This window comes from Colwellia sp. 1_MG-2023 (assembly GCF_030546755.1).
Lineage (GTDB): Bacteria > Pseudomonadota > Gammaproteobacteria > Enterobacterales > Alteromonadaceae > Thalassotalea_H.
Window position 1 is genome coordinate 230,686 of record NZ_JAUOPE010000005.1, and the last position, 57,530, is coordinate 288,215.

General features: G+C 35.5%; 61 protein-coding genes and 1 pseudogene (2 of these 62 only partly in view). 39 read left to right on the forward strand and 23 right to left on the reverse strand.

Annotated features, from left to right (window positions below):
- Positions 1-951 carry the 3' portion of a tetratricopeptide repeat-containing sulfotransferase family protein gene (locus Q4493_RS08040; protein ID WP_303451328.1) on the forward strand. It extends 747 nt beyond the left edge of the window, so only the last 951 of its 1,698 coding nucleotides appear in the window; its start codon lies off the left edge, out of view; it ends in the stop codon at positions 949-951.
- 13 nt (positions 952-964) lie between these two features.
- Here the strand turns inward: Q4493_RS08040 and Q4493_RS08045 are convergent, their stop codons facing one another.
- Complete coding sequence (locus Q4493_RS08045; protein ID WP_303451330.1) at positions 965-1,741, reverse strand: esterase family protein; 777 nt, start codon at positions 1,739-1,741, stop codon at positions 965-967.
- A gap of 422 nt (positions 1,742-2,163) precedes the next feature.
- Here Q4493_RS08045 and Q4493_RS08050 point away from each other — a divergent pair, with 422 nt between their 5' ends.
- The 11 genes from Q4493_RS08050 to Q4493_RS08100 all read left to right on the forward strand — a co-directional run bounded on the left by Q4493_RS08050 (position 2,164) and on the right by Q4493_RS08100 (position 11,010).
- On the forward strand, positions 2,164-2,943 hold the full coding sequence (locus tag Q4493_RS08050; protein ID WP_303451333.1) for a DUF3450 domain-containing protein: 780 nt from the start codon (positions 2,164-2,166) through the stop codon (positions 2,941-2,943).
- Positions 2,943-4,292, forward strand: a complete 1,350-nt coding sequence (locus Q4493_RS08055) for a MotA/TolQ/ExbB proton channel family protein (protein WP_303451336.1) — start codon at positions 2,943-2,945, stop codon at positions 4,290-4,292. Before Q4493_RS08050 ends, Q4493_RS08055 begins: the two co-directional genes overlap by 1 nt.
- Complete coding sequence (locus Q4493_RS08060; protein WP_303451339.1) at positions 4,292-4,816, forward strand: MotA/TolQ/ExbB proton channel family protein; 525 nt, start codon at positions 4,292-4,294, stop codon at positions 4,814-4,816. The genes Q4493_RS08055 and Q4493_RS08060 overlap by 1 nt, the downstream gene beginning before the upstream one ends.
- A 12-nt stretch (positions 4,817-4,828) precedes the next feature.
- Positions 4,829-5,230 (forward strand): biopolymer transporter ExbD, encoded by a 402-nt coding sequence (locus tag Q4493_RS08065; protein WP_303451342.1) that lies wholly within the window; start codon positions 4,829-4,831, stop codon positions 5,228-5,230.
- A 4-nt stretch (positions 5,231-5,234) separates the two neighbouring features.
- Positions 5,235-5,852, forward strand: coding sequence for an energy transducer TonB (locus Q4493_RS08070; protein WP_303451345.1), 618 nt, complete (start codon positions 5,235-5,237; stop codon positions 5,850-5,852).
- Positions 5,853-5,854: 2 nt separating this feature from the next.
- Entirely contained in the window at positions 5,855-7,114 is a 1,260-nt protein-coding gene (locus Q4493_RS08075) for a lipopolysaccharide assembly protein LapB (RefSeq protein WP_303451347.1), read from the forward strand.
- A gap of 167 nt (positions 7,115-7,281) precedes the next feature.
- A complete protein-coding gene (locus Q4493_RS08080) occupies positions 7,282-7,404 on the forward strand; it encodes a hypothetical protein (protein WP_303451349.1) in 123 nt (40 codons plus the stop codon).
- Between the two features lie 25 nt (positions 7,405-7,429).
- Positions 7,430-7,813, forward strand: a complete 384-nt coding sequence (locus tag Q4493_RS08085; protein ID WP_303451351.1) for a response regulator — start codon at positions 7,430-7,432, stop codon at positions 7,811-7,813.
- Positions 7,814-7,869: 56 nt separating this feature from the next.
- The gene (gene apt, locus Q4493_RS08090; RefSeq protein ID WP_303451354.1) at positions 7,870-8,415 is read left to right on the forward strand and encodes an adenine phosphoribosyltransferase; all 546 of its coding nucleotides are present in this window, start codon (positions 7,870-7,872) and stop codon (positions 8,413-8,415) included.
- Between the two features lie 7 nt (positions 8,416-8,422).
- On the forward strand, positions 8,423-10,618 hold the full coding sequence (gene dnaX / locus Q4493_RS08095) for a DNA polymerase III subunit gamma/tau (RefSeq protein WP_303451356.1): 2,196 nt from the start codon (positions 8,423-8,425) through the stop codon (positions 10,616-10,618).
- 62 nt (positions 10,619-10,680) lie between these two features.
- Positions 10,681-11,010 carry a YbaB/EbfC family nucleoid-associated protein gene (locus Q4493_RS08100; RefSeq protein WP_303451548.1) on the forward strand — a complete coding sequence of 110 codons (330 nt, stop codon included), beginning with the start codon at positions 10,681-10,683 and terminating at the stop codon, positions 11,008-11,010.
- Between the two features lie 79 nt (positions 11,011-11,089).
- On the opposite strand, the gene Q4493_RS08105 is transcribed toward Q4493_RS08100, so the two are convergent.
- Positions 11,090-11,857, reverse strand: a complete 768-nt coding sequence (locus Q4493_RS08105; protein WP_303451359.1) for a hypothetical protein — start codon at positions 11,855-11,857, stop codon at positions 11,090-11,092.
- Between the two features lie 299 nt (positions 11,858-12,156).
- On the opposite strand from Q4493_RS08105, the gene cysB reads away from it, so the two are divergent.
- On the forward strand, positions 12,157-13,131 hold the full coding sequence (gene cysB, locus Q4493_RS08110; protein WP_303451361.1) for an HTH-type transcriptional regulator CysB: 975 nt from the start codon (positions 12,157-12,159) through the stop codon (positions 13,129-13,131).
- Between the two features lie 131 nt (positions 13,132-13,262).
- Here the strand turns inward: cysB and Q4493_RS08115 are convergent, their stop codons facing one another.
- The 3 genes from Q4493_RS08115 to pabB all read right to left on the reverse strand — a co-directional run bounded on the left by Q4493_RS08115 (position 13,263) and on the right by pabB (position 16,835).
- Positions 13,263-14,639, reverse strand: coding sequence for an L-serine ammonia-lyase (locus Q4493_RS08115; RefSeq protein ID WP_303451364.1), 1,377 nt, complete (start codon positions 14,637-14,639; stop codon positions 13,263-13,265).
- Between the two features lie 122 nt (positions 14,640-14,761).
- A complete protein-coding gene (locus Q4493_RS08120) occupies positions 14,762-15,352 on the reverse strand; it encodes a CoA pyrophosphatase (RefSeq protein WP_303451367.1) in 591 nt (196 codons plus the stop codon).
- A gap of 70 nt (positions 15,353-15,422) precedes the next feature.
- Positions 15,423-16,835 carry an aminodeoxychorismate synthase component I gene (gene pabB, locus Q4493_RS08125; RefSeq protein ID WP_303451370.1) on the reverse strand — a complete coding sequence of 471 codons (1,413 nt, stop codon included), beginning with the start codon at positions 16,833-16,835 and terminating at the stop codon, positions 15,423-15,425.
- Positions 16,836-17,002: 167 nt separating this feature from the next.
- On the opposite strand from pabB, the gene Q4493_RS08130 reads away from it, so the two are divergent.
- From Q4493_RS08130 to Q4493_RS08140, 3 genes are all read left to right on the forward strand, one after another.
- Positions 17,003-18,526, forward strand: coding sequence for a fumarate hydratase (locus Q4493_RS08130; protein ID WP_303451373.1), 1,524 nt, complete (start codon positions 17,003-17,005; stop codon positions 18,524-18,526).
- Between the two features lie 164 nt (positions 18,527-18,690).
- The gene (locus Q4493_RS08135) at positions 18,691-18,915 is read left to right on the forward strand and encodes a TIGR02922 family protein (protein ID WP_303451376.1); all 225 of its coding nucleotides are present in this window, start codon (positions 18,691-18,693) and stop codon (positions 18,913-18,915) included.
- 189 nt (positions 18,916-19,104) lie between these two features.
- On the forward strand, positions 19,105-20,424 hold the full coding sequence (locus Q4493_RS08140; RefSeq protein WP_303451379.1) for a DNA recombination protein RmuC: 1,320 nt from the start codon (positions 19,105-19,107) through the stop codon (positions 20,422-20,424).
- Positions 20,425-20,451: 27 nt separating this feature from the next.
- Here Q4493_RS08140 and Q4493_RS08145 read toward each other — a convergent pair whose 3' ends face one another.
- Complete coding sequence (locus tag Q4493_RS08145; RefSeq protein ID WP_303451382.1) at positions 20,452-21,534, reverse strand: GGDEF domain-containing protein; 1,083 nt, start codon at positions 21,532-21,534, stop codon at positions 20,452-20,454.
- A gap of 123 nt (positions 21,535-21,657) precedes the next feature.
- Here Q4493_RS08145 and Q4493_RS08150 point away from each other — a divergent pair, with 123 nt between their 5' ends.
- Entirely contained in the window at positions 21,658-22,848 is a 1,191-nt protein-coding gene (locus tag Q4493_RS08150) for a GGDEF domain-containing protein (protein ID WP_303451385.1), read from the forward strand.
- Between the two features lie 104 nt (positions 22,849-22,952).
- Here the strand turns inward: Q4493_RS08150 and Q4493_RS08155 are convergent, their stop codons facing one another.
- Positions 22,953-24,290, reverse strand: a complete 1,338-nt coding sequence (locus Q4493_RS08155; protein WP_303451388.1) for a sodium-dependent transporter — start codon at positions 24,288-24,290, stop codon at positions 22,953-22,955.
- A 224-nt stretch (positions 24,291-24,514) separates the two neighbouring features.
- Between Q4493_RS08155 and Q4493_RS08160 the strand changes: the two genes are divergently transcribed.
- From Q4493_RS08160 to Q4493_RS08170, 3 genes are all read left to right on the forward strand, one after another.
- Positions 24,515-25,156, forward strand: a complete 642-nt coding sequence (locus Q4493_RS08160) for an MBL fold metallo-hydrolase (protein ID WP_303451550.1) — start codon at positions 24,515-24,517, stop codon at positions 25,154-25,156.
- 14 nt (positions 25,157-25,170) lie between these two features.
- Complete coding sequence (locus tag Q4493_RS08165; protein ID WP_303451391.1) at positions 25,171-26,013, forward strand: ion transporter; 843 nt, start codon at positions 25,171-25,173, stop codon at positions 26,011-26,013.
- An 87-nt stretch (positions 26,014-26,100) separates the two neighbouring features.
- Positions 26,101-28,959, forward strand: coding sequence for a tetratricopeptide repeat protein (locus Q4493_RS08170; protein WP_303451394.1), 2,859 nt, complete (start codon positions 26,101-26,103; stop codon positions 28,957-28,959).
- Positions 28,960-29,200: 241 nt separating this feature from the next.
- On the opposite strand, the pseudogene Q4493_RS08175 reads toward Q4493_RS08170, so the two are convergent.
- Positions 29,201-29,420: pseudogene (locus Q4493_RS08175) on the reverse strand (hypothetical protein).
- Positions 29,421-29,518: 98 nt separating this feature from the next.
- On the opposite strand from Q4493_RS08175, the gene Q4493_RS08180 reads away from it, so the two are divergent.
- The gene (locus tag Q4493_RS08180; protein WP_303451397.1) at positions 29,519-31,138 is read left to right on the forward strand and encodes a methyl-accepting chemotaxis protein; all 1,620 of its coding nucleotides are present in this window, start codon (positions 29,519-29,521) and stop codon (positions 31,136-31,138) included.
- A 103-nt stretch (positions 31,139-31,241) separates the two neighbouring features.
- Here Q4493_RS08180 and Q4493_RS08185 read toward each other — a convergent pair whose 3' ends face one another.
- From Q4493_RS08185 to Q4493_RS08205, 5 genes are all read right to left on the reverse strand, one after another.
- Complete coding sequence (locus tag Q4493_RS08185) at positions 31,242-31,454, reverse strand: helix-turn-helix transcriptional regulator (protein ID WP_303451400.1); 213 nt, start codon at positions 31,452-31,454, stop codon at positions 31,242-31,244.
- Between the two features lies 1 nt (position 31,455).
- Entirely contained in the window at positions 31,456-31,932 is a 477-nt protein-coding gene (locus Q4493_RS08190; RefSeq protein ID WP_303451403.1) for a hypothetical protein, read from the reverse strand.
- A 308-nt stretch (positions 31,933-32,240) separates the two neighbouring features.
- On the reverse strand, positions 32,241-32,783 hold the full coding sequence (locus Q4493_RS08195; protein WP_303451406.1) for a DUF1697 domain-containing protein: 543 nt from the start codon (positions 32,781-32,783) through the stop codon (positions 32,241-32,243).
- Positions 32,784-32,808: 25 nt separating this feature from the next.
- Positions 32,809-33,114, reverse strand: coding sequence for a DUF962 domain-containing protein (locus tag Q4493_RS08200; protein WP_303451409.1), 306 nt, complete (start codon positions 33,112-33,114; stop codon positions 32,809-32,811).
- Positions 33,115-33,174: 60 nt separating this feature from the next.
- A complete protein-coding gene (locus tag Q4493_RS08205; protein ID WP_303451412.1) occupies positions 33,175-33,804 on the reverse strand; it encodes a LysE family translocator in 630 nt (209 codons plus the stop codon).
- Positions 33,805-33,930: 126 nt separating this feature from the next.
- On the opposite strand from Q4493_RS08205, the gene Q4493_RS08210 reads away from it, so the two are divergent.
- On the forward strand, positions 33,931-34,620 hold the full coding sequence (locus tag Q4493_RS08210; RefSeq protein WP_303451415.1) for a pseudouridine synthase: 690 nt from the start codon (positions 33,931-33,933) through the stop codon (positions 34,618-34,620).
- 178 nt (positions 34,621-34,798) lie between these two features.
- Positions 34,799-35,095, forward strand: a complete 297-nt coding sequence (locus Q4493_RS08215) for a hypothetical protein (RefSeq protein ID WP_303451418.1) — start codon at positions 34,799-34,801, stop codon at positions 35,093-35,095.
- Positions 35,096-35,121: 26 nt separating this feature from the next.
- On the opposite strand, the gene Q4493_RS08220 is transcribed toward Q4493_RS08215, so the two are convergent.
- The 3 genes from Q4493_RS08220 to mfd all read right to left on the reverse strand — a co-directional run bounded on the left by Q4493_RS08220 (position 35,122) and on the right by mfd (position 40,807).
- Positions 35,122-35,409, reverse strand: coding sequence for a DUF1244 domain-containing protein (locus Q4493_RS08220; protein WP_303451421.1), 288 nt, complete (start codon positions 35,407-35,409; stop codon positions 35,122-35,124).
- Positions 35,410-35,450: 41 nt separating this feature from the next.
- The gene (locus Q4493_RS08225; protein WP_303451423.1) at positions 35,451-37,145 is read right to left on the reverse strand and encodes a CsiV family protein; all 1,695 of its coding nucleotides are present in this window, start codon (positions 37,143-37,145) and stop codon (positions 35,451-35,453) included.
- An 83-nt stretch (positions 37,146-37,228) separates the two neighbouring features.
- Positions 37,229-40,807 (reverse strand): transcription-repair coupling factor, encoded by a 3,579-nt coding sequence (gene mfd / locus Q4493_RS08230; RefSeq protein WP_303451426.1) that lies wholly within the window; start codon positions 40,805-40,807, stop codon positions 37,229-37,231.
- Between the two features lie 279 nt (positions 40,808-41,086).
- Here mfd and Q4493_RS08235 point away from each other — a divergent pair, with 279 nt between their 5' ends.
- From Q4493_RS08235 to Q4493_RS08270, 8 genes are all read left to right on the forward strand, one after another.
- On the forward strand, positions 41,087-41,749 hold the full coding sequence (locus Q4493_RS08235) for a DUF1456 family protein (protein WP_303451429.1): 663 nt from the start codon (positions 41,087-41,089) through the stop codon (positions 41,747-41,749).
- Positions 41,749-42,732: a glyoxylate/hydroxypyruvate reductase A gene (locus Q4493_RS08240; protein ID WP_303451432.1), complete on the forward strand. Its 984-nt coding sequence runs from the start codon at positions 41,749-41,751 to the stop codon at positions 42,730-42,732. The genes Q4493_RS08235 and Q4493_RS08240 overlap by 1 nt, the downstream gene beginning before the upstream one ends.
- Positions 42,733-42,835: 103 nt before the next feature.
- Entirely contained in the window at positions 42,836-43,210 is a 375-nt protein-coding gene (locus tag Q4493_RS08245) for a putative zinc-binding protein (protein WP_303451435.1), read from the forward strand.
- Between the two features lie 85 nt (positions 43,211-43,295).
- Complete coding sequence (locus Q4493_RS08250; RefSeq protein ID WP_303451440.1) at positions 43,296-43,667, forward strand: hypothetical protein; 372 nt, start codon at positions 43,296-43,298, stop codon at positions 43,665-43,667.
- Between the two features lie 101 nt (positions 43,668-43,768).
- Complete coding sequence (locus Q4493_RS08255; RefSeq protein ID WP_303451443.1) at positions 43,769-44,179, forward strand: acyl-CoA thioesterase; 411 nt, start codon at positions 43,769-43,771, stop codon at positions 44,177-44,179.
- 208 nt (positions 44,180-44,387) lie between these two features.
- Positions 44,388-44,750 (forward strand): GntR family transcriptional regulator, encoded by a 363-nt coding sequence (locus Q4493_RS08260; protein WP_303451446.1) that lies wholly within the window; start codon positions 44,388-44,390, stop codon positions 44,748-44,750.
- Positions 44,750-45,607 carry an ABC transporter ATP-binding protein gene (locus Q4493_RS08265; protein WP_303451449.1) on the forward strand — a complete coding sequence of 286 codons (858 nt, stop codon included), beginning with the start codon at positions 44,750-44,752 and terminating at the stop codon, positions 45,605-45,607. Before Q4493_RS08260 ends, Q4493_RS08265 begins: the two co-directional genes overlap by 1 nt.
- The gene (locus Q4493_RS08270; RefSeq protein WP_303451452.1) at positions 45,607-46,509 is read left to right on the forward strand and encodes a hypothetical protein; all 903 of its coding nucleotides are present in this window, start codon (positions 45,607-45,609) and stop codon (positions 46,507-46,509) included. The genes Q4493_RS08265 and Q4493_RS08270 overlap by 1 nt, the downstream gene beginning before the upstream one ends.
- A gap of 189 nt (positions 46,510-46,698) precedes the next feature.
- Here Q4493_RS08270 and Q4493_RS08275 read toward each other — a convergent pair whose 3' ends face one another.
- From Q4493_RS08275 to Q4493_RS08285, 3 genes are all read right to left on the reverse strand, one after another.
- Positions 46,699-46,989: a hypothetical protein gene (locus Q4493_RS08275; protein ID WP_303451455.1), complete on the reverse strand. Its 291-nt coding sequence runs from the start codon at positions 46,987-46,989 to the stop codon at positions 46,699-46,701.
- A gap of 144 nt (positions 46,990-47,133) precedes the next feature.
- A complete protein-coding gene (locus Q4493_RS08280; protein WP_368506783.1) occupies positions 47,134-47,325 on the reverse strand; it encodes a hypothetical protein in 192 nt (63 codons plus the stop codon).
- Positions 47,326-47,341: 16 nt separating this feature from the next.
- Positions 47,342-48,316: a methylenetetrahydrofolate reductase gene (locus Q4493_RS08285; protein WP_303451461.1), complete on the reverse strand. Its 975-nt coding sequence runs from the start codon at positions 48,314-48,316 to the stop codon at positions 47,342-47,344.
- Positions 48,317-48,780: 464 nt separating this feature from the next.
- Between Q4493_RS08285 and Q4493_RS08290 the strand changes: the two genes are divergently transcribed.
- Positions 48,781-48,936 (forward strand): hypothetical protein, encoded by a 156-nt coding sequence (locus Q4493_RS08290; protein WP_303451463.1) that lies wholly within the window; start codon positions 48,781-48,783, stop codon positions 48,934-48,936.
- Positions 48,937-48,949: 13 nt separating this feature from the next.
- Here Q4493_RS08290 and Q4493_RS08295 read toward each other — a convergent pair whose 3' ends face one another.
- Complete coding sequence (locus Q4493_RS08295; protein ID WP_303451466.1) at positions 48,950-49,894, reverse strand: tRNA-dihydrouridine synthase; 945 nt, start codon at positions 49,892-49,894, stop codon at positions 48,950-48,952.
- Between the two features lie 194 nt (positions 49,895-50,088).
- On the opposite strand from Q4493_RS08295, the gene Q4493_RS08300 reads away from it, so the two are divergent.
- From Q4493_RS08300 to Q4493_RS08310, 3 genes are all read left to right on the forward strand, one after another.
- A complete protein-coding gene (locus Q4493_RS08300; RefSeq protein WP_303451469.1) occupies positions 50,089-50,490 on the forward strand; it encodes a hypothetical protein in 402 nt (133 codons plus the stop codon).
- 177 nt (positions 50,491-50,667) lie between these two features.
- Positions 50,668-51,348, forward strand: coding sequence for an SDR family oxidoreductase (locus Q4493_RS08305; protein WP_303451470.1), 681 nt, complete (start codon positions 50,668-50,670; stop codon positions 51,346-51,348).
- Entirely contained in the window at positions 51,342-51,713 is a 372-nt protein-coding gene (locus Q4493_RS08310) for an MGMT family protein (protein ID WP_303451472.1), read from the forward strand. The genes Q4493_RS08305 and Q4493_RS08310 overlap by 7 nt, the downstream gene beginning before the upstream one ends.
- A 29-nt stretch (positions 51,714-51,742) precedes the next feature.
- Here Q4493_RS08310 and Q4493_RS08315 read toward each other — a convergent pair whose 3' ends face one another.
- Entirely contained in the window at positions 51,743-52,531 is a 789-nt protein-coding gene (locus tag Q4493_RS08315) for an SDR family oxidoreductase (RefSeq protein ID WP_303451474.1), read from the reverse strand.
- A 149-nt stretch (positions 52,532-52,680) separates the two neighbouring features.
- On the opposite strand from Q4493_RS08315, the gene Q4493_RS08320 reads away from it, so the two are divergent.
- Positions 52,681-53,469, forward strand: a complete 789-nt coding sequence (locus tag Q4493_RS08320) for an alpha/beta fold hydrolase (RefSeq protein ID WP_303451476.1) — start codon at positions 52,681-52,683, stop codon at positions 53,467-53,469.
- 49 nt (positions 53,470-53,518) lie between these two features.
- A complete protein-coding gene (locus tag Q4493_RS08325) occupies positions 53,519-54,457 on the forward strand; it encodes a hypothetical protein (RefSeq protein ID WP_303451478.1) in 939 nt (312 codons plus the stop codon).
- A 64-nt stretch (positions 54,458-54,521) separates the two neighbouring features.
- Here the strand turns inward: Q4493_RS08325 and Q4493_RS08330 are convergent, their stop codons facing one another.
- Together Q4493_RS08330 and tpx are read right to left on the reverse strand one after the other, a co-directional pair.
- A complete protein-coding gene (locus tag Q4493_RS08330; protein ID WP_303451480.1) occupies positions 54,522-54,977 on the reverse strand; it encodes an Hsp20 family protein in 456 nt (151 codons plus the stop codon).
- A 309-nt stretch (positions 54,978-55,286) separates the two neighbouring features.
- Positions 55,287-55,934 (reverse strand): thiol peroxidase, encoded by a 648-nt coding sequence (gene tpx / locus Q4493_RS08335; RefSeq protein WP_303451482.1) that lies wholly within the window; start codon positions 55,932-55,934, stop codon positions 55,287-55,289.
- Positions 55,935-56,088: 154 nt separating this feature from the next.
- Between tpx and Q4493_RS08340 the strand changes: the two genes are divergently transcribed.
- Both Q4493_RS08340 and Q4493_RS08345 read left to right on the forward strand, forming a co-directional pair.
- Positions 56,089-57,174, forward strand: a complete 1,086-nt coding sequence (locus tag Q4493_RS08340) for a response regulator (RefSeq protein WP_303451484.1) — start codon at positions 56,089-56,091, stop codon at positions 57,172-57,174.
- A 3-nt stretch (positions 57,175-57,177) separates the two neighbouring features.
- Positions 57,178-57,530, forward strand: partial view of a diguanylate cyclase gene (locus tag Q4493_RS08345; RefSeq protein WP_303451485.1) — the 5' end (the start) only. The gene runs 613 nt beyond the window's last position; 353 of the gene's 966 nt are visible here — the first part of the coding sequence; it begins with the start codon at positions 57,178-57,180; its stop codon lies off the right edge, out of view.

Here is a 57,530-nt window from a genome sequence, read left to right on the forward strand (position 1 = left end):
CCTACTGAAAATAAAATTCAGTTATCTTTTGCTTTATCTAAAGCTTATGAAGATTTACAGGATTATTCCCAAGCATTTAATTACTTAAAAACAGGTAATGATCTTCGACATGCGAGAAACAATTATACTATCGAATCGGATAAAGTGTTTTTTCAAAATATTATTGATACCTTTACAAAAGATAGCATAGATAAAATAACATTAAGCTCGCAACATTCATCTAAGCCTATTTTTATTATTGGCATGCCTCGTTCGGGTACTACGTTAGTCGAAAAGGTTTTAGCTAGTCATTCAAAAGTGCATGGTGCGGGCGAATTAGAACACTTTTTTAAATACTCAACAGAAGACTTTCTAACAGAAAATAATAACTTTCTATTTGCACCTCTAGAGCACTATCCAAAAGAAAAGTTAGAAAGAATAGGACAAGAATACCTTAAACAGTTAGAGAGTATTAATTCTAATTCAGAGTATATCACCGACAAATTACCTTTTAACATGCTAATGGTCGGATTTATAAAACTTGTTTTTCCTAACGCTAAAATCATTCACTGCGTCAGAAATGCTAGAGATAATTGTATGTCAATTTTCAAAAGAAATTTTACTACTGACAATTACCGTTTCGCATATAACTTAAAAACTCTCGGTCAATTCCATCTGTTGTATCAAAAACTGATGGAACATTGGCATAATAACTTTCCTGGATCTATCTATGATATTGAATACGAAACTCTGATAAAAAATCCAAAAGATGAAATTAAAAAATTAATACAGGTATGTGATTTAGACTGGGAAGAAGCTTGTTTGAACTTCCATCAAACAGAAGCTGTGATAAAAACGGCGAGTGCTTATCAAGTACGGCAACCCATTTATGATACCTCTGTTGGTTTATGGCAAAAGTATGAAGATAACATTGCTGAGTTATTGAATGAGTTAGCTGTTAACGATAAATAACAATCGTAATTCATTATTTACTAATTTCTTTAATAGTAAAGAATGTAGTTAATATAGCAGGAATTAAAGGTCGCCAATTATCCCAATTATGACCTTTATTATTTTTTATAAAAGTAACATCATAATTCTTATGAAGAAGTGTATTATAGAATTTATAGATCGCTTGACCGTTATCGTTTTTTCCACCAGATGAAAGAAACATTTTTAATGGAAGAGCAGGTGACTTTGCATATAAACGACGAATAATTTTCAAGTGTTGCTCATTTGCAGGAGATTGCATGACTAAACCACCAAAGTATTTATTAGCAGTTAGTCCAAAGCAAGCAGCATTTAATCCTCCAAATGAAATACCACCTATTACTCTATCTTCTCTTGCTAAACTGACAGGAAAATTGTAACTGATTGTAGGAACAAGTTCGTTTATGAAAAAACTGATGTATTTTGAATTACACATAAATTCATTGTTTCTTCTATTTTCGATTAAATTATGTGGATTTCTACTGTCAATGAAGATGACATAAATTGGTGAAATTTGGTTCGAAGCAATTAAATCATCCAGTACTGTTATAATCTCGCCACTTGATAGATACCACTGACCGTCCGTCAAATATAAAGTAGGGAGCAACACTTTTTGAATATCTGTCTTTGGAGTATAAACTCTATAATTTAGATCGTATTTTAAAATTTCACTTTTGAATAAATAGTTAGTTGATAAAAAACCGCTTGCATGAACCGACTTTGTATTATTAACAATCGCAATGAGAATCGAAGTTAGTATAAATCTTTTCATAACAATCACTTAGTTTTTTTATCGTTAGTATTTTTACAAATGAGATTAATAATTTAAGTTATTTTGTAGAATGACAAAAATAGTAATTTATTATTTATAATTGTAATAATATTTGACTTACTACGAACAACTTAGTAAAACATAGGTAGCAAATATTTAATACATAATTTAGGGGTTATTTTATAGTCAATTTAGGCAATAAGTTAATAACTTGTTGGTTAATTATTACTAAAACAGGTTGATTTTTGTACTTTCTACTAAATTAACCACCTTTTTACTATGTTCAGTTGACATAAACACTGTCGTCTGGGAATATTGCATGGTTTTATTCTAGAGAAATTAAAACTTAAAAATGGCAGATTATTAAATTTGCGTTAACAATAATATTTGTTATCAAAATTCAATAGCAATGGTTGGGAACTATGTCCAAATTAAGCAAGAAAAGCCTTATCGCATCAACGATAATCGGCTCATTAGCATTAACAGCAAGCACTTTCGCTTCTGCAGATGCATTAACTGAACTACATAAAGCGGAAGCTCAAGTATTTAAAGCTTCTGAAAAGTCACAAAGCAAAATCGATAATATCTACGAGCAAACGTTAGAATTATTAGCTGAATACCGTAACACGGTTGATGAAGCTGAAATTTTATCTGGCTACAACGATCATGTTCAATTAATGGTTGATGATCAAAATGCCAATATTAAATCGCTTGAAAAGCAAATTGCTGGTATCGATAAAACTAAACAAGGTGTTGTACCATTAATGTACAAAATGATCGACACATTGGAAAAATTTGTTGAACTAGATGTACCAATGAACATTGCAGCTCGTAAAGAGCGTATCCAAGGTTTACGCGATGTTATGGGTAACTCAAACGTTTCTGTTTCTGAGCAGTTCCGTTTAGTGTTAGAAGCTTACGAAATTGAAGCAAACTACGGTACCGTATTTGGTGTATATCAAGCAGAATTAGACTTTGGTGGTCAAACATTAACAGCTGATTTCTTACATATGGGTCGTATTTCTTTCGTAGCTCAATCTCTTGATATGAAAAATGCATGGGTTTGGAATAACGAAACTCGTTCATGGGATGTGTTAGACGATGAGTACCTTAAGCCTATTACTGATGGTATTCGTATGGCTCGTAAGCAATTACCATTAGATTTAACCAAGTTACCAGTATTTGCAGCAGGAGCTAAATAATGAAAAAAGTAATTAATTATGTATTGCTTGCTGCATCAATGACAGCAGGTATTGCTACTTCAGCAAACGCTAACGATTTGAACGAGCTTTTAAAGCAAGTTAAAGCAGATCGTATTTCTGAAGCTAAAATTGATAAAAAGCGTGAAGCTGAATTTACTTCTGCTCGTGCTGATAAACAAGCTTTATTAAACAAAGCTAAAAAGCAATTGGCTGATGAGCAAGCTCGAAATAAGCGTTTGACGAAAGAATATGCGGCTAATGAAATTACACTAGCGCAAAAAGAAGTTGAATTAGATAACGCTAAAGGTACTTTAGGTGAAATGTTTGGTGTAAGTCGTGCAGCTGCTGCAAATGCTTACGGTCAAATTGCTACTTCAATCGTTAGTGCTGAATACCCAGGTCGTGGTGAAGCATTAGACGCAATTGCTAACGCTAAAGCTATTCCTGAATTAGAACAACTTGAAGAGTTATGGTTTGCTTTGCAAACAGAAATGACTCAATCAGGTGAAATTTCACAGTTTACAGCTGAAGTAACAAACTTAGATGGTTCTAAATCAACTGAACAAGTTACTCGTATTGGTACATTTAACCTAGTTTCAGAAAATGGTTACTTAAACTACAACGATGAAGTTGGTCAAATTCAACCATTGGCTAAACAGCCTGCTGGTTACATTGCTGATTCAGCCTCTAACTTCTTCGGTGAAACTTCTGGTTACTCTCCTTTATATGTTGATCCTTCTCGTGGTGCTATCTTAACGTTAGAAACGCGTAAGAAAACATTAGAAGAATTTTACCATCAAGGTGGTACAGTTGGTTACGCAATCACTGTATTGCTAATTATTGGTTTATTAATTGCCCTTGAGCGTGTTGTTGTACTTGGTGCAGTTTCTTCTAAAATGAAAGCTCAACAGAAGAACCTAGACCAACCAAATAATAACAACCCATTAGGTCGCTTATTAACGGTGTATCAAGAAAACAAAGGTGCTGATGCTGAAACATTAGAACTTAAACTTGATGAAGCTATTTTGCGTGAAACTCCAACGGTTGACCGTGGTATTAGTTTAATCAAGATGTTTGCTGCCATAGCTCCTCTAATGGGTCTATTAGGTACAGTAATCGGTATGATTATGACATTCCAAACAATTACCTTGTTTGGTACAGGTGACCCGAAAATTATGGCGGGTAACATCTCATTAGCACTTGTAACAACTGCTCTTGGTCTTATCGCCGCATTACCACTAATTTTAGTACACAGCATTGTTGCTGGTCGTAGTAAAGCTGTTCTTCATAAATTAGACGAGCAAAGTGCTGGTTTAATTGCTGCAATTGCAGAGAAGGAGTCTAAATAATGTTATTCCTGATAGAGCTTGTTGAATCTGTCAGGAGTTTTATTGCAACTGGCGGTAATGTACTTTATTTTGTCGCCTTTGCTCTCTTATTGATGTGGATTATGATGGTAGAACGTTATTGGTTCTTAGCATCAGTTTACCCTAAGATGCGTGATGAAATTATCGCAAATTGGGATGCACGAACTGATACAACATCATGGTATGCACATCGAATTAGAGATACATGGATCTCCGAAACGGCAGAATTACTTGAACGTAACATGATTACGATTAAAACTTTGGTGGCAATGTGTCCACTGATTGGTTTACTTGGCACAGTAACGGGTATGATTTCAGTATTTGAAACTATGGCTCAACAAGGTACAGGTAACCCTCGTCTAATGGCTTCTGGTATTTCGATGGCAACTATCCCAACTATGGCGGGAATGGTTGCAGCATTATCAGGTGTGTTTTTTAGCACAAGATTAGACGCTAAAGTTAAACTAGCAAAGGCTAAACTGGTTGACAGTTTACCTCATCACTAGAGAGAGATTAGAATGGCACGTAAACGTATTCGTGAAGACGAAGAAGCGGCAATTGATATGACGCCGATGCTAGACATCGTATTTATCATGCTTATATTCTTTATCGTAACTACTTCTTTTGTTAAAGAAGCTGGTATTGAAGTTAATAAACCTAAAGCGGCTAATCAGTCTAAACAAAAGTCAGCTAATATTTTCATTGCGGTGAAAGATAATGGTGAAATTTGGTTAGATAAACGTCGTGTTGATATAGAACGTGTAGCGGCTAACATTGAAAAATTACTCGCTGAACAACCAAGTGAAGTTGTGATTGTTCAAGCAGACAAAGACGCTAAGCATGGCGTTGTTGTTAAAGTAATGGACGCTATTAAAGAAGCGGGCATAGACAGAATTTCTATCGCTGCAGCTAAGGGGTAGTTATATGGTTCGCTTATTAGTATCAATACTATTAGGCGCAGCTGTTACTTTTGCATTATTTTCTTTTATGGCTTTTCTAATATCCAGTGGTGATAGAAGAGAAGAAGAAAAATTAGAAAATATTATTGTTGAAGTTAACACTACGCCACCTAAGTCAGCTGCTGAACAAAGACGTCGTGTGCCGCCTCCGCCGCCGCCGCCGCCTAAAACGCCACCTAAGCCTCAGGCTCCAGAGCCTGAAGTTAATAATACGTCTGGTGGATTAACGTTTAATATGCCTGGTGTACAATTAGCAGGTGCAAATGCTGGTATATCGGCTCCAGGTGCAGGTTTTGGTCGTGATGGTGATGCAACACCAATTGTTCGTATTGAACCGAAATATCCGATACAAGCAGCTCGTGATGGTAAAGAAGGTTGGGTTAAACTTTCATTTTCTATTAATGAGATTGGTGGTGTTGAAGATGTAACAGTTATCGATGCAGAACCAAAACGTATTTTTGATAAAGAAGCTAGACGTGCTTTACGCAAATGGAAGTACAAACCAAAAGTTGTTGATGGTAAACCATTACGTCAAACGGGTTTAACGGTACAATTAGACTTTAAAATGGATGGAGGTTCATAATAATGAATAAGATTTTAACATCTTTAACTTTATTGGCTTCATTAGTGTTAGTACAGCTGCCGACATCTTTTGATGTTAGCGCAGCAAGTGCTGAAAAGTCAGAAAAGCCAAAGCGTAAAACTCGTTTAATGGGACCTTCAGTTGGTAAGAAAGTGGGTAAAGCATTTGAGCTTTACTCTACTGATGATATCAAAGGGGCACTTGCTTTACTTTTAGAGATCGATGCAAAAAGCGATTATGACAAAGCTATTTTGGCTCGTTATATCGCTGTAATGTACGCAACTTTAGGTGATCAAGAAGCGAAAGCGATTGAATATTTAAAGAAAGCTGTTGGTCCTGATATTTTGAATGAATCTGATCACGGTGAAGCAATTAAATTGTTAGCTGATTTACAGATGCAAACAAAAGAATATGAAGGTGCTTTAGCAAATTATAAAGCTTGGATGGATTTTACAGGTAAATCTGATGGTGACACTTGGGTGAAAATTGCTCAAGCAAACTATGAGTTAAAACGCTTGTCTAAAATGATCACACCTGCGGATAATGCCATAGCAGCCTACGGTGATAAACATAATAAAAATCCTTACATCTTAAAACTAACGTCTTATTATGAGACTAAAAAGTATAAAGAGGCCGTAAAGGTTCTAGAAACAGCGGTACAACTTTTTCCTAACGAAAAAGCCTTCTGGAAACAATTAGGGAATTTTTATCTTTTAGTTGAAGATTATGATCGTGGTATGGCTACGTTAGATTTGGCTTATAAACAAGGATACCTTGAAAAAGAGTCTGAAATCAAAACGTTAGCTAGTTTATATGCACAAAATGGTATGCCTTTCAAATCAGCAAAATTATTAGAAAAGCATATATCATCAGGGCTTGTTAAACGAGATGATACCAATATTTATTCGCTAGCTAATGCTTGGCATGCAGCACAACATATTGATAAAGCTGCTAAATACTATGGTGAATTAGCTAAAATGACAAATGAAGCTAAACACTATAGTAAGCAAGGTACGTTGTTAGCTCAGGATGAGCAGTTTGAAAAAGCGGTTGTTGCTTTAAATAAAGCGATTGACTTAGGTGTGCCAAATAAAGGTAGATTGTATATGAGCATTGCAGAATCTCATTTCTATCTTGCACAATATAAAGAAGCTTATGCTGCTATTCAAAATGCAATGAAAGATCCTAAAACTCGTAAGGGTGCTAAAGGATGGGTTAGTTATATTAAAGATACTGCCGCACGTAAAGGCAAGTCTATTTAATTTAGCAAAGACCTACAAAAACCAGCCTTATGGCTGGTTTTTTTATGTCTTTAGCATAGTAGAAAGTATCTTAAATATTTGATCTAGATCAAATATTCCTATCTAAATGACAACATTTCGGCTAGAATTCGCGCCGTTCATTTTGTAGTTTATTTCGGAGAGTAAAGATGTCACAACATGAAAATTTTAAAGATAGCTCATCAAAACGTCATTTATTTGCAGCCTTTACAGCATTAATTGCTGCGCCATTGCTTCCTATGTTAATGGGTTGGTTTACGGTTTTAAGTTAATCATTAATAAGAGTAGATCAATAATATGCATATTTTAATCGTTGATGATAAACAGCCTGTTCGTGAAAAAATTGCTGTTTTGCTTAGTCAGTTAGGCTATACCTTTGAATGTGCGAATAATGGTTTAGATGCCTTAGAAAAAGCTCAGAACGCGACTTTTAACTTATATATTATTGATCATCTTATGCCTGTGATGAATGGGATTAAATTAATCACCAATCTGAAATCACGAGAAGTTACTGCACAGGTGCCGATTATATTTATGAGCACTCAAGACATCAGTACATTTACAAATCTTCCAGAACTTACCTTAGTAGAGCAGGTAATTTCAAAACCAATTGATGAAAAGTTATTCATACAACACTTAAAGCAACTATTGGTTGAAAATTCTCTCGTACATTCACTATAAAAACTGTTCGTTTTCCATTATTCTTTAGCAATACTAAATAAAAAATATTGCTGATAATGACAGAAACACAAATTTCACAACTTCAAAGCGCCGTTCACACTATTCCTGATTACCCTAAAAAAGGTATTTTATTTAGGGATGTAACGGGAATCTTAGATGACGCTCATGCATTTCAATTAACGATTGATTTGTTAACGGATAAATTTAAAAACCAAGGCTTCACTAAAGTCGTAGGGACAGAAGCTCGTGGCTTTTTATTTGGGGCACCTTTAGCATTATCATTAGGTGTCGGATTTGTTCCTGTGAGAAAGCCGGGCAAACTTCCTCGAGCTACCTTTGCAGAAGATTATCAACTTGAATATGGCACAGATACGCTCGAAATTCATCAGGATGCTTTAACAAGTAATGATAAAGTACTTATTGTTGATGATTTACTTGCCACTGGCGGCACTATTGAAGCAACAAGTAAACTAATAAAAAAACTCGGTGCAAATGTATCTGATGCAGCTTTTATTATTTCTTTACCTGATTTGGGGGGTGAGAAAAAGCTCGCTGATCTAGGATTATCGGTTACTTCACTCCTTCAATATGAAGGTGAATAAGGATTTTATGAGCTATCAAGTTTTAGCGAGAAAGTGGCGACCTAAATCGTTTCATGAATTGATGGGGCAAGAGCACGTAGTTACCGTGCTAACTAACGCCTTAAAACAACAACGCTTGCATCACGCCTACCTGTTTACTGGCACGCGAGGGGTAGGCAAAACCACGATTGCTAGAATATTTGCTAAAAGCTTGAATTGCGACATTGGTGTTACTGCTGAACCGTGCGGTAAATGTGATACTTGTTTAGATATTGATCAAGGGCGCTTTGTTGATTTATTAGAAATTGATGCTGCTTCAAGAACCAAGGTGGATGACACTAGAGAAATTCTTGATAACGTGCAATATGCTCCGACAAGAGGGCGTTATAAGGTTTATTTGATAGATGAAGTGCATATGCTTTCTAGAAGCAGTTTTAATGCTTTATTAAAAACCTTAGAAGAACCTCCTGAGCATGTTAAATTTATTCTGGCAACGACAGATCCGCAAAAACTTCCCGTAACCGTTTTATCTCGTTGTTTACAATTCCATCTAAAAGCGTTAGCAGTACCACAAATTGAGCGGCAACTTAACATCATTTTAACAGCAGAAAAAGTTTCTGCAGAGCCGTTAGCTATCTCGTTATTAGCAAAAGCTGCCCGTGGTAGTATGCGTGACTCATTAAGTTTAACGGATCAAGCTATTGCGCAAGGCGAAGGTAGTATAATCGCTAGCAACGTTCAGAAAATGTTAGGTGGCGTAGATCATCATTGGGTATATAAAATTTTAATCGCCTTGATAAAACAAGATGCTCAAACCTTAATGTCTTTATCATTAGATATTGCATCCTATGCTCCAAATTATGGCCGCTTAATGGCTGAACTAATTCAACTATTACATCAAGTTGCTATGGCGCAGGTTGTGGATAGGCACTTTGATTTATCACCTGAGCATAATCAATTATTAGAAAAGTTTTCTCAAGCCATGAGCCCAGAAGATGTGCAGCTTTATTATCAAATTGTTTTGGCTGGTAGAAAAGATTTGCCTTATGCTGCTGATGAACAAGCGGCATTTGATATGGTGTTATTGCGATTACTGGCGTTTAAACCGCAAAAACATGCGATAACAGTAGAAGAGCAGGTTAAAACATCTGTTGATTTTACTGCTTCAGAGCTTAACGCGTTAAATCAACCCGCTTCGGAAAAACTTTCGATAAATGATAATAAAGCCATTTCTCATACATTCGTACAGCCTGTTTCTCAGGTAATAGATGATACAGATGTTGATAAACTTTCAGCCGAGTTAGAAAGTATTGAACAACAAGCGGCTCAATGTTTAAAAGAGGGTGAAAATACTGATACTTTTACCTCGTTAGATGAATCGTTAGCTGAAAACCCCGTCCAAGTAGACGCTACGAAGAAGGGTGATTTTACAAACGTTAATCAAGCGGAAATAGCCCTTACTTCAGCTTCATCGATATCTGATGTGCCAAATGTTGACCTAGAGCATTCTATCGAGGAAACCTTGTCTAATGAATCTCGTCCTGATGAGTCCTTGTCTAATGAACAAGCACCATTATTGTCAGAGGAAGAAATAGCAAAAGTAAGCCCTCCTCAAAATGCTTCGCCTATCGATTCTATTTTAGCTAGTAGAAATATGCTTCGTAGTCGTAAAAAAGCCTTGGAGAATGATGGAAAAAAGCATAATGACGCCTCTGAGCGTCAGAAAAACACAGAAAAAGTAATCAATAAACCGGTAATAAATGATGTCCCTGATATTGCAACAATTTCGGAACAACCATTTACTCCGGAAGTGATCGACCCTAGTGTGGTAAAAAAAGCTAATCAGGTTGACCGCTGGGCTAATATTATCGATTCAATGGCGTTAAATGGTCGTTTAAGGCAATTAGCTCTTAATGCAACTATTTCAGACGCTTCAGATGACGAAAAATTTATCTTAGAGTTAAATACTTCTACTAAACATTTAAAATCACCCGTAGCATTAGAGCAATTAGAACAGTTTGTCTCCGATTACTTTGACAAACCCATGAAGGTTGAAATTACGGTTGTAGAAGAAACTATTGATGATCCATTTCAGATTCAGGGTAAAATCAACGATAAACGCTATGATTATGCCAAAGAATTACTGTTAAAAGATGAAGTCGTTCAATCTTTTAAAGAACATTTTCAAGCTGAAATAGATGAAGAGAGCATTATTGCTCGGTAACCTAGACTTGAATTTTAATTCATTAACCACTATCGTGGCGGCAATTTAATTTTGTAGGAGATATTATGATGAAAGGTGGCATGGGTAACTTGATGAAACAAGCCCAACAAATGCAAGCGAAAATGGCTAAAGCTCAAGAAGAGTTGGCTAATATGGAAGTTATAGGCGAGTCTGGTGCTGGTATGGTTAAGGTGACTATGACGGGGAGTCATAGTGTTCGTCGTGTAGAAATTGATGACAGTTTAATGGAAGACGATAAAGAAATGGTTGAAGACTTAGTTGCTGCTGCTTTTAATGACGCAGTAAGACGAGTTGAAGAACAAAATAAAGAAAAAATGGGAGCTTTAACTGGTGGCATGCAATTACCGCCAGGAATGAAAATGCCATTTTAATGATTGTGTGATTTTCAACAAAAAAGCTCAAGTGAAAACTTGAGCTTTTTTGGTATTAAAGAGTGAATATAGTCAGCAATTACCACTTTTTCTTTGGTTGGAACAACATATCTAAATCATCTTCTTCAGCTTTTGCTTTTTTAGCTGCATCTGCAGCATTGGTATTTTTCAAAGCCGCAGTAATTTCTTCTAATTGATCTTCTAATTCAGTTTTCTTTGCCATGGTATAATCTGATTGCTTAGGATGGTCTGTAAGCGTTTGTATGGCTTTTTCATAATATTGACGAGCAGAGCCAAGCATTTCTTTTTGGTGAGCCTGCATGCCTCTTTTATGTAAGCTCTCAACATTAATTTTTAATTGCATGGCATCAAGTTTTAAATCTTCATTCATAAAGGATTGTGCATCTAAGGCACCTTTAGACTGCTCTGATTTCAACATTATTCTTAATTTTTTAATGGTTTGGAGAATAACGACCAGCTGTTGATCATTGTCAGGTAAAATAAAACTTTGATCTTGTCCTGCGTTCGATGAAGCTAAATCCACAGAAGCGTTTAAACGAGCTTCCATTTCACTTATTCTATTTTTAATCCCTTTCATTTCAGGCATTATTTTTGCCATGTTTTTCACAGCATTTAAGCTTCTTTGGTTAAGGATCTCAACCACTTTAGGGTTAGGCGGTAAGTGAGCTAAGTTTAAAAGTAACTCTTCAGTCTCATCTATAATTGCTTTTTGTTTAGCGGCTTTAGCACGTTTTTCTTGTTCTTGTTTTTCTTTATGTTGTTGAATTGCATTCACGATTACTACAATGATGATTAAAGCAATCACTAAACCTATTATAATACCCATAGATAATACTCATTTGATGAAAATATGATTTATTAGTCTCAGTCTACAAAAAATGAACTGTTAAGCATAGAGATAAGTTACGCTTTTAATATGAAAGTTATTTTTGATGAAATTTTATTAGAATTTACTTTGTATTGATGCTTTATTAGCCTTTTACTCTATTTTATGGTGTAATATTACATCAATAAATGGTTTATTATGAAAATTAATGAAATTTTTTTACATATTCGTTAAGTTTCTATGGAATAAATTGTTATTTAAGTATATATTTTTTGCATAAGCCACACTGAACATACATTATGAAGCTGCAACAATTACGTTATATCGTCGAAGTACAAAATAATAATTTGAATGTTTCTGCTACGGCAGAAAGTTTATTTACCTCTCAGCCAGGTATTAGTAAACAAGTACGAATGCTTGAAGATGAATTAGGCATTCAAATTTTTGGTCGTAGTGGTAAACACCTTACTCACGTCACTTCTGCTGGCAAAGAAGTGATTAATATTGCGACTGAAATATTATCGAAAGTTGAAGCGATTAAAGCTGTTGCTCGAGAACACACACAACCAGATGAAGGTAAGCTTCGAATTGCTACTACTCATACACAAGCAAGATACGCATTACCTGATGTTATTCAAGGTTTCATGAAAAAATATAGCAAAGTATCTTTGCATATGTATCAAGGGACACCTGCACAAATTAGCGATGCGGCAACGAAAGGCGATGCTGATTTTGCGATAGCGACTGAGTCTTTTCATTTATATAACGATTTGATCATGCTGCCATGTTATCACTGGAATCGTAGTATTATTGTTCGCCCAGATCACCCATTAGCGAAGAAAACCAATATTACGATTGAAGATATCGCTAAATACTCTTTGGTCACATATGTCTTTGGTTTCACTGGTCGTTCAGAGTTAGATACCGCATTTAATAAAGCGGGAGTAGAGCCTAAAATAGCCTTTACTGCTACAGATGCTGACGTTATAAAAACTTACGTTCGAATGGGCGTTGGTATTGGTGTTATCGCCACTATGGCAATGGATCCAAAACTTGATAATGATTTGGTTACGATTGATGCAAGTCACTTATTTAATGCCAGTACGACTAAAATAGGCTTTAGACGCGGAACTTTTTTACGTGGTTACATGTTTGATTTTATTGAGCGCTTTGCTCCACATTTAAACCGCGATTTAGTTACTAGAGCAGTATTATTGAAAAATAATACTGAAGTTGAAGAACTATTTTCAAATATTGAGTTACCTATCAAATAACTTTTGTTTAGGTAATTTTTGGCCTTGGTGAGTTTTAGGTCCATTGACAGATATTTTACGGACTCGTTAATAAAAAAACCTATGTTAAACTAACATAGGTTTTTTTATCGATAACGGAATATGAAAGGTGATTAACACTCTATAATATTAACCGCTAAACCACCACGTGACGTTTCTTTATATTTTGTTTTCATGTCATTGCCTGTTTCCCACATGGTTTTGATCACTTTATCTAATGACACCTTTTGAGTGCCTGTACCACGAAGTGCAAGCCGTGATGCGTTTATTGCTTTAACTGAGCCCATGGCATTTCTTTCAATACAAGGAACCTGTACTAAACCACCTACTGGATCACAGGTTAATCCTAAATTATGCTCCATACCTATTTCAGCCGCATTTTCTACTTGTTTAGGTGAGCCTCCCATCACTTCAGTAAGCGCCCCAGCAGCCATAGAACAAGCAACACCAACTTCGGCCTGGCAGCCACCTTCAGCGCCTGATATGGTCGCATTGGTTTTATATAAAATACCAATAGCGGCCGCGGTTAATAGATAACGAATGCAATCTTCATCTTTAACAGGCTTAATAAACTTATCGTAATAACATAAAACGGCAGGAATGATACCCGCAGCGCCATTAGTAGGCGCAGTCACTACACGGCTACCCGCTGCATTTTCTTCATTCACAGCTAATGCAAAAAGGTTGACCCAGTCCATTGCAGAAAGTGGATCATTATTACTTTCTACAGAAAGCGAGCGGTATAATGCCGGGGCTCTTCGGTTGACTTTTAGCCCACCTGGTAGTATTCCTTCTGTTGCCATACCTCGTTCTACGCTATCGCGCATCGCTTGCCAGATATTGATTAAGTTACGAGTGATGGTTGCTTTATCATTTAAGCACAACTCATTTTCCATCATGATGGTACTAATACTTAAGCCTTTTTCACTTGCCAGCGAGATTAATTCATCGGCACTAGAAAATCGGTGAGGGCGGTCAATATTACTGTGTAAGGAAAGTGCTTTGTCTTTTTCTTTTTCGAAATCACAATCACGCACGATAAAGCCGCCACCAATAGAGTAATAAGTCTCTTGAAGCACTTCTTGTTCGCCATTGTATGCGTATAGCGTCATAGCATTCGCGTGAGCAGGCAATGTTTTTCGTCGGTGATAAATAATAGATTCATTTTTTGGAAAACTAACCGTTTTTGTTGCTGATAACTGTACGCTTTCACTTGAAATAACGTCATTAAGTATTTTATCGATTGAATCAACAGGGATAGTTTCAGGGGATTCTCCTGATAAACCGAGTATTACGGCTTTACCTGTGCCATGGCCAACTCCCGTTTGACCAAGGGAACCAAACAATTCAGCTTTTACTCGATCAACTTTTTCAATTAAGTTTTGTTCTTTTAAATGATCAACAAAAAGTTTGGCCGCTTTCATTGGACCAACCGTATGGGAGCTCGATGGCCCAATGCCAATTGAGAACATATCAAATACACTAATCATGTGTTAAACCTGAATTATTATCCGTAAATACACGGTAAGTTGAAATTTTATATGGTAATGATAACTGAAAGTATTCATCTAGATAAACACTTTTATAGCATATGATAGACGGTTATGAGTGATTAGGTAGGGTTATTTCTTATATGAAGGCTGAGGTCGTTTAAAATAGCTGCTGTGGCTCCCCAGATATTATATGACTTATAGGGCATAAAGTGCACTGAATGTTGCCCCTCTTTAAGGTTCACTTCAATGGTATAGTGCTGCGTAGGCGTTAAAAAATGATGAAAGGGGACATGAAATATTTCAGCTACTTCATTTTCATCAATCGCATACAAAGGGCTGCGCTTTAATATTGCCACAACAGGAGTTATAGCAAAGCCACTCATAGTTTGATAAGGATGTAACTGACCGACAATGTCGCATTCATCCTTTTCAATACCCACTTCTTCATGAGCTTCTCTTAACGCAGTTGCAATATGATTTTCATCAAAAGTTTCTACTTTTCCGCCCGGAAAACTAATTTGTCCAGGATGGTGCTTTAAGTGTTTAGCTCTTTTGGTTAATACCACATAGAGTTGGTTTTCTTTCTCAAATAAGGCAATAAGTACAGCTGATTGAGTGAATGTTTTAGGCTTCGTGAGTAAAAGTTCTTGATTGTTTGACTTTGTTAATTGGCTTAAATTAAAACGTTGTAAAAATTCATTTTTAGTCATGATAATTCACATTTAATTTATTAACTATGGACAACGATAATTCATCGAAGATTTTTTATTCATCCGTTTTTTAAAGTTTTGCTAAAACCGGTAAAATTTTATTTACTTTATCATAAGATTCTTGATATTCAGCGTCGACATTAGAATCCGCGACTATGCCGCCACCAGCCCAACAATGTAAAGTGTTTTTCTCACCGGATTTATCACAAACTAAGGTTCTAATAGTTATACTAGTATCCATATTTCCGCAGGCTGAGATATAGCCAATAGAACCACAGTAAATGCTTCTGCGTTGTGGTTCAAGTTCGTCAATGATTTCCATCGCTCTTATTTTTGGAGCGCCCGTTATTGAGCCACCAGGAAATGCTTCTCTGAGTAAGTCTAAGGCATCAAACTGACTTTCCAGCTCACCAGTAACGGTACTGACTAAATGATGAACTGCAGGGAAACTTTCCACTGCAAATAATGTTGGCACTTTTACTGTGCCAGGAAGGCAAACTTTGCTTATATCATTTCTGAGTAAATCGACTATCATCAAGTTTTCTGCTTTGTCTTTTTCAGAATGTTGCAATGCCGTGGCAAGCGCGTGATCTTGCGCTTTATTCGAGCTCCTTGGTTTCGTACCTTTAATGGGTTTGCTCTGTACGGTATTTTGGTTTACTCGTAAAAATCGCTCAGGGGAAATACTTAAAATACTGTAATCGGCTAAACGAATAAATGCTGAGAACGGTGCTTGGTTTGCTTCTCTAAGCACTTTATAAGCTTGATATTCTTCACCTTGATAGTGCGCACTAAAACGCTGTGTAAGGTTTATCTGGTAGCAATCACCAGACAATAAATATTGTTGAATTTTGGCAAATTTTTCTTGATATTGTTCTGCTGACATATTGCCTTGCCATTGCTGAACCAATTTAAAAGATTCAACTGATCGTGAGTGTTTTTCACTAATCAAAGCATGTAAATAATTTTCTATTTCATCTAATTGATTTTCATCAGCAATTAATGAATATTGCTGTGTTTTATTGTCATAAATAATCGCTTGTGAATAAATGCCAACGGCCATTTCAGGAAGATTAATATCTTTGTCTGCTTGGCAAGGTAGTTGTTCAAAACGTCTACTTAAATCATAAGAAAAATAACCGACAGCTCCAGTCATAAATGGTAATTCAGTAACTTGTATCTCAACTTTTTGGTAAAATGCTTGTTGAACCGCTTGTAAAATAGTTACAGGATCGTCGCTACTATTTTCTAAACGCTGCTCGGAGATATAATCTACTATAGTGTTGTTATTTATTGTTGTTACAGTGATTTCGGGTTGCCAAACAATTATGTCATAGCGACTATCGACATGTTCACTGTGGCATGAGTCTAACCACATTGCCCACGGCTGGTGGGCAAACTGCTCGAATAACGCTTGAGGTTGAAGCGTATGACTAAAGTGCAGAGGTTTTGCCTTGATAACGGCGTTATTATTGAGAAGCAAAATTAAACCCTAATTTTAATTGTTCTTAAACTTTTTGATAAAAGTTAGCGCGCATTGTGGTGGCGAGCTCGTTATAAGCAGGGTATCATATCGGCAAATTTTTAACTTTCAACGTTTTCGCTCGCAAATGTTGATTTTACATTTCCTAACTGTGTAAAGAGATTGTTATGGCTATCATTAAACAAGAAGATTTAATTGAGAGTATTGCAGATGCATTGCAATATATATCTTACTACCATCCCCTTGATTTCATTCAAGCATTAGAAAAAGCCTATCATAAAGAAGAGAGTCAGGCAGCAAAAGACGCAATCGCGCAGATATTAATTAACTCTCGTATGTCTGCTCATGGTAAACGTCCTATTTGTCAGGACACAGGTATTGTTACTTGTTTTGTTAAAGTGGGTATGGCTGTGCAGTGGGACAACACGGACTTAACCGTTCAGCAAATGGTTGATGAAGGTACTCGACGTGCTTATTTGAATCCTGACAATCCTCTACGTGCTTCAATCGTTAAAGATCCTGCGGGTGCGCGAATCAATACTAAAGATAATACGCCTGCGGTAGTGCATATTGATATGGTTCCAGGGAATGAAATTGAAGTGATGATCGCGGCGAAAGGTGGCGGGAGCGAAAATAAATCGAAAATGGTGATGCTAAACCCAAGTGATTCAATTGCTGATTGGGTGGTCAAAACTTTACCAACGATGGGTGCGGGTTGGTGCCCACCGGGGATGTTAGGTATAGGTATTGGTGGAACTGCTGAAAAAGCAGGCGTACTAGCAAAAGAAAGTTTAATGGATCCTGTCAATATTCAAGAACTTATCGATAAAGGCGCTGAAACAGCTGAAGAAAAGCTACGTTTAGAAATATACGAACGCGTTAATAAACTTGGTATTGGTGCACAAGGTTTAGGTGGATTAACCACTGTAGTTGATATCAAAATTAATTCAGTACCAACACATGCTGCGTCAAAGCCAGTGGTGATGATCCCAAATTGTGCGGCTACTCGTCATGTACATTTCCACCTTGATGGCTCTGGACCTGCTGATTTATCTCCTCCTAAGTTGGAAGATTGGCCGGAAATTACTTGGGAAGTTGGCGAAAATGTTCGTCGAGTGAATGTTGATGATTTGAAAAAAGCCGATATCAGCGACTGGAAAACAGGTGAAACAGTTTTATTAAGTGGTACTATTTTAACTGGACGTGATGCTGCGCATAAGCGTATTCAAGATATGCTGGCAAAAGGTGAAAAACTGCCTGTCGACTTTACCGATAAATTTATTTATTACGTAGGGCCTGTTGATGCCATTGGTGACGAAGCGGTAGGCCCAGCGGGTCCAACAACGGCAACTCGTATGGATAAATTTACTGAAATGATGCTGGCAGAAACGGGCTTACTTGGCACCATTGGTAAGGCTGAACGAGGTCCAGAAACGGTAGAAAGTATTAAAAACCATAAGTCGGTTTATTTAATGGCTGTTGGTGGCGCAGCGTATTTAGTGTCTAAGGCGATTAAAAAAGCCAAAGTTGTCGCGTTTGAAGACATGGGAATGGAAGCTATTTATGAGTTTGAAGTGGAAGATATGCCTGTTACTGTCGCGGTTGATAGTCGAGGTGAATCAGCTCATGTTACTGGGCCAGCAATTTGGCAGGCAAAAATAGAAGATTTAGATAAAAAGTTATCTAAATAGATTCCAAACCTTATTATTCACTGAAAAATTTAAGCGCTCAAATGAGCGCTTTTTTATTGGAAAAAGTCGCGATAATCGTTCGACACCTGAGAGATTTTTACTACACTTATTCTTGTATTTTTTAACGAATTTTGAAGAATGACCACAGATTAAAAGGATAGAAGGTGGAAACAACGATAAGAAAAGTCACCATTATATATTACCGTGATGTCTCCCTTGAACTGATGCATGAAACCGTTTGTTTTCCACAAAACAATAACGGACGAGTGATTATTTCAGAAGAGTTTAAACAAGGAAAGTCGGTAATTGCCGTTTGTGAAGGCGAGGTTAACATTCTAAATAAAATAGGAGATAGAGTAGAAAATATAGATGTAGAAGATGAAGCTTAGCTAGCTCATCAATAAAAAAGTTAACCTTCACCATTAATTATGTTTAAATGACTGTTAATAAATACAGTGGTTAGTTGGTGTGCCGTGGTTGATAAAATTTTAATAATATTAGATTCATTTCAAAATGAACTGATTGTTTCATGTGTATTGATAGTTGTCTTGCTTTTCACGTTGATGTTATCAAAAGTAATGTCACTTTCTAAAGTGCTTCAAGACCAGCAGTCAGACATTAAACAATTACTTAGCCATATCGAATTAACCTCAAATTTATCTGAAAAACAGCAACAACAAATAATCAAGCAACAATTTGAATTTAAACATTATATTGAACAACAATTTTCAGATTTTAAAATAAAATTTCTGAATCAATTTAATGAACAATCTGCTAAACAGTTTTCGACGTTAACTGAATTTAATAGCAAACTACAAACCACTCTTCATGAACATCAACATTTGTTTAATCAGAACCAACGTCAATCAGTTGATCAATTGGTTGATCATTTAAATAAAGCGGCATTAGCGGCTCGTGATGAGCAAGCGAAAACCTTAAAGCAATCAAGCGATGCCATGGCGGTTAAAATTAATGAACTGACCACGTCTACTGATAATCGATTAAAAGAGATCAGTGGCCAAGTTGAAAAACGACTTGCAGAAGGCTTTGAGAAAACAACGAAAACTTTTAATGATATTTTAAAGCGTCTAGCGTTAATTGATGATGCTCAGAAAAAGATCACCGAATTATCAACGAATGTCGTAAGCCTACAGGAAGTATTAAATGACAAACGCTCGCGTGGCGCTTTCGGTGAAGTACAACTGAATAGTTTGATCCGAAATGTTTTACCTGAGCAACACTTTTCATTGCAACATACTTTATCAAATGGAAAAATTGCCGATTGCATTTTGTTTTTACCAGAGCCGACCGGTAATGTGGTGATTGATGCAAAATTTCCGTTAGAAAGCTATAAAAAAATGATGGATGACGTGTTAGGTGAGCATGACAGAAAAGCAGCAGAGCGACAATTTAAGCTCGATATTAAAAAACATATTAATGATATTAGCGATAAATATTTAATCGAGAAGGAAACATCAGAAGGCGCGATAATGTTCATTCCTGCAGAGGCCATTTTCGCTGAAATTCATGCCCACCAAAGTGACTTAGTTGATTATGCAAATACTAAGCGCGTTTGGCTGGCGTCACCGACCACCTTGATGGCCATATTAACGACATCTCGTTCAGTGCTTAAAGATGAAGCAACTCGTAAGCAAGTACATGTGATACAAAACCATTTATCATATTTATCACAAGATTTTTCTCGTTTTAAATCTCGATTTGCTAATCTAGCAAAACATATTGACCAAGCGGCGATGGACGTAAAACAAATTCATACCTCAGCCGATAAAATTTCAACACGTTTTGAAAAAATAGAAAATGTTGAATTAAATCATGATGATAATGATAAAGAAGATGATAAGCTTGCTACTAAAACATTAAAAGGCGTTAAAGCTTAATGCTGACTTTTAAAAATGGGTTGTTATTCAATTGACTTGATAAGCAAAAGTACGGTTTCTACCATATGATTTTGCTTGGTATAGAGCTTCGTCCGCATGTAACAATATTTTATCTAAATCGTCATCTGGGTTAGCGTTACTGGCGATTCCTATACTGACAGAGCAATTAAAGTTAGGCTGTTGAGGAAGCATAATGTTATGTTCAGAAATATTTAACCGTATACGTTCAGCTATTTGATTTGCTTCTTGAAGTGTAGTTTCTGGCAATGCAATGACAAATTCTTCACCGCCTAAACGCGCGAAAATATCTTGTTCTCTTAATAATGAAGTCGTTAAGGTGCAAATTTCAGTTAAGCAAATGTCCCCCGAAAAATGGCCATATTTATCATTGATTTGTTTAAAGTGATCAAAATCAATTAATAGAATAGATAAAGGCCTTGGGTATTCTTTTTCCTGAAAAATAAGCTGGTTAAGCTTTTCGAAGAAGTATCTTCTATTGGCAATGCCGGTTAAGCTATCGGTTGTCGCTTGTAAGCGAAGTTGTTCCTCATTACTTTCAATTTGATTGATGAAAATGGTGAGTACGACAATTACTTCTAACATAATAAACAATATAACTGATTGATAAATTAACTCATTTGTGAATGGTGATAAAGTAATTAGCGGCGAAATGTTCTTAGTATTTTCACAATATATAAGTAAAATGATCGATAAAATACTCAGGAATAGTTTTTCTTTTTTATCTTTTGTATCGAATAATAGATATGCGCCTGTTGGCACTAAAAAGTAATATAAATGAAATCCCGATTCATTAGTGACATATAGATTGGTGCAAACTAGCAAATGCAGCATTAAGGTGAGAAAAAACCATACTTTAGCCAATTTAGATAAATATTTTGCATTAAGGTATAAAGGCATTAAATAGCATAGTGTAAATAAGCTATTAATTAATGCTACTATTGGGTGCTGTAAAACGAAGATATAATTTAGAGTATAAAGCCCTGAAATTATTACAGTAATTAATGTAACAATATTGGTTGTTTTTATTTTATTGGCTTGTGAAAAAGGTAAATGTTCACTGCCTGAATTTACGAGATTGGATAAAAACATGCTACGACTCTCAAATGGCTACCCTTTATATTATACGGGCTATTTAAGTGATTCATAGTAGATTTAATAAAGATATATTCTAGTGATCAGTGGCTAATTTGAATAATGCCTTGAGGTTATAATTTGATTCAAAAATTAGAAGGGTTAAAAACTACATTATGGAGTGGTTTGGCGGTAAGTTTATTAATAGTAGCAACCCTTGCTACTCAAAATTACTGGCTAGTAAAAATCAACTTTATTGAGCAAGTTTTGATGGGAGTATTTGTTGTTGGGATGTTATTCTCTGCGCAATTTTCTCGCAGCCGGTTTACCTTATTAATTGCTCTTTGTTTTGGTTACTACTTAGTTAGTAAGAATGTGTTTGCTGGATTTGATATTTTAAATCAAAATCCTCAATGGCTATATCTATCAACGTTATTTGTTTTAGCCTACCTAACGTTAATTAAAGATCGTGCACTTATTTCAATCCATGGCATTGTCCGAATTATTGGTCTTTGCCTTTGTATCGTTTTAGCGAAACTTTGGTTGATTGCGATGAGTTGGTTACAAGGCTATAGCACTAAAAATAGCCTAACCTATCTGGATATTGAATTAATTATTATAAATTTCCCTTTATTTGTTGTGGCGCTTTTGGTGCTATTTAAAAGCTTACGTCAGCCAAACTTATTAGTTTCTTCCTTGTTAACTACGTTAATTGTCGGCAACCTTTATTTTAACGAACAGATTTCCTTACCTCTTAGTGTTATGTTTAGCTTACTGGTTTTACATTACATTGTAGTGGTGGTAATTGATTCGTATTATTTAGCTTATCGTGATGAATTAACCCATTTACCTTCGAGAAGAGCATTGAATCAATATGCTTTGTCTTTAGGGCGTAAATATTGTGTCGCTATGCTAGATATCGATCATTTTAAAAAGTTTAATGACAATTATGGCCATGATATTGGTGATCAAGTTTTGAAACTCGTTGCGGCAAAACTTGCTGAAGTAAAGTCTGGTGGCCGAGTTTTTCGTTATGGTGGTGAAGAGTTTACCGCGATATTTCCCCGCAAAACTGCAGATGAAGCACTTGATGAACTTGAAAAGCTGCGTAAGTCAGTTGCTGATTATAATATTGTGATTCGTCATCCGATAAGAAAAACCAAAAAATCTCGTCAAGGCAAACAGTCAGAGTCTTTAAAAACGGTCAATGTTACTATTTCAATTGGCGTGGCGACAAGACAGACAAAAAATAGTTTTGAGCAAACGATAAAACAAGCAGATCAAGCGTTGTATAAAGCGAAAAAGAAAGGGCGAAATCAAGTTTGCCAATAGGTAGAAAGTGAAAAGCTCAGGTCAGTATTTCTCTCTAATGAGTAGGCTGAAATGAGCTTGACTGTTTAAGCGCTTTTTAAACTAAATATTTTGAAAATAGTGGTTTAATTTAAAATAGCGACATTTACAAAAACTACCGATAACAATACCGGACAAACATATCGTAAATAATTACCCCAAAGCGCTAACCCTTTTCGGTCTTTTTGTAATGATACATCACGTAACTTATTGCCTCGCTTCCATAACCAACCGACGACAATAAAATAAAACAAGCAGCTTAGTGGCTGCAAAATTGTTGTTAATACGCGAATAAATGCGCCAAATAACACATCAAAAAACGCAATAAGTAATCCACTGCTACATAATACTATGATGGAAACTAACCAGGTTGCTTTTTTACGCGTAAAGCCTTTATCTTCAACCATATAAGCAACAGGTACTTCGGTTGAAGAAATAGTTGAAGTAAGAGCCGCGATAGAAAGAAGTAAGAAAAAACCGCTCGAAACAATTAAACCTATCGTGCCCATAGAATCAAACAAGGCAGGAAGAATATGAAAAATTAACTGACCTTCACCAATGAGCTGATTGTCTTGAAAAACTTGTAAACCAGCATGATCTGCGACAAATAGCGCAGGAATAATTAACAGTCCCGCTAAAAAGGCAATAGTGGTATCTAATGCGGTGATTGATAATACTAGTTTCCCCATATCTTTATCTTTTTGCATATACGAGCCATAGACCATCATGCCTCCGACACCAATAGATAAAGAAAAGAAAGCTTGGCCCATCGCTGAGATTATTAATTCAGGATCTGTAACACGAGCAAAATCAGGAATAAGATAAACTTCTAAGCCTTTTTCTGCACCAGGTTGTTGCAAAATATAGATAATTAAGCCAATTAACATAATGAGTAAAATTGGCATTAAACGCGCTGACCAACGCTCAATGCCGGCATTAACCCCTTGATGAATAATTGCCGCGCCAAGGAAAATAAAAATTGGAGTGAAAAGAATGTTACGCTCTGTGCTTGAGGTCGCTAACCAAGCGGAGGTTTCTGTCATTCCTAATAACTCAGTTACCGCAGATAGAGTATGTGCTAACATCCAGCCTGCTACTATCGTATAAAAGCTTAGCATCATGATTGCGCCACATAAGCCAATAATACCGGCTTTTCTACCTAAGCCTTCAGAAAAGCTACTGCAAGCGTCACCTAGGGCTGATACAGGATTTTTTTGGGCTTGGTTGCCGAGATATATTTCAGCGTAAAGCGCAGGTAAGGCGAGTAAAACGGTAACGAGTAAATATACAAATAAAAAGGCACCGCCTCCATTATTGGCTGCTTGGGTTGGAAAGCCCCAAATATTTCCTAATCCAATAGCGGATCCAGCGGCCGCTAAAATGAAACCGATACGGGAATGAAAAGAGTCTCTAACCATGGTCATATATTAACTACATTATATTATTATTTGCGTTGAGCTTACCGAGTTCAATCTCGTTAGTGAAGTTATTTTATAATTTCAGTAATTTTTCTTTCATATCAAAAGTAAAAACTGTAAAAAAATACAGACAATGCAGTTTTTCTCTTGAAGTTAAACGGCTCAGTACCCACATAACTAAACAGTGCTTAATTAAGCTCAATAATGAGTAAATAGACAAACAGAATATGTTGCAATATCAAATAATTCCGGTAACTAAATTTCAACAGAACTGCACACTTTTTTGGTGTGATATCACGAAAGAAGCGGCAGTTGTCGATCCGGGTGGTAATGTTGAACTCATTATAAATGCCGTTGAGCAGCATGGATTAACGTTAACTAAAGTGTTATTAACTCATGCTCATATTGATCATGCCGGCGCAAGTCGCGCAATTTCAAAGGCGTTTAATATTGTTATTGAAGGCCCTAGTAAAGAAGATCAGTTTTGGATTGATTTGATCCCAGAGCAAAAAAAGCAGTTTGGTTTTACTGAAGCAGAGCCTTTTTTACCTAATCGCTGGCTAAATGAAGGAGATACTGTAAGCTTTGGCGAAATTGAGTTGCAGGTATATTTTTGTCCAGGTCATACGCCAGGACATGTCGTGTTTTTTCATCCTGAAACAAAATTGGCACAGGTGGGCGATGTTTTATTTAAAGGCTCCATTGGTCGGACTGATTTTCCAAAAGGCGATCATGCAACTTTAATTCATTCGATAAGAAATACGTTATTCCCTCTGGGAGATGATGTGCAATTTATACCGGGTCATGGCCCTATGAGTACCTTTGGTGCCGAACGTAAAAATAACCCATTCGTGGGTGATTCAGTTAGTTAATTAGGATAAATACAATGGCCTCAATGGTTTATCGCTTTCAACGTCGTTTAAAAAAAATTGATTCAAGTCCAATCTTTCAATGGACTGTGATTGGCGTCATTATCATTTCGGCGTTACTGATTGGCGCCAAAACACATGATTTGCCAGCCCCCGCTGTGCATTTATTATCGGTACTAGATTCTGCTATTACTGTCTTTTTCTTAATAGAAATTATTATTCGCTTTATGGCGACCCCAAAGAAAAATGAATTTTTCAAAAATGGTTGGAATATTTTTGATACCGTTATTGTCATCGGTAGCTTAATTCCTGCGGGGGGCTCAGGTGTTTTATTGGCGAGGCTTTTACGAGTCTTTCGAGTATTACGTTTAGTTTCAATGGTGCCAGAATTACGTTTATTGATAAACGCCTTAATTAAAGCCATTCCACGCATGGGCTATATTGCCTTACTTATGTTTGTTATTTTTTATATTTACGCCGCAATTGGCAGTATATTATTTGAAGATATTAATAAAGTGCTTTGGGGAGATGTTTCTATCTCTATGTTAACTTTGTTTCGCGTGGCTACATTCGAAGATTGGACAGACGTGATGTACGAAACCATGGCAGTGCATCCGATGAGTTGGATCTTTTATCTGTCCTTTATTTTTTTAACGGCCTTTATCTTTTTAAATATGATGGTAGGTACCATTTTAGAAGTGATGGGGCAGGAACACGAAAGTTATCGTGCTGAATTACATGGTGAAACGGAAGAAGGCGGTGAGCCTGCAAGTCGAGCGCAAATTGATAACCTTGCACGAGAGCTAACTGAAATTAAAGCGTTACTTCAACAGACAAGCGAGCAAAATAAAAAAGAATAATTTTAACAGGCTGAAATTTTGTATAAATTACTATAAGCGCGTACTATAAAAATCACATTCATTATTTGAGATTGATTACGCGCTTTTATGTTAGCTTATTTCCAAAAAACTCTGCTCGTTTTCAGCCTAATCATAACAACAGTTTGCAGTGCTCATGCTGAGCCAAATCTCGAACAATCACCTCAAGCTTCCATTACTCAAAAAATTTCCTCTATCGAAGAAAATCCAGATAAACCTCAAGTGTTATTTCAACTTAAAGAATTATTGGATGGCTATAAGTTAAAAAACAATGAAAGATTGCAAGTCCTTAAGGCGATTGAAAGTCAATATCGCAATACCAACGACTTTATTAAAGCCATTGAAACGGTTAACCGCATTATTCTTTTATCTGAACAAAACAGTAAATCGGTAGAGCTGGCACATGCCTATAAAAGGCTAGGTATATATCGTTATTTAAAAGGTGAATATGAGCAATCTATTGAGCATTATACTGACGCATTAGCTATCTTTAATGCCCTAGATAGGCCCATTTTAATTGCTAATATGCATAACAATATAGGCTTAGCACAAGCGGCTTTAGGGCAAAATATTCAAGCGATCAATAGTTATCAATTAGCAAAAAGTATATATCAGGAAATTGGCAGCGAAATAGATAATATTGATATTCGTTTCAATATCGCTGGCCTATATTTAAAATTAGAACGTTATGACACTGCGATTGAAGCATATTTAGATGTTATTGAAAAACGCAAAGAGATTAGCGATTTTGAAGGTTTAGCTCAAGCTTATAGTGATCTAGGGATTGCTTATAAACAGTCAAATAAGCCAGAAGTCGCATTAGAATATATGCAAAAATCATTGGCGTATTATTTACATGAAAATGACTTATTTAATCTTGCTTCTATTTACCACAATATATCTGAAGTATATTTTGAATTAAATCAGCATGATAGAGTGTTATCGTTTGCAAAAAAGTCTATTGATATTGCTCAACAAAATGAATATAAAACAGCATTATCTGGAGCTTTACATACTTATGCGAAAGGCCTGTATTATTTAGGCAATGCAAAAGGTTCATTAAATTATTTACTACAATCCCAAAAAATAGCAGAAGAACTTACTTATGCTAAACAGCTATTAAATAATTATTCATTATTTTCATTAGTTTACGCTAGCCTTAATCAACCTAAGCAAGCATTGAAATTTCACCAGTTATATATTTTGGCACGTAATAAGCGAGAAAATGATAATTTTAATTTGTTATTAGCAAGTTATGAATCAGAGCAATTAAAACAACAAGTGTTACAGCTAAAACAAAATGAAAAATTACAACAGTTAGAATTGTCTAAAACAGGGCAAAAACGTAATTTTATTATCATCGCTTTTGTTTTATTGGTTTTGATTGCCTTCTTTGTTTATCGGAGAAATGCGGAACGAAGATCAAAGCTTGAGTTAATCAGTAAAGTCAAACAACGCACTAAAGAGCTCGAATTATTAGCCGATAAATTACAAGCTGCGAATAAAGTAAAAAGCTTATTTTTAGCTAATATGAGCCATGAAATTAGAACGCCTTTGACAGCGATTATTGCTCAAGCAGAAGCCTTAATTTATGAAGATATTAATGAATCAACTTTACATACAGATATTAATATTATTTATAGCAACAGTTTACATTTATTGGAATTGATCAATAACATTTTAGATTTAAGTAAAGTTGAGGCTAATAAACTCGATTTAGATATTCAATCGCAAGATTTACATATCATACTTCAAGATGTTGCCAGCATGTTTAGTGAACAAGCAAAAATTAAAGGGTTAACTTTTTCTGTATATCACGCTTTACCGGTTCCTTTTGTTATTCCTATCGATGGTATCCGTATTAAACAAATTCTCATTAATTTATGTGCTAATGCGGTGAAGTTTACCAAGCAAGGACACGTTAAAGTCATTGTGAAATTAGCATCTAATCAAATTATATTCTCTGTTGAAGATACCGGCATAGGTTTGAGTTCTTCGCAAATTAACAGTCTGTTTGAGAGTTTTACACAAGGTGATAGCAGTATAAGTCGTCGTTTTGGTGGTACCGGACTCGGACTTTGTTTATCACAACAATTAGCTCAGTTGATGCAGGGGAATATAGACATCTCTAGTGTTTTAAACCAAGGAAGTACCTTTGCTTTTAGCTTGCCATGCCCTCCAGGAATTGAGGAAAAAGCGGATAATCAACTTCATCTCATCGAATCAACGATTGAGGCAAATACGAGAAAAGAAACCGTTGAAAAAATTTCGGGGACTATCTTATTAGCTGAAGATCATCAAGATAATCGTCAATTAATCAGTCGTTTATTACGATCTTTAGGTTTAGAAGTTTATACAGCGAAAAATGGTAAAGAAGCGGTAGAGAAGTTTCTTCAGTATCAGCCACAAGTGATTTTATTAGACATTCAAATGCCTGAAATGGATGGTATCGAAGCCCATACTATTATGAGGCAAAAAGGGGCGACACAACCTATTATCGCCTTAACGGCTAATGCAATGGCTCATGAAGTGGAAGAATATTTAGCACAAGGCTTTGACAATCATCTTAAAAAACCTATCGAGAGAAAGATATTTATACAAACCATTTGTCACTATTATCAACACAAAGTGTGCGCTGATAAAGTTGAAGAAGCTTTAAATCAAGTGGATATGTCTGATTTGATTGAACAGTTTAAGTCTAACCTAGTCTTAGAACAACAAGACATTATTTTACACATTAAAAATGATGATTATGACCAATTATCTCAACTTGTTCATCGTATTGCAGGTGCCGCACAAATGTTTGGATTTTCTGCGCTTTCTCAATATGCTATCGCGTTAGAAACCTCGTTAAAAAATAAAGAATTTTCACGAGTGAATGATCAATCTCAAACACTCTTAAATGAGATTGATCAAGTCTTATGGTAATTTAAATATATTGAAGTTTTGAATATAAAATGTGAGCAAATAATCTCAATAACTTGATTTCATCACTCATTCATTTATCGCTGTTAATCAATATCGATTGAAAAGAGTTGTAGCTTTTAGAAAGTATTGAATAGGAAGGAGTTTTCGGGATCAATAACGAAAACTCAATGATTAATAATAGATCACATTCAAAGATAAATAGTCTATATTATAAGGGCTTTTGATCTTTCGAGATTTTTTTTCAGCATTTTGTTGGGTATTTATACAAGGCATATCCTTTGTAATAGGGTTGTTGCACATAAAAAGGCGATAAAGACTTTATGCTCCTGCAAAGTCACCTTACCCCACATCCTTGTGGGGCAACGCCGTAAAAATGACCAACAAACGCTGTGCGAAGGATTCGGCTAACATCGTTTACGCTTTGTAGAGTAGTATTTGCTTAGAATGACTAGGCTACACACTACTCGCCGCGATTAAAACGATTTTATCTGAACAAAATTTAACCGTGAAAGATCAACAGCCCCTAATTATATTAAGAAAATTAAACATTGAGGATATTATGTCTTTTAATATATTGCGCAAACTTCAGTTAATGGCCATTGCGATTATTGTTTTATTTACTTTTGTCATTCTCATTATACAATCCCATAGCGATACTATTGCAGATGACTTTGAGACTTTTTATCAGCAAAACTTTAAGGTTTCATTACAATTTGAACGGATAAAAGAAGTCCAAGTTGACACTATGCTTAATGTCAGAGGTCTACAGATAAGTTATTTACTCGCATTAACTAATCAAACCCAGGGTTATTTAGATAAAATTAAAGCGAACGAAGTAATAACGCCTAAATTGTTAAATGAGATGATGAATAATTTTTCAGGTCAATCTGAAAAATTAAAAAAATTAAAAACCTTAAGTTTAGATTTCCAAAACAAAGCTTCGTTGTTTGTTTCTGCAATGAACAATGCCCCTGATAACAAAGCGCCATTTCCAGTTTTTAAAGCCTTTACCACTTCTTACGATGAACTTATTGCTTACTCTAGCGAATTTAAAAAGCAAGTTGATTTATCTGCTGATATTACCCACGACTCTGTAAATGACAACATAGTACAAAGTAGTTATGTCTTTTATATTGGTATTATTCTCGCCATTGTTATTTCTCTGATATTAAGCTTTCTTATTGCTAATAAAATTAGCAAAGGGATCCAAAATGTACGAAATACAGCAGGCGAATTAGCAAAAGGCTCATTATTGCAAAAAGCTCAAGTATTTAGTCATGACGAAGTATTAGAGCTTGCAGATGCTTTAAATAATACCATTGATAGCTTGAAAGAAACCATTATCAATATTGGTGAATCAGGGGAGTTAGTTAATAAAAATAGCATCAATATTATCGATATTAACAAAGATATGTTAACTAGCTCTAATTCTATTACCGATAATACGAATCAAGTTGCAACGGCAATAGAAGAAATGTCACTCACGAGTGATAACATAGCCAAGAGTACCACTGAAACCGCCTCTTTTGCGGCAGAAATTAAAAACTTAACTGTGCAAGGGTTAGCGTCATCTAATGAATCAGTAAATGAAATAAACATGCTCATTGAATCATTAATAGAATCAGCAAATGTTGTACAACAGTTAAAATCAGAAACGACCAACATAGAACAAATCCTTGAAGTTATTCGTAGTATTTCAGATCAAACCAATTTACTCGCTTTAAATGCAGCCATTGAAGCAGCAAGAGCAGGAGAGCAAGGACGAGGTTTTGCTGTAGTTGCTGATGAAGTGAGAGGGTTAGCTCAGCGCTCTCAAAACTCGGTGAATGAAATCGAAAGCTTATTGGGTAACTTAACTCAAGCAGGTGATGAAGCAGTTAAACAAATGAATGAGAGTTCTGATACAGCAAAATCATTACAACAAAAAGTTGAAGAAAGTAATGCGTTAGTGAGTGATATCCAATTAAAGGTAGACTTGGTTAATGATCAATCGCATCAAATAGCTACAGCGGCAGAAGAGCAAAGTGTGGTTGTTTTAGATGTCAGTAAAAATATGCATGAGATAAAAATATTAGTTGATGATAACTTTAATTTAGTCAATCAATCGAATGAATGCAGTTACGAAATGAATGAGGCAAGTCAGCAAGTGCAAGATAGAGTGAACTACTTTAAATATTAAGTAAATTGTTTACTAATTAACTTTATTGCTTTCAAAATTAACGCCTTCAATATTAATCCGGATTTATTAATATTGAAGGCAATAAGTAAATATTCAGAAACAATTACTGTTCAACATATTGAAATACTTCACTAATACTGATCTCGAAAATTTCAGCAATTTTAAAAGCAACTTCTAATGAAGGCGAATATTTACCTTTTTCAATAGCAACGACAGTTTGTCTTGAAACACCTACCAAATCAGCTAAAGCTTTTTGGGTCATCTCATCATGATCAAAACGTAATCGACGAATATTATTGGTGATAGTTTTCGTCATCTTAAAAACCTCTGCGATAGAAAAATAGTTGCGTAGAAAATTTTGCTATTTCAGCGACTAAAGCAAAGATAATAATAAAATGCATCACTTTATATTCATTCGGAAGATCTATAGCTAGCAGCTCTTTTGAAGGAAATATAGCGAGTGTTGATAAGGTTGGGAATACTGTGTACAAAACGGTTAATAGTGCGCCAACAGACAAAATCCCATAAGCATATCGACTACCGCGTAAGCTAATGAGTATATCCCTTTCGTCAGCAGAGTAATCGGCATCTTTATTATCAATAATCGCGATGGTAATTTGTAAAAGTATCTCCAGTACAATGGTTTTAATTACGACTGCTAGCAATAAACTATTAACGGTTTCAACCGTTAGCTGGCTGTTAGCATTTAATGAGAAAAGTGCTAAAAAGTATTCTAGCCAAATATAAATAAGTATTGCTAATGAAATCCAAGTACTTCTTTCTTTATAAGACATAATAAATCCTTGAGTATGTAAAACCATACATGATGTTAAATATTTTTTACATTGCAAATGTTAGTGCTGATTCCTCTTTGTGTCAAATATATTTTACTTAAAGTTTTATTTACTTGTCATTTGATTGTGATTTTATGGGTTCATATCAAGAAAAAAATAAGAGGTATTGAGTAAGGTTTTGTTAAATAAACTTTAAGAATAATAGGTTAGGTCTTATTTTGAGTGGGAGGAGAGCTTTCAACTTTATAGAAAAATAGCGATGAGAAAATCTTGTATGTCAGTCCTAGTTCAACGCTTATATTAATAAGCTATACAGTTAATGATATTAGCTTAGCGATTGTTTTTAAATTTCGTGTCGTCGCAATCACCTTTAATTTACTCTCGATAAAGTTATTAGATAACTTAGTTTTTCCGTACCCGTTAGGGCAATGTAAATAAATGACTTGTTGATCAATTACCAGTTGCTCGGGAGCTTTCACATAACTTAATAAATGACTAACTTCATCAGGTTTAGGTAGTGCATTTAAAAAACTGACCAAAACTTTATTACCTTCATTGGCAATATCAATATTTTCAAAAGGAAGTTCATGAAAAATGTTGTTTAGTTGTTCACTTTTAATGACTAAAACAGGCACATCAAAACTATATACTTGTTTAATTTTATCTTGTAATACTACAGCTAATTCTAGCGCATCTTCACTCGCTGATTTAAAACAAATATTACCACTTTGAATATAGGTTGATACTTCTTCATAGCCAACATCTTGACAATGGTTTACTAGATCAGCCATCTTAATTTTCTTTTGTCCGCTAACATTGATGCCGCGTAATAATGCTATGTATTGTTGCATTGAGATACCTTAGTTTAGTGATGCGCTAAATTTTAATACGGCCAATTAATATATCTTTAAACATAACCCAGTCACCAATTAAGCTATACAAAGGATAGGTAAAAGTAGCAGGTTTATTTTTTTCGAAAAAAAAGTGCCCTAGCCAGGCAAAACCATATCCAATAATCGGGAGTAATAAAAGTAAGGTTAGCTGTTGTGTCACAATGACATAACCTAAGGTACATAATACAAGGAGTGAACCTATAAAGTGAAGCCGGCGGCAAATACGGTTTTTATGTTGGCTTAAATAAAAAGGGTAAAAGCTTTTGAAAGATTGATATTGCTTAGTCATAGAAAAACTCACTAAAATTTGTACTAATTAATGCTACAGTGAAAAGTTCACTAGCCTATGCTAGCTCAGCTTTGAAGTGATTACCTTTAAGCCGATTATACACATTGCACCCCCCATGATTCTGTCGAGCCAATGCCCCATTTTTTGAAATTTGAGATTGATTTTAGGTCTTGATAATAAAAATACCACAGTCGAAAACCACATAAGTTGAATTATCATCATCCAAATACCGTAGATAACTAAGTGCGTGATTGGAATATCAGGAGAAAGTACAACCGTAAAAAGTGCAACAAAATAGATAGGTGCTTTAGGGTTTAATGCATTGCATAAAAAGCCAATACCGACGGTTTTTAAGGTAGATGATTGTTCAATCGACACTTTACCTTCAGATAGCTGATTCTGAGGTTTGGCTCTTAGCCCGCAAATTCCCAAATAAAGTAAGTAGCTGCCACCGAGTATTTTAATCACCCATAACGCGGTTGAAGAATTTGCAATAATTGTAGCAAGACCAAGCGCTGAATAAATGATATGAATTGATAAGCCTAATGCTATGCCAATACTGCATAGCAAACCTGACTTTTTTCCATGGCTGAGTGTTTGCTGGCTGACCAATATAAAATCAGGTCCCGGAGAGGCAGCAGCTAATAAATGAATAGAAGTAATTAACAGTAAACCTGACCATAAGTCCATTTCAGTTTTCCTTACTCAGTAGATAATAATTAGGCTATCACCGACAATGAAAATGTTCAATTCAACCTTGCTAAAATTGTTTGTTCACGGATAATATTGCGCCTTGCATTAGATAAAGAGCTTAATATGCGTTTAGATAAATTCATTTGTAAAAGTACGGAGCTAACCCGAACGGAAGCAAAGCGCTTGTTAAAAAGTGGTAGTGTGTGCGTTAACGGTGAAATAAGTAAAAATGCGGCCATGCAAGTGCATGAAAATAACGATATTACGGTTGAGGGGCAAAGCTTAGTGGCACGCGAATCTCGCTATATTATGTTACATAAACCCCTTGATACCATTTGCTCAAACGTTGATGAAGGTTATCCATCGTTATTTCATTTAATTGACGTTGATAAAGCGTTTGATATGCACGTTGCTGGTCGGCTTGATGCAGATACTACTGGGCTTGTTTTGATCACTGACGATGGTCGTTGGTCGCATAATATTATCTCGCCGAAAAAGCAGTGTGAAAAAGTGTATCGAGTATGGCTTAGAGATGAGGTTCGTGCTGACAGTGCAGAAAAATTTAAAGTGGGCGTACAATTACAAGGTGAAAGCTCATTAACGCTTCCTGCCAAATTAAACATTATCAATGAAAAAGAAGTCTTACTGACCATCACCGAAGGAAAATATCATCAAGTTAAACGCATGTTTGCGGCAATCGGCAACAAAGTTGTTGGTTTACATCGTGAGCAAATTGGTCATATAAAACTAGCTGAATTACCTATGGGTGAATGGCGTTATTTAACGGCAGAAGAAGTTAGTGAATTCCTTTGATTTTCTTTTTAAGCTTAATTGATTCGAAAAATCATAAAGTACTTTTCAGTTATATTTGCAAAGATCAAAAGCCCTAGTAGAAGATAATTATTTTGTCAAAATAATATTAAAGATTTGTATAAAACTGCCGATATTTTGATCATGTATTTCAAATATGAGTCAATTAGTTAGGTAGGTTATGGATCTTTTTACGGAATTGTTAAAACCATCAAACAATTTTAAAACAGAAAGTACGACTAAAGATCGTAAACAGAATAAACAAAGTAAATACCCTAAGTCGGTGCAAACTCGTCAGAGTTCACCAGCAACAAACAGGGAAAATACGGTTATTCGTAAAGCTTCTAATTGGGATGAGGTTGAACGCCGCTCAGGAAAAGATCGTCGTGAACAAATGGAAGGTCGTGGTCGTTGGTTAGAATCAAGAGCTGAAAAAGATCGTCGACAAATAGCGAAAGCTATTCAATTCAAAATTTAATTTCAACTCTTTGAAGGGGGTTCTGCTTACTTGTTATTTAACTCATTAAATTTAGCTAATTGCTCTTCAGTTGCAGGTAATTGATATTTTTCTTTCCATTCAGCGTAAGGCATACCGTAAACTTGTTCTCTAGCTTCGTCAATATCAACGTTCACACCTAACTTTTCTGCTTCGGCAACTGTCCATTTAGAGAAACAATTTCGACAAAAACCAGCAAGGTTCATTAATTCAATGTTTTGTACGTCTTTTCTATTATCTAAATGTCTTAATAAACGACGAAATACCGCCGCTTGAATTTCAATTTCTTTATCCATTTTTAATTCTCTTTAAAGTAGATATTGTGATTTTGGTATACCTAATTATTCGTGTTCACGATAACTTCTTCGGAGTCATCCATTGGTAACTCAGGTCGTTGGTGTCGTCGAATTTGTATGATCATTCCCATATAAGGGTGATCGAAATAATGTACTTCTCTACTGATCATGCGTCGATCTTGAGTCATACGAATTGGGATGGCTTTTGGGCTTCTCATTACTTCGCCAAAATCAGCTGTATCTCCTACCACGCTAGTTTTTAGTTTTAGACTTTCTTGCTCAGCAAGTGTCATATTTAAAATACTAAAATCGTTAGCCACGTGTAAATAATTGCCAATTAAATAAACGTCAATTAAACCTTCAAGATACCAAGGTTGCACAGGGGCCAGAGGTTTATTCTCGATCATGACGTTATTATTAATAGCATTTAACGGTGATTTTGCTTCAGCGGGATTATTTAACCTTGCAACGACATCTTCAACGTTATTTACTTGGTGAATATTGTGAAGGATCTCGTTTATTTTTGCTGATTTAATCTCTTTCTTCATATCTCCAACAAAATCAGCAACTTCAGTCGAGTTATCAATGGTATGCTTTTGGTGATTTTCAGATAAAGTAAAAATAGCATTCAAACTTTGCTCTTCTATTAAACTGGCCTGTTTTTCAGCATGATAAGTTGCTAGATTTTTTACATATTGTCCTTGAAGATTATCGCCAGCAAATATTTTTAGTGGCTGAGAGTCTTGTTTTTCAAAAACCGGTTGTCGCCATGCTAAATGTAGAATAGGGCGGAAGTCTTTGCTGCGTCTTAACTGTTTAACAATATCTTTTAATCTGAGTGAATCTTCACTTAATAAATAAGGTATATCACTGTAAATATGTTCTACATCATCAATGGTTGTTGGCACAGCATTTACTTGAAAACCATGATATGAATAGAGGTTTTTATCGACATTCAATTGCATAAAATCATGCAGAGAAATAGCACAAAGGGCAGAAGATGCTTTGTTATTTTTATTGGTTTTTGCAAAAACAGGATAATTAATATATTGATTAAATTGAATTTTCGAAAAAACTTGTTCCGCTTCAATAACGAGTGCTTTTTGTTCTTCAGTGATTAAGGAATCATTGATTTTATTTTCAGCTATAAGCGTTGAATCAAGATCTTCATCGCTAGAATTATTAGCCTCAACGTGACTTTTATTATTTTTTTCCGCATAGGTAAAACCTGCTTTGAGTTGTTCTTGCTTGGTTTTCATGCGATCAAAAAAGTTATCATTATCGCCAGCTTGTGGGGGAACTTGATCATGATTGGCGCTTTCAGAGGGCATAATAGTGTTATTTTCACCCGTTGAATTTTGTTGATTGACCAGAGCTTGTTCAACAATTTGTTCTTCATTGAGGTCTGAAAGTGTTTTATTTAGATAAAATGTTGGCCAAACTGTTGATTGTTCTAAATAAGTTCGTTGATCATTGATTTGATTACAAACGGGTAATAACTGTTTTAAACTTTCAATGTCTGGATTTAAATAAGGCGTGATCAAATCGAGAGAGTTCGCATAGTTTATGGTAAAATCTTGTTCAGAAAAGCTTTCTTTTGATTTGGTTTTATCATCAAGCTGACTGATCAGAATAACTTCAATTTCAAACCAATCGCCAAGCCATTTACTTGCCGACATAGCCGATAAAGAAAAAAATAAACTAGAAAATAAAACCAGACTTTGTTTAATATTCATCAATTTCCTAAAGTAAATGATAAGCTTAACTTTGGCTAATAAGCGCTTTATAGCGCTCATCATACCTTGTATTTTATTCGCTGTTAATTAAGTTTTTTACTCAAATCATTCAGTATCGAAGTGATCATCATAAAACGTGATTTTGCATCTTCTGTTGCCCGTACAAACTTTAATTTATTCGCACCATCCATTTTAAAAACACTGGGTTGAGATTGAATTAGCCCGATGATGAACATAGGGTCAACTTTAGTATTATCACTAAATTCAATTGAACCACCTGCCGGTCCTGCTTCAATTCGAGCAATACCAATTTTCTGCGCTTTTAACTTCAATTTTGCAATATGCACTAAATTTTTTGTCGCTTGTGGTAACAAACCAAATCTATCAATAAGTTCTACTTGAATATCATCTAGCTCAGTTTTCGTTTTAGCACTCGCAATACGTTTATATAAACTTAATCGTAAACTCACATCAAAAATATAATCATCAGGCAGTAATGCTGGAACCCTAAGTTCTACTTCGGTTTGTTGTGCAGTCATTTGATCTAATGAAAGTTGTTTGCCTTCTTTTAATGCGGCTACGGCTTGATCTAACATTTCCATATATAAACTAAAGCCAACTTGGCTCATTGAACCGCTTTGATCTTCACCGAGTAATTCACCCGCTCCTCTAATTTCGAGATCGTGAGTAGCTAGCGTAAAACCTGCACCTAAATCTTCTAATGACGCAATGGCGTCTAGTCGCTTTTTCGCATCTTTGGTCATTACTTTTTCATGTGGCGTGAGTAAATAAGCGTATGCTTGATGATGCGATCGGCCAACACGGCCACGTAATTGATGCAATTGTGCTAAGCCTAAATGATCAGCTCTGTCCATAATAATCGTGTTGGCGCTAGGTACATCAATGCCAGTTTCAATGATGGTAGTACAAACTAAAACATTAAAACGTTGATGATAAAAGTCACTCATGATGCGTTCTAAATCACGTTCTCGCATTTGACCATGTGCGGTTACTATTTTTGCTTCAGGCAATAAATTTTGAATATCAGCCGCCACTTTTTCGATCGTATCAACGTTGTTATGTAAAAAATAAACTTGGCCACCGCGTAAAACCTCACGCAAGATAGATTCTCTAATTAAGGCATCGTCGCGTTGACGGACAAAGGTTTTGACCGCTAATCGTTTGGCCGGTGGTGTGGCGATAATAGATAAATCTCTCATACCACCCATTGCCATATTCAGTGTTCTTGGAATAGGTGTTGCGGTTAAGGTTAAAATATCAACATTCGATCTTAGTTTTTTAATTTTTTCTTTTTGCTTTACGCCGAAACGATGTTCTTCATCGATAATTAGTAAGCCAAGATCATGATACTTAATACTATTTTGCAATAATTTATGCGTGCCAATTAAAATATCAATATGGCCTGATTCTACTTTCGAAATCACCTCGTTTTGTTGCTTTGCGGTTTTAAACCGCGACAATACTTCTACTGATACTGGCCAGTTAGCAAACCTGTCTTTAAAGTTTTCATAATGCTGCTGGGCGAGCAAGGTGGTGGGTACTAAAATAGCAACTTGCTTACCGTCATTCACTGCGATATAGGCTGCACGCATGGCTACTTCAGTTTTACCAAAACCAACATCACCACACACTAACCTGTCCATGGTTTTATCTGAGAGCATATCGCTTACTACGGCGTTAATGGCTTGCTCTTGATCATGGGTTTCTTCAAAACCAAAACTATTGGCAAAGGCAATATAGTCATCTTTATTACGAGAAAATTGATAACCTTTGTTGTTGGCACGTTTCGCGTAAATATCAAGCAGCTCTGCGGCGACATCTTTAACCTTTTCTGCGGCTTTTCGTTTCGCTTTGGTCCAAGTGTCATTGCCTAGTTTATGCAATGGGGCGTGTTCTGCATCGCTACCAGAATAGCGACTAATTAAATGAAGTGAGGCAACCGGCACATATAATTTAGATTCACCGGCATAACTGAGTGTTAAAAATTCAGTGGTTATGCCACCATTTTCTATGGTCTGTAAACCGACATAGCGACCAATACCATGTTCTATGTGAACAACTGGCTGGCCTATTGACAGTTCAGCAAGGTTTTTAAATATGGCATCGGCTTGAGTATCTTGCTGCTTTTTTCTACGCCGTGCTTGACGAACTCTATCGCCTAACAACTCAGACTCGGTAACTAAGGCAATGGCATTTTTAAGCGATGAGCCTTTACTTTGAAAGATAAATCCGGCTGATAATGCATTGACGGTAATGCCAATTTGTTCATTGGAGTCGACAAAACTTTCGATATCATCAAATTGCTGCGGGACCATATGATTGCGTTTTAATAATTCTAAAACACTTTCCCTTCGGCCTTGGCTTTCTGCAACAAATAATACTTTTTGTGGTGTGGTTTTATCCGCAATAAAAACATTTAATAATTCGAAAGGCTGTTTTAATTGATGATTAACCGTTAGGTTTGGCAATTCATTAATATCATAATGAATAACGCCTTTACTTTCTCTACTTTCCTGCTGCTCTTCAATTTCAGCCTTGTTGTTTGTATCGTTATTGAGCAAAGCTGTGTCATCACTTGCCGTATTTTTCGGCATATGAGGAATAGAGATGCGATCAAAAGGTTTTAATGCACTATATAATTCATCTTTATTTAAAAATAACTTGCTTGGTTCTAGTAGTGGACGAGTAGGGTCGTATCGCCTGTCTTCATAACGATATTCAACATCGAGCCAATATTGCTCAAGCGCTTTATCTATATCGCCGGTTACTATGAGTAAGGCATTTTCAGAGAGGTAATCACAGAGTGTATTGGTTTGTTCAAAAAACAACGGCAAGTAATATTCTATGCCAGCGGGCAAAATACCATCGCTTACTTGATGATAAATAGATTCTTTATTGATCACGCCAGTGAATAATTCACGGTATTGTTGGCGAAATAAATGGATGCCCGCTTGATCTGTTGGAAATTCATGCGCAGGCAATAATTCAATGCTTGGAATTTTATCACTTGAACGTTGGTTATCGGGATCAAATAAACGGATCTCATCTATTTCATCATCAAAAAAGTCTAATCTAAAGGGGGTATTACTACCCATGGGATACAGATCTAAAATAGCGCCTCGCGCAGAGAACTCGCCATGTTCCATCACTTGGTCAACATAACGATAACCACTAGCTTCTAGCTCTTGTCTGAGTTGATGGAGATCTTTTTTATCGCCTTTTTTAATTAATAAACTATTGCTTTCTAGATATTGCTTTGGCGCAAGTCGTTGAATTAACGTTGAAACGGGCACAATAACTATGCCTCGTTCCATTCTTGATAATTGATATAAAGTGGCTAAGCGTTGAGAAATAATATCTTGATGAGGTGAAAAAGTATCATAAGGTAAGGTTTCCCAATCGGGAAATAAACAAATAGAAAGTTCGCTATCACGGTTTATACTATATAACTCTTGCTCTAATCGAAGCGCCGAAGGAGTGTCATGAGTAATTAGCAGTATTGGTTTTTCCGATTGTTTCGCCGCTTGATAAATAGCGATAGTGCTACTAGAACCTAATAGGTTATGCCAAGTTTTTTTATTCGCCACTTTCCCTCGACGCGAGGTTAAAACGGGTGAATATAGTTGATGTAATTTACTCATGAATAGTTTCGTTCTTTATACTTTTTTGTCGTGTTAATGCTATTAATTTCGATGTAACCGGTAATTATCGGTCGAGGTAAAATCACTCAGCTATATGATAACATGCGAGAATTTAAAGTTGGGTATTTTCAGCTGAAATAAATAATCATTGAACACTTGGCGATGCCAAATATGTTTTCAGTAAACTTTACTAAGAATGAGAGGAAAACGATTTACCAAGGTAGTATACTTCCCCAGTTAACCATAAACTTAAACAACCACTTTAATTAGGAGTCCTTAGTGACCAATAACGATGTTTTACGCCGTATTCGCTACACCTTTAATTTACGAGATGAAAAAGTAGTGGCAATTTTTGCTCACGCACAATGCAAAGTGAGTGAATCTCAGGTTCAAAACTGGTTGAAAAAGGATGATGATGCCGAAATGGTTGAACTGGCTGATGTTGAACTTGCGAGTTTTTTAAATGGCTTTATCATTGAAAAACGAGGAAAAAAAGACTCAGAGCAACCTAAAGCAGAAAAAACATTAACAAAAAATATTATGTTAATGAAATTGAAAATAGCATTGCAGTTACAAAATGACGACATTATTGATTTATTAGCTAGTACTGGTTTCACCCTAGGAAAGTCTGAATTAACGGCATTTTTTAGAAAACCTGATCATAAAAATTATCGTCATTGCAAATCACAATTTTTACGTAACTTTTTACAAGCGTTACAAGATAAACATCGTAAAGCGTATACGCCAAAAAAAGCTAAAAGTAAGCTTGTCGGTTCCCAAGCTTCTGGTGTTGAAAATGAAAGTGTTGATACTGGTTATAAATCTGCTCGAGCAAATGCGAGCAAACGCTATGTAAATCCCAATGCGACCAAAACAGATGCGAAAAAATCTTCACGTAAAGTTTTAAAGTTAAAACCTGAAGATATTTATAAAAACAGTTAATGACTCAACAACTTATCCCCTTTATAAGTCAGCTTGCTTTCACTGAACAGTTACAATGGCTTGAACGCTTAAATGAGCGGTTATCAAAGTCCATGTCGTCTCAAGATCGTTCTTATGACACCCCCATAAAAGTGGTGCATGCTGATAGTTTATCTACTCTCGAAAGGTCGCAATGTGAAATTGCGATAGTCGCTAACCCTGATCCTAGCGTATTAACTGATTTTCCTTGTTTGGTTTGGGTGCAAAGTTTATGGGCAGGTGTTGAACGATTATTGGCTGAAATACCTTCGCCTACTTTTAAAATAGTGCGTTTAATAGACCCATGTTTGGCGCAAACAATGGCTGAAGCTGTTGTGGCATGGAGTTATTATTTACATCGAGACATGCCACTTTATTTGACTCAACAACGGTGTCAACATTGGCAACAACACTCGGTTGCGTTAACAAATCAACGGACAATCGGCGTATTAGGATTAGGTGAGCTAGGACTGGCGAGTGTTGAAAAACTTAGTTTAAATGGTTTTAACGTTTTAGGTTGGAGTCGCAGACAAAAATCTATCGATAATGTTGTTTGTTTATCAGGGCAAGACGGATTAGAACAGCTCTTTTCTGCAAGTGATATTGTCGTCATTTTATTACCGTTAACGGAGCGAACTGCGGGCCTTATTAATCGAACCTTATTTAGCAAAATGAAACCAAGCGCGGGATTAATTAACTTCGCTCGTGGCAAGATTGTTCATCATCAAGATTTAATTACCGCATTAAATGAAAAACAACTTTCACATGCCGTGTTAGATGTATTTGTTCAAGAGCCGCTACCGCAAGATGATAAATTGTGGCAACACCCTAATATTACCATTTTGCCGCATATTTCTGCCCCGACAAACCAAGTAACTGCTTGTCAGATAGTTTGTGAAAATATACAAAATTATTTGATATCGGGGAAAATCCCACGCTCAATTGATTTATCAAAAGGGTATTAAAAAAGCCATTGAGGTTAAAAGTCATTCTGCTTGATTTAAATCAAAATATAATTCTATTTAGCCGATAAGATAGACGATACCATTTACTCGACTTGTTAATATTATGACTGAGAAACCTATCGTTTATTCATGCTCGGGGTGCTCTAATGTTGCTCGTATCGCACACGATATAGCCTTAAACCTTGATAGTGACGGGATTGCTGAAATGTCGTGTGTTTCAGGCGTGATTGGTAATGTTGCACCCATCAAAGATATTGCGACCTCTGGCAGAACAATTATTGCGATTGACGGCTGTGATCTTGCTTGTACTAAAACCTGTTTACGTGCCGCAAAGGTTGCACTTTCGCATTATTTTGTCATCACTGATTTAGGAATAGAAAAACGTGATAAATGGCAAGACTCTTTAACCGATAATAGTAAAGCCATGGTTCATATTTACGGTGAATTATCCAAACATGGTATTAATTTTAGTGCTTAAAAGCGCATTTTTTATAAATCAAACGGGTTAACTTGTTCTTGGGTGAAATATCATTATGATAATGATTCTTTCCAAGGGATAAATAATGACCAGGTTTTTTACTCTATTAGCGAATGTATTTTTTCCGATAAGGTATTTATTGGCTTTTATTTGTTTCGCCTCGCTATTTTTAATCATTTATCTATTAGTTTTTGCACCGTTAGAATTACAGTCTCTCTATTTAACCGCTTGTTTATTAAGTTTTCTCTGGTGTTTAGTTTTATTTGTTTTGTGCCATAGTTTTCATGGTGAAGTTGCGAGTAAAAATTCATCCACCGCTGAATCGAAACCTAAACTAGGATTTTTCCGCCGTATCAAGAAAAAGCTCTCTAAAATTTTTTTATGGATTTACAGTGTTGCTTTTCTTGCGCTAATTATTGTGTCTTTGCATTTAACAATAAAAGTATTAACACTTTAGACTATTACGTAAGTTGTTATTAAAGCCAAAATTTTGCTTGCTGACAGGCAACGAAGCAAATACTCTTTACCAATCCTATTAATTCTTTATATGAGTTTGTGATGCGATTTTTATCTCGACGTTTAGTAATGCCAAGTGACTTAAATTATGGCTATTCATTATTTGGTGGCAGAGTCTTGCAATGGATTGACGAAGAAGCGGCGGTTTATGTTATTTGTCAGTTAGAAACTAATTGTTTAGTGACGAAACATATTGGTGAAATCAGCTTTGAAGCTCCTGCGATGCAAGGTGATATAGTTGAATTTGGATTAGAAACGAAAAAAGTAGGCAAGTCTTCAATTACCGTTACTTGTTTGGTACGAAATAAAGTCACGAAAAAAACGATTTGTTTAGCCGATGATATTGTTTTTGTTAAAGTTGATCCCGAAACTCGACAGCCCGTTCCTCACGGTAAAACGCTTGAAGCGTTAAAACAACAAACCCTTGATGAAGTAAAAACACTGAATCTTTAACTAAGTTTCAGCTTTTATATTGATTAATTTATTTAATTTTATTTACCACTACAACAACCCTTAATTATTTTTGCCCATAGCTTTAGGTGTTATTTTCTTTTTTACCTAGAGTTTACCTGTAATTTAGCATCGGTTAAATATTTGTCACTAGTGTGTTGGTGATGTATAACACTATTAACTGTTTGTATTTTCATCACAGGAAATTGCTATGACAACTCAATGGGATGCTGATAAACCAATTTACTTACAGCTTTATCAGCAAGTAATAACGCGCATACTCGATGGGTATATTAAAGAAGGTGAAGCATTGCCTTCGGTGAGAAAGGTTGCCTCACAATATCAAATTAATCCTATTACGATTTCGAAGGCTTATCAAATGTTGCAAGACGAGCAGGTGGTAGAAAAACAAAGAGGTAAAGGACTTTTCGTTATCAAGGGGGCAAAAGGTACTATGTTAGCGCGAGAAAGAGAATCCTTTTTAACCCAGCAATGGCCACAAATATTACAACAAATCACACGATTACAATTATCAACAGAGCAACTTTTATCAAATAGTAAGGGGGAGAAGTAATGACTCAGTTAATTTCTATTTCTCATCTAAATAAAAGCTACGGTAAAAATACCGTCGTGTCAGATTTCAATTTATCTGTGCATTCGGGGCAAATTCTCGGATTAGTGGGTCCAAATGGTGCCGGTAAAACAACGTGTTTACAGGCTATGTTAGGTTTAGTTGATTATCAGGGGAATATCGATATTTTAGGCTTTAACCCTAAAAAACAACGTGAAAAAATGCTCGAACAAGTTGCATATATTGCAGATGTTGCCGTATTACCTAAGTGGTTGAAAGTGAAACAATCACTGGAGTATTTAGCCGGTATTCATCCTCGCTTTAATCGTGAAAAAGCGGAGGAGTTATTAGCTAAAACCAATATTAAATTTGATAGTAAAGTAAAACATTTATCAAAAGGGATGGTAACACAGTTACATTTAGCGTTAATCCTGGCGATAGATGCCAAAGTGTTGATTTTAGATGAACCAACGTTAGGACTTGATATTTTAACACGTCGTCAATTCTATACGCATTTATTGGAAGATTTTTATAATGAAGATAAATGTATCATTGTGACCACACATCAAATTGAAGAGATAGAACATATTCTAACGGATGTAGCGTTTATCCAAGACGGAAAACTCGTACTTGCTGAAAGTACCGATAACATCAAAGAACGCTTTCAATTAGTGGCCGTTACTCACGAAAATGTTGAGCAAGCGCATGCGTTAAAACCGCTTTTTACTAATAGTTTAATGGGGCTGAACATGATGTTGTTTGATAACAAAAACAGGGATGATTTACAGCCGTTAGGTCAAGTAAGTGTACCAAGTTTGGCTGATATTTTTGTTGGTGTCTTAGCTAAGGAGGCAATCTAATGAATACGTTGCAATTTACCACGAATATCAAAAAAGAATTATGGGAATATAAAAAAATATTTTTATGGATCCCTATTATCTTAGCTATATTGTTTATCTGCGCCCCCTTTATCAGTTTATTATTAAATGACATTTCAAACGTTCATTGGTTAACTAGATTTGAACGCATTGCTGAACTTACCCAATCAGAAGGCTTGTCACAAATAACCTTTGGTTTTATCTCGGTATTATTTTTACCTTTTGTTATCACTTCTGGCATCGTTCAGCTTTATTATTTTATTGCTTGTTTATATGATGAACGTCGCGATTTATCCATTATGTTTTGGCGATCGCTGCCTGTTTCTGATGCGATGAGTGTTGGTGTTAAGCTTTTGGTGGGGGCGTTAATTCTCCCTGCGATATTTTTAATAGCTGCTACAGGGGTCGTACTTGTTTTTCTTATCATGATAGTGATTGCAAGTATTGTTCTTTCACTAGGTTATGATATTTCTTTATGGCAATTATGGGCTAATGGCGACGTAATTTGGCACCTTGTTTCTTCATGGAGTAGTTTATTGCCTTATTCATTATGGATGTTCCCAATTTATGCTTGGTTAATGTTTGTCTCTGCTTTTGCCAAAAAAGCGCCCTTTCTTTGGGCCGTTTTGCCCGTGATTATTGTGTTATTAGTAGAAAGCTTTTTTGTGAGTTACTTTGATCTCAATACTCGTTTTTTTGCTCAAACGTTAATGGATTATTTTGCAATCTCGCAAAATGCTTTAGATGTCTATGCTAATCAACACACTAGTATTACCGTGATACCTTTTAATGTAATGAAAGATAAAATAAGCCTGGTTGCTATATTACTTGGTGCAGGCTTAATGTACGGCACATATTGGATGAGGATAAACAAAAGCCAATAGCTTAAACCAAAGGCTCCTGTGACTTTAAAGTAAAAAGCGACTAACTTAGATTAGTCGCTTTTTTGTGCAAATAACTATGAAAAAAGTCAAAGCTAAAGTCGACAAGAAATGCTCTTGCGAAAAGAGAGGCTACATACTGACGATAAAGTGTGTCTAAAAGAATAAGAATGTGTCAAAAAAACAATAATATTACTGGCCTGAACAGTTATTACCATTGCCGAATGCTTTAGCTCCAGAGATTCTGTTGCTGCTATCAACCATAAAAGTTAATGAACAAAAATTACCAGCGACATGCATTGAGTTGGAGTGATCATACTCAATAATTCTATTACCGTCCTCAAGCTTTAAAAAACTGTCGGGCGTGCCATATTGTTCGATCAACGAGCCAAGCGATTCACCTTGCCACTGCGAGACATTTCCGTTTGAAGCACATGAAGCAACGAATACCATGAAAATACTGCTAATTACGACATTTTTCATTTTACTACTCTAGATATCAGTTACTGAATAAATTGATTATATATTGAACTGGTAAGAGTTGTAAAACATGTTACAGGTTAGACACGCTTTGAAATGAATTGACGTGTTCATATTACTGAACAACACACTTTTAGCTTGATGATTTTATTCAATTTCATCGGTAATGAAATCTAAATAATTTTTTACCGCGAAATATCGAATAGACTTTTTAAGTTTGACTTTTTTAGCGATAAGCAGGCCGTCACAATAAATTTTAACCACCTGTTTATCGCCATTACTGTCGGCTTCATAATCATGAAAAGGATTGAGCCTTAAGTTATCAAACTCTGTTTTCATGATCAGTTTCATCAAGTTACCTAATTAAGTTATCTAATTCTTGTTTGGCTAAATAACTGTCCATCATCGAACGTAATAATTTATAAAGCAAAATTGAACCATCTATTTCTTCTTTACGGTTAGTTAAACTTTCAATGTTTAAACCAAGCGGTAAATTATAAGGTAAAACCGCATCTAAAATTTGTTGTAAGCTATTGGCACATATACGAATAGATTCATACAGCGGTTTTTCCGCATTTAAGATCCGTAAAGAGGTAGCTTCTGGCACGCTAACACCTAACCATTCAATAAACTCTAAAGTTTTTTCACTACCACAAGGTGAAAACGTTAAAATAAAACGTTGGGGTTTAATATTTAACTTTTTACATTCAATAGCATAGCGCGTCAGCATATCAATAGTCGCTTGTGGATTATATATCGCTTGCGATATAAAAAAGTTACAACCTTGCTGATGCTTTTCAATTAATCTTTCGTGCTCATTGCCTTTTTTAGCATGACGTTCTGCGATAGTAACGCCGCCAATAAAAAATTCATTTTGATTATCTACTAGGGTTTTATATGCATTAGCTAATGAAAGAGAAATGGTGTTTTTCTTTGAAGGACTTCCTACTAAAACAATGTCACGAATGCCGTATTCTTGCCATGCTTCGTTCGCCCATTGATTAAAGTCATCGGCATTTGATTGCACAACACTTTTATAAGTGATGACAGGGCGTGCTGACTTTTGATTTAACAATGCAGAATAATGTCTTGGATCATGCGTGGTTTTAAACGGAAAAGGACGAGGTTTATTGGTACGAGAGTCTTCATCTTGAATGTCATATACAATCAAACCATCGAAATCAATATCGCTTACTCGTTCAAGTAGTTTACTGGCAATACTTTCTACTTGTTCAATTGGAGTATCACTTTTGGGTGGTGTTGTACCAATAAAGTATACGCCTCGCGTAACATCGTTATATCTTGCTTTTAGCTCTGATCCGTTATTCACTGTTTTTTTCGTTCTTAACAATTTTAATTACTATAATGATACCCCTTCTCAAGCTAAAAATCTTACTTAACGATATGCTAAAAAGTGATTTATTATCACAAATAGCATGAAATACCATCATTCAGCTTTATTTAAATAAGATAAATATCATAATCTTGCAGTAAAAATAACAGGGAGTTTATGAAATGTGCATATGTTTTTAAATGCAGCATTGACGTTTCCACTATTAAATTTTTTGGCCTTTAGCTCAAGATTTGAAGTCTCTGAAAATACACGTAAATCTACTTTCTCATAACTGTCTTTAAGTAAACGATCAACGTCAAAACTTAGCTTGGCCATTTCGTTTAAAAACTTAGTTTTAGCACCTTATCAATGCTTTTTGCTAACAGGGCATTTAATGATATTTCTCAATCATTCACTCAACAACCATGACTGAAACCCATTTCACCTGGCAATTTCAAATAATGAAAGTAATTGCTGTCGCTTTTGGCGTGATGGCACAAACGTTATTACCTGATCCACAAGTTGAAAAAAACATTGAAACCATGATCGTTGCTAAACGAAATATTGATGAGCAAGAAGCTGAAAAGAACAATAAAAAAGGCAATACAACCGAGTAATAATGTAAGTTGATTATATTTTTGCGATTTGTTTTAAGATATCGTCTTTATTTTTCATCAGTTTAATTGCATTAAATAACGCTTCAGCTTGCGGATATTGTAGTTTTAAATAGCGTAACCACTGTTTTAAGCGACTCGAAAAATAGAAACTTTTATCGCCTTGCAATTCTAACTGTGCATAATGTTGAAATAATTGACTAACAGATCCCCAAGGCATTTTATCTTCTTTTTCTTTGACAACATTTGCTAAGTTAGGCATGGCTAATGCGCCTCTACCTAACATGATATTTGCTGTTTTTGCTTCTCTTATGCATTGTTTTGCATCGGATAATGACCAAATTTCGCCATTAGCAAACAGTTCAATGTTATATTTTTCGCTGATTTCACCAATGTGATGCCAATAAGCGGGTGGGTTATAACCATCACGCTTTGTTCGTGCGTGTATCGTTAATTGATTGGCATTTGCGCTGGTAATGGCACTGACAATTTCATCTAAAAGTGAAGCATCATCAAAACCCAAACGAATTTTTGCGGATAATATTTGTTCCTGTGGCAATGCTTGTTTTACGCTGTTTACAATTTGATAAATAGTTTCAGGCGTTTTTAATAAAACAGCACCACCTTTACTTTTATTGACCGCTTTTGCTGGACAGCCAAAATTTAAATCTACACCATGCGAACCTAATTCAATGGCTTTAATGGCATTCTCAGCCATCCAATGTGGTTCTTGACCGAGTAATTGTACCCGAGTTGGTGTGTTATTTAGCGTAAAGCCACCGCGTATTAATTCAGGGGATATTTTATGAAATATATGGGTAGGAACTAGCCTATCTACAACGCGTACAAATTCAGTTATACATAAATCGTAACAATTTATCGAGCAAAGTAAATTACGCATAAGCTCATCTGCCACGCCTTCCATTGGAGCTAATATGACTTTATTTATTTGATTAATCATTAAAATAGTTTTTGTTAATAGACTTATGTGTGAAGTTCACATAATCTTTTAGAGATAAATAAATTGAGGATTGAAATTTATTTTCAAACGTCAGGTCTTGTTAATAAGTAGTACTTAATTACTGTTGTGTAAAAAGCTATTCAACACATCATACTAGATATAATGTCTAAGTTTACAATATAAAGGAAAACAATATGAATATAATTAAAAAATCAGCTGTTGTGTTAATGTTAAGTGCATTTGCTTTAACTTCGTTAGTCAGTCTTTCAGCCAAAGCTGAATCGAATCCGTTTGAATCTCAAGACATTGTTACTATCGTTGATGACCATGCTAAAGAACATAAGTGCGGCGAAGGGAAAAAAGATAAAAAAGGAAAATGCGGTGAAGGCAAGTGTGGCGAAGGGAAAAAAGCCATGAAAGGAAAATGCGGAGAAGGCAAGTGTGGTGAAGGGAAAAAAGCCATGAAAGGAAAATGTGGCGAAGGCAAGTGCGGCGAAGGGAAAAAAGCTAAGAAAGGAAAATGCGGCGAAGGCAAGTGTGGCGAAGGTAAAAAAAGTAACAAAGATAAAAAAAGTAAATGTGGCGAAGGTAAATAAATATTATCGTCAAATAAGTTTCGTATAGTAAAAGCCACAGTATTGTGGCTTTTTCGTTTTTTAAACTATTTATTATTTTTTCAATTTCATTGAAGATAATCACTTTCAATTATTCATTAAAGTTTCAGGTATTATTGTTTAAAATATGTTGAAATTTATCAAAAAAAGTAGCGAGTTATGAGTCAAAACGTTGTAATTACAGGTGCAAACAGAGGTATTGGTTTTGCAATGAGTAAAATATTTACTGAGCGAGGAATGAATGTATATGCATTATGTCGTCAGTCTTCAGAACAACTCGACACCTTGTCCAAACAAACAGAAAATTTGCATGTTATTCCAGGTATAGATGTTGCAACTGATGCGGGAATCACTGCAATGGCAACAGCATTAAAAGATATCACTATAAGTATTCTTGTTTGTAATGCAGGTATTTTACGCGATGAGCAATTAGGCTCATTAAATATTGCAACCCTGCGTGAGCAGTTTGAAGTAAATGCCATTGCTCCTTTACGTTGTGTTGATGCATTAGCACAGCAGTTTATTCCAGGTAGTAAGGTGGCAATGATAACTTCTCGTATGGGATCTATTGCAGATAATGGTTCTGGAGGTCGCTATGGTTACCGAATGTCAAAAGCTGCACTCAATGCTGCGGCTATGTCTTTATCAAAAGATTTAGCGAGCGAAAACGTCGCGGTGGGAATTTATCATCCAGGCTATGTTCAAACGGAAATGGTTAATCATGGTGGCGATATAAGTGCTGATGAGTCTGCTGGTAAATTAGTTAATTTAATTCTCGATTTATCGATGCAAGAATCTGGCGTTTTTAAACATTCCAATGGACAAATTCTTCCTTGGTAACAGAAGAAAAATCATACAAGCCCCAGTATGTTCGTATTTGGCGAACCGTTCAAATGATCCCTTTAGGTAAAGTTGCTACCTATGGACAAATAGCGGATTTAGCGGGTTTACCCGGTAGAGCACGTTTGGTTGGCAAAGCATTGGGAGCCGTGCCTAAAACAGGTTGGGATAAACAACCTGTTCCTTGGTATCGAGTGATTAATGCCCAGGGAAAAATTTCTTTTCCGCTCAACAGTGAATACTTTTTAACTCAAAAAGGCTTATTACAAGAAGAACAAATCATTGTTATAGGGGCAAAAATCAAGTTGTCGAATTTTCAATGGCAACCTGATTTGTCTGAATTATTATTTAAACTGACCTATTAAATTTTCTATGTATTTAAGCGTGTTTATCACTATAAGCTTGAGGTTCTCCCGCCATCTACTGGCAAATTTATACCTGTAATATAACCCGCTGAAGGAGAAGCTAAAAAACCAACCGCGGCGGCAAATTCTTCAGGTTTAGCAAACCGACGCATCGGGATTTGTGCTTTTTCATTGATAGTCGCTTGCTCAAAAGTGATATTTTGTTTAGTTGCTTTTCCTTGAATAATCGCGTCTAAACGAGCTGTTGCTGTCGCGCCAGGCAGAACATTATTTACCGTGATACCAAATTCGCCTAACTCAAACGCTAAGGTTTTAGCCCAACTTGCTACGGCACCACGAATAGTATTGGAAACGCCTAAGTTAGGTAAAGGCTGTTTTACAGATGTAGAGATCACGTTAATAATTCTACCGTAAGCTTTATTTTTCATATATGGGAGTAATGCTTGTACTAAATGATGATTAGAGACTAAATGTAAATTAAACGCGTCAACAAAGGCATTACTGTCAGCTAAATTAGCAGGTCCGGGGGCTGGGCCTCCGGTATTATTTACTAATATTTCAAATCCTTTATTTTCACTCACGGCATGATTGATAACCTGTTTCACTTGCTCTGGTTGACTAAAATCAGCTATCAAGATTTGATGGTGCTGGCCTTTACTTGTGTCTAATTCACTTAGCACAGCTTTTAAAGAAGCTTCATTGCGCGCAAACAAGGTTACGTTAGCGCCAAGCACTGCTAGCTCTAAAGCGCATGCTTTACCTATTCCTTGACTACTACCACACACCAAGGCGTTTTTTGAAGATAAATTAATGTTCATAAGATTTTATTATTGGTTGTCTATTTTTTTATTTAATCACATAAACGAGATGAATGATCTAACAAATATATTTTATTTTATGATGATTTATTTTGACAGGTGTCAGATCCTTTATTAAGCTAGTTAAAATTTATTTATGGCGCTCTAACATGCTAGATCAAGGTTTTACTGTTTCTGGAAAAGGACCTATGGTTGTGTTTCTTCACAGCTCTTTAAGCTCCTCCAAACAATGGGCTAGTTTAGCGAATGAGCTCAGTAAAAACTTCACTTGCATCAATATTGATTTATTGGGTTATGGTAATGCGAGTTTTCCGCAAGTGGCTGAGTATAATTTTGAGGTTGAAGCTTCTCGAATTATTGATATTGTTGATAGCGTCAATGTAAATGGAAAATTTCATTTGATAGGGCACTCTTGTGGGGGCGCTATCGCATTAAAAATAGCGGTTGAGCAATCTCATAAATTACTCAGTTTAGCTTTATTTGAGCCTGTAGCATTTCATTTGTTAGCGCAGTCAACTAACAATGAACATCAGCAATTTGCGACTCATGTAAAAAAATTTGCTGATGAAATTGCGTTGGGTGAAAACAGCAAAGGTACTGAAACTTTTGTTGATTTTTGGAATGGTACTGGCTTTTATGCAAACTTACCCATTAAAGTTCAAACAATAATGGCCGCTCAGTTCGAAAAAGTAAAATTAGACTTTGTCGGTATTTTTCATGAAACCTATACTATTGCTAATCTTAAAAATATCCAGTGTCCATGTTTAGTAATGTACGGAAAGTACACGCAACAAGTTAGTAAAGAGTTAAGTCATACCATAGTTGATGCACTTGATTCGGTTACTGTTGAAGAGGTAGATGCCGGACATATGGCGCCAATCAGTCATCCTCAGTTAATGTTCCCTTTCATTTCTTCGTTTATTTATCAAGGAAAGTGATTTCATATTAATGCTTCTTTTCGAAGATATTGAATGCTAAAGTGTCGACATGAACACGTCTTTTTCTACTTTGTTAAAGTTAGCTATATTCGCTATTTCTTTCGCACTCTCGTTAAATATTGAAGCTGAATCTAACAGTAAAAATACTGATCCATTGCCAATAAATATTCATAAAATTTGTGAATCTTCTTATGATGATTGTTTAACTTTAATACCGCAATATTTGCAAGAAACACCTAAATATAGTCGCTTATGGTATGCCTATAAACTATATCAACTAGAGGCATTATTTGCGTTAGAGCGAATTGAAGATTTAGAACAAATACTTTTACCTGTTATTTCAAAGCAAGACTTACCTGAAAAATTTCAAATTTATGTCTATATTTTGAATGCCAAAATAATTCAATACAAAGGAAACCCAGAGTTAGCTTCTCGTTATTTTAATGAGGCGAAAGATTTACTATTGGCGGTAAACAAGGATTGGCCGAAACCATTTGAATTAATAAAAGTAGCGAATATGCTGCTTTACTTGAAGCAATATCAAATAGGTTATGAGATGTTGCTAGGCTTAGATAAAAAATTTAATCATTTCACTGATGCTAATTTCAAATATCAATTGTTCACCAATTTAGGACATTTTGCTTTAAATTTAGGTGATCATACCAAGCATCAAGAGTATCGATTTAAAGCCTTACAATGGGCAGAGATGACTGAAAATAAGAATAAACAAGCAATCGCCAATTTTAATGTGGCACGTTCTCATCTGTTTGTAGAAAGCTATGATGTTGCGTTAAAATATTTTAATCGCTCTTTAACTGAAGGGATAAATGCGCGAAATCAAAACCTAGTAAATAAAACTTATCTCAATATGGCAGATATTTATCAACGAATGAATAATCGCAGTAATGTAAAAGTGCTATTGAAAAAGGTTGACTCGAAAGACTTGAAAGGGGCTTATGCAAAGTTATTCAAGCAGTTATCTCAATAAAATTGAATAAAAAAGCCCGGTGACAAACCGGGCAAAATAAGGGAGAAACATGTCGATTTAGGTGTTAATTAGAGTTACCTGTTAGCAAGCTTTTACCATTAATGGCAATTTTTCTTGGTTTTAATGCTTCGGGTATTTCTCTTTCTAAATCAATATGTAACAAACCATTTTCCATAAAAGCACCAATGACTTTAACGTGATCGCCTAATTGAAATTTCCGTTCAAAATTTCGTTCTGCAATGCCTTGATGTAAAAATTTTCTATCAGATATATCTTTTTCTGTAGGTTTATTGCCTGTAACAATTAAGTTGTTTTGTTTGGATTCTATCTCTAACTCGTTTTCCGCAAAACCGGCGACAGCCATAGTTATTCTATACTGATCGTCTGCAAGTAGTTCAATGTTGTATGGAGGGTAAGACGATTGTTTATCGGCTCTTGATGCTTTGTCAATTAAACCAGCTAAGTGGTCAAAACCAATAAATGAACGGTATAGTGGGCTGAAATCTGTATTAGTACGCATAATTCATATCCTATTTAATTTAGCAATATGCTGTTAATTTGCTTAATAACTTGATGTTCGTTGTCCAACTTCTGTTGCGACTAAACATGTTTGCGTGTATTAAACAATAAATTGTGCCTTTCAAAATGAACAGGCGGTTTAAGTGGTAGCCCCTGTCGGCGACTACAATTAAATAGATAAGGACAAGAATATTTATTTCAAGGAAATAAAAGCATTTATTTTTAAATTAATTGTTAGTTATTGATTTTTAATGATTTTCATTTGATGCACTGAAGGCTGTTATATTTCCTTCAGTGCATCCTATCGATATTATTGTTGAGGTTGAGTTACTGAAGTTAATTTATTCAACTCTGAAAGCGCAAGATCGTAGTTAGGATGATTGGAGATATTTTTAACTAATTCTTTGTAGGAAACTTTACCTTGATTATCAATAATAATGATCGCTCGAGTTAATAAACCCATATCTTTAATTAAAAGACCATATTGACTACCAAAGTCACGCCACACTGCGTCTGATAATACTTGAACCTTTTCGACATTTTCGTTTTTACAAAAACGTTTTTGGGCAAAAGGCAAATCGTTACTAATGGTTAGCATGACGACTTCGTCAGAGAAATTGCTAACTTCATCATTAAATCGTTTAGTTTGCAGTGAGCAAACTCCAGTATCTAAGCTAGGAACTACTGAAATCAGCAAGGTTTTATTCGTAAAATCAGCTAAAGTCACTGGCGAAAAAGTACCGTTAACTACTTTAAAGTTTGGGGCTTGATCACCAATTGCTATTTGATTGCCCAATAAAGTAATAAACTTTTCACCGGCCATGACCAGGTTATTTGTTTCAGGTAGGGAATTAGTCGAGGCAGTATTTGCTAGTACATTGAAAGCAAATAATAAATTTACAATGATTAAAACAAAATATCGAGTTAGTTTCATAAAAAAAGTGAGAAATTTAGTCATCAGTAAATAAAGCTTAACCTTGGCAAAAAAAAATAGCCATAAAATAGTTTTTTTTTTAATTATTACCTATTGTTATAAAGTACTACGTACTATTATGAGTATGTTTTTTTATAAAACATCGTTGTTTTTAATGCGAAAATATTAGAGTGATTTTATGTCGACCCCCTTATTAATTTGTGATGATTCGAATATGGCACGTAAACAGGTGGCAAGATCGCTGCCTGACGGATGGGATGTTGATATTAGCTTTGCAACGAATGGAAGAGAAGCCATTGAGTTGATAAAAGCCGGTAAAGGTGATGTCTTACTACTCGATTTAAATATGCCTGAAATGGATGGCTATCAAGTATTAGAAGCGATAGTCAAAGAAGATTTACCTACTATGGTTGTTGTAATATCAGGTGATATTCAGCCAGAAGCTCATCAACGTGTTACCAGTATGGGAGCACTTGATTTCATTAAAAAGCCGGTTAATAAAGATAAATTAACAGATATATTAAAAGCTTATGGCATTTTCTCTACTGATGAAATGTCATTTGAGCCGATTGTTAATACCGTTTTGGAAGAAAAAGTTAGCTTAACACCTATGACTGAACCTGTGAGCCCTCCTGAAGTGATAAAAGAGGCTGAATGTGAGTTTGTCGAATTAGATGCTGATTTACGAGATTGTTATCAAGAAATTGCCAATGTCGCCATGGGGCAAGCAGGTGATTTACTGGCACGTTTATTAGATGTCTTTGTTGTTCTTCCTATTCCGAATGTTAATCTCATTGAAGTGAGTGAGTTAAGCATGGCATTGTCGGCTGTTGAAGAGTATGAAAGTACTTCTGGTATTTGCCAAGGATTTATTGGTGCCGGTATTTCGGGTGAAGCATTATTGATTTTAAATGACTCTAGCTTTAAAGATGTTGCTTCTCTAATGAATTATCAATATGAAGTTGATGAAAGTACAGAGCTCGAATTATTAATGGATATGGCTAACTTGCTTATTGGCGCTTGTTTAAAAGGTGTTTCAGAGCAGTTAGATATGACCTTTAGCCAAGGTCATCCTGTCGTATTAGGTCAACATAGGAAAATTTCTGAATTAATAGCTACAAATTCAACTAAATGGAAACGAACATTAGCGATAGAGATCAGTTATAACATTGAGAACTATCCGATAAAATGTGATTTGTTGTTACTTTTTACTGAAACATCAATGATTACTTTAAACAATAAAATTGCTTATTTACTGGATTAATTTATGTCGTTAGAAACAGATCAAATTAATGAATTACATTGGTTGATGGAAATGCTCCATACCATAGATGTTGGTTTAGTGGTGTTAGATCGTCAGTATAATATTCAAATTTGGAATGGTTTTATGGAAAACCATAGTGGGTTATTACCTCGAGAGGTAAAAGGAAAGCAACTCTTTGAAATGTTCCCTGAAATACCCAAAGAATGGTTTGTACGAAAGTCTGAATCTGTTTTCATGTTGAAAAATAAAGCGTTTACTATCTGGGAGCAACGGCCTTATCTTTTTAAGTTTCAAAACTATCGTCCGATCACTGGTACCGCCGATTATATGTATCAAAATACGACATTTATCCCATT

What these genes read in the sequence shown, in the direction of transcription:
- Q4493_RS08340 (WP_303451484.1), top strand. Translation starts at nt 56,089, where the DNA reads ATGTCGACCCCCTTATTAATTTGTGATGATTCGAATATGGCACGTAAA.
- Q4493_RS08280 (WP_368506783.1), bottom strand. Translation starts at nt 47,325, where the DNA reads ATGAAAACAGAGTTTGATAACTTAAGGCTCAATCCTTTTCATGATTAT.
- Q4493_RS08270 (WP_303451452.1), top strand. Translation starts at nt 45,607, where the DNA reads ATGAATACGTTGCAATTTACCACGAATATCAAAAAAGAATTATGGGAA.
- Q4493_RS08115 (WP_303451364.1), bottom strand. Translation starts at nt 14,639, where the DNA reads ATGATTAGTGTATTTGATATGTTCTCAATTGGCATTGGGCCATCGAGC.
- Q4493_RS08220 (WP_303451421.1), bottom strand. Translation starts at nt 35,409, where the DNA reads ATGGATAAAGAAATTGAAATTCAAGCGGCGGTATTTCGTCGTTTATTA.
- Q4493_RS08315 (WP_303451474.1), bottom strand. Translation starts at nt 52,531, where the DNA reads ATGAACATTAATTTATCTTCAAAAAACGCCTTGGTGTGTGGTAGTAGT.
- Q4493_RS08210 (WP_303451415.1), top strand. Translation starts at nt 33,931, where the DNA reads ATGCGTTTAGATAAATTCATTTGTAAAAGTACGGAGCTAACCCGAACG.
- Q4493_RS08185 (WP_303451400.1), bottom strand. Translation starts at nt 31,454, where the DNA reads ATGACGAAAACTATCACCAATAATATTCGTCGATTACGTTTTGATCAT.
- Q4493_RS08225 (WP_303451423.1), bottom strand. Translation starts at nt 37,145, where the DNA reads ATGAATATTAAACAAAGTCTGGTTTTATTTTCTAGTTTATTTTTTTCT.
- Q4493_RS08325 (WP_303451478.1), top strand. Translation starts at nt 53,519, where the DNA reads ATGAACACGTCTTTTTCTACTTTGTTAAAGTTAGCTATATTCGCTATT.
- Q4493_RS08130 (WP_303451373.1), top strand. Translation starts at nt 17,003, where the DNA reads ATGGCTATCATTAAACAAGAAGATTTAATTGAGAGTATTGCAGATGCA.
- Q4493_RS08190 (WP_303451403.1), bottom strand. Translation starts at nt 31,932, where the DNA reads ATGTCTTATAAAGAAAGAAGTACTTGGATTTCATTAGCAATACTTATT.
- Q4493_RS08065 (WP_303451342.1), top strand. Translation starts at nt 4,829, where the DNA reads ATGGCACGTAAACGTATTCGTGAAGACGAAGAAGCGGCAATTGATATG.
- Q4493_RS08050 (WP_303451333.1), top strand. Translation starts at nt 2,164, where the DNA reads ATGTCCAAATTAAGCAAGAAAAGCCTTATCGCATCAACGATAATCGGC.
- Q4493_RS08295 (WP_303451466.1), bottom strand. Translation starts at nt 49,894, where the DNA reads ATGATTAATCAAATAAATAAAGTCATATTAGCTCCAATGGAAGGCGTG.
- Q4493_RS08305 (WP_303451470.1), top strand. Translation starts at nt 50,668, where the DNA reads ATGAGTCAAAACGTTGTAATTACAGGTGCAAACAGAGGTATTGGTTTT.
- Q4493_RS08170 (WP_303451394.1), top strand. Translation starts at nt 26,101, where the DNA reads ATGTTAGCTTATTTCCAAAAAACTCTGCTCGTTTTCAGCCTAATCATA.
- Q4493_RS08265 (WP_303451449.1), top strand. Translation starts at nt 44,750, where the DNA reads ATGACTCAGTTAATTTCTATTTCTCATCTAAATAAAAGCTACGGTAAA.
- Q4493_RS08255 (WP_303451443.1), top strand. Translation starts at nt 43,769, where the DNA reads ATGCGATTTTTATCTCGACGTTTAGTAATGCCAAGTGACTTAAATTAT.
- Q4493_RS08300 (WP_303451469.1), top strand. Translation starts at nt 50,089, where the DNA reads ATGAATATAATTAAAAAATCAGCTGTTGTGTTAATGTTAAGTGCATTT.
- mfd (WP_303451426.1), bottom strand. Translation starts at nt 40,807, where the DNA reads ATGAGTAAATTACATCAACTATATTCACCCGTTTTAACCTCGCGTCGA.
- tpx (WP_303451482.1), bottom strand. Translation starts at nt 55,934, where the DNA reads ATGACTAAATTTCTCACTTTTTTTATGAAACTAACTCGATATTTTGTT.
- Q4493_RS08330 (WP_303451480.1), bottom strand. Translation starts at nt 54,977, where the DNA reads ATGCGTACTAATACAGATTTCAGCCCACTATACCGTTCATTTATTGGT.
- Q4493_RS08105 (WP_303451359.1), bottom strand. Translation starts at nt 11,857, where the DNA reads ATGGGTATTATAATAGGTTTAGTGATTGCTTTAATCATCATTGTAGTA.
- Q4493_RS08140 (WP_303451379.1), top strand. Translation starts at nt 19,105, where the DNA reads ATGTCACTTTCTAAAGTGCTTCAAGACCAGCAGTCAGACATTAAACAA.
- Q4493_RS08245 (WP_303451435.1), top strand. Translation starts at nt 42,836, where the DNA reads ATGACTGAGAAACCTATCGTTTATTCATGCTCGGGGTGCTCTAATGTT.
- Q4493_RS08320 (WP_303451476.1), top strand. Translation starts at nt 52,681, where the DNA reads ATGCTAGATCAAGGTTTTACTGTTTCTGGAAAAGGACCTATGGTTGTG.
- cysB (WP_303451361.1), top strand. Translation starts at nt 12,157, where the DNA reads ATGAAGCTGCAACAATTACGTTATATCGTCGAAGTACAAAATAATAAT.
- Q4493_RS08055 (WP_303451336.1), top strand. Translation starts at nt 2,943, where the DNA reads ATGAAAAAAGTAATTAATTATGTATTGCTTGCTGCATCAATGACAGCA.
- Q4493_RS08155 (WP_303451388.1), bottom strand. Translation starts at nt 24,290, where the DNA reads ATGACCATGGTTAGAGACTCTTTTCATTCCCGTATCGGTTTCATTTTA.
- Q4493_RS08250 (WP_303451440.1), top strand. Translation starts at nt 43,296, where the DNA reads ATGACCAGGTTTTTTACTCTATTAGCGAATGTATTTTTTCCGATAAGG.
- Q4493_RS08240 (WP_303451432.1), top strand. Translation starts at nt 41,749, where the DNA reads ATGACTCAACAACTTATCCCCTTTATAAGTCAGCTTGCTTTCACTGAA.
- Q4493_RS08045 (WP_303451330.1), bottom strand. Translation starts at nt 1,741, where the DNA reads ATGAAAAGATTTATACTAACTTCGATTCTCATTGCGATTGTTAATAAT.
- Q4493_RS08200 (WP_303451409.1), bottom strand. Translation starts at nt 33,114, where the DNA reads ATGACTAAGCAATATCAATCTTTCAAAAGCTTTTACCCTTTTTATTTA.
- Q4493_RS08180 (WP_303451397.1), top strand. Translation starts at nt 29,519, where the DNA reads ATGTCTTTTAATATATTGCGCAAACTTCAGTTAATGGCCATTGCGATT.
- Q4493_RS08075 (WP_303451347.1), top strand. Translation starts at nt 5,855, where the DNA reads ATGAATAAGATTTTAACATCTTTAACTTTATTGGCTTCATTAGTGTTA.
- Q4493_RS08290 (WP_303451463.1), top strand. Translation starts at nt 48,781, where the DNA reads ATGAAAGTAATTGCTGTCGCTTTTGGCGTGATGGCACAAACGTTATTA.
- Q4493_RS08120 (WP_303451367.1), bottom strand. Translation starts at nt 15,352, where the DNA reads ATGACTAAAAATGAATTTTTACAACGTTTTAATTTAAGCCAATTAACA.
- Q4493_RS08165 (WP_303451391.1), top strand. Translation starts at nt 25,171, where the DNA reads ATGGCCTCAATGGTTTATCGCTTTCAACGTCGTTTAAAAAAAATTGAT.
- Q4493_RS08215 (WP_303451418.1), top strand. Translation starts at nt 34,799, where the DNA reads ATGGATCTTTTTACGGAATTGTTAAAACCATCAAACAATTTTAAAACA.
- Q4493_RS08260 (WP_303451446.1), top strand. Translation starts at nt 44,388, where the DNA reads ATGACAACTCAATGGGATGCTGATAAACCAATTTACTTACAGCTTTAT.
- Q4493_RS08205 (WP_303451412.1), bottom strand. Translation starts at nt 33,804, where the DNA reads ATGGACTTATGGTCAGGTTTACTGTTAATTACTTCTATTCATTTATTA.
- Q4493_RS08085 (WP_303451351.1), top strand. Translation starts at nt 7,430, where the DNA reads ATGCATATTTTAATCGTTGATGATAAACAGCCTGTTCGTGAAAAAATT.
- Q4493_RS08275 (WP_303451455.1), bottom strand. Translation starts at nt 46,989, where the DNA reads ATGAAAAATGTCGTAATTAGCAGTATTTTCATGGTATTCGTTGCTTCA.
- Q4493_RS08195 (WP_303451406.1), bottom strand. Translation starts at nt 32,783, where the DNA reads ATGCAACAATACATAGCATTATTACGCGGCATCAATGTTAGCGGACAA.
- Q4493_RS08070 (WP_303451345.1), top strand. Translation starts at nt 5,235, where the DNA reads ATGGTTCGCTTATTAGTATCAATACTATTAGGCGCAGCTGTTACTTTT.
- dnaX (WP_303451356.1), top strand. Translation starts at nt 8,423, where the DNA reads ATGAGCTATCAAGTTTTAGCGAGAAAGTGGCGACCTAAATCGTTTCAT.
- Q4493_RS08060 (WP_303451339.1), top strand. Translation starts at nt 4,292, where the DNA reads ATGTTATTCCTGATAGAGCTTGTTGAATCTGTCAGGAGTTTTATTGCA.
- Q4493_RS08080 (WP_303451349.1), top strand. Translation starts at nt 7,282, where the DNA reads ATGTCACAACATGAAAATTTTAAAGATAGCTCATCAAAACGTCATTTA.
- Q4493_RS08145 (WP_303451382.1), bottom strand. Translation starts at nt 21,534, where the DNA reads ATGTTTTTATCCAATCTCGTAAATTCAGGCAGTGAACATTTACCTTTT.
- apt (WP_303451354.1), top strand. Translation starts at nt 7,870, where the DNA reads ATGACAGAAACACAAATTTCACAACTTCAAAGCGCCGTTCACACTATT.